39 protein-coding genes, 1 tRNA gene and 2 pseudogenes are annotated in these 41,317 nt (G+C 38.6%); 15 read left to right on the top strand and 27 right to left on the bottom strand.

Annotated elements, in window-relative coordinates:
- Positions 1-805 precede the first annotated feature (805 nt).
- Entirely contained in the window at positions 806-1,705 is a 900-nt protein-coding gene (locus JCM15092_RS11355) for a DUF488 domain-containing protein (RefSeq protein WP_024994768.1), read from the top strand.
- Between the two features lies 1 nt (position 1,706).
- Entirely contained in the window at positions 1,707-2,549 is an 843-nt protein-coding gene (locus JCM15092_RS11350) for a DUF8758 domain-containing protein (protein ID WP_024994767.1), read from the top strand.
- A 248-nt stretch (positions 2,550-2,797) separates the two neighbouring features.
- Here the strand turns inward: JCM15092_RS11350 and JCM15092_RS17250 are convergent, their stop codons facing one another.
- A complete protein-coding gene (locus JCM15092_RS17250; protein ID WP_159101397.1) occupies positions 2,798-2,974 on the bottom strand; it encodes a hypothetical protein in 177 nt (58 codons plus the stop codon).
- A gap of 345 nt (positions 2,975-3,319) precedes the next feature.
- On the opposite strand from JCM15092_RS17250, the gene JCM15092_RS11340 reads away from it, so the two are divergent.
- From JCM15092_RS11340 to JCM15092_RS11325, 4 genes are all read left to right on the top strand, one after another.
- Complete coding sequence (locus JCM15092_RS11340; protein ID WP_148296655.1) at positions 3,320-4,747, top strand: tyrosine-type recombinase/integrase; 1,428 nt, start codon at positions 3,320-3,322, stop codon at positions 4,745-4,747.
- Positions 4,748-5,061: 314 nt separating this feature from the next.
- Positions 5,062-6,183: an acyltransferase family protein gene (locus tag JCM15092_RS11335; protein WP_159101395.1), complete on the top strand. Its 1,122-nt coding sequence runs from the start codon at positions 5,062-5,064 to the stop codon at positions 6,181-6,183.
- A gap of 267 nt (positions 6,184-6,450) precedes the next feature.
- Positions 6,451-6,852, top strand: coding sequence for a hypothetical protein (locus JCM15092_RS11330; RefSeq protein ID WP_024994764.1), 402 nt, complete (start codon positions 6,451-6,453; stop codon positions 6,850-6,852).
- Positions 6,852-7,052, top strand: coding sequence for a helix-turn-helix transcriptional regulator (locus tag JCM15092_RS11325; RefSeq protein ID WP_024994763.1), 201 nt, complete (start codon positions 6,852-6,854; stop codon positions 7,050-7,052). Before JCM15092_RS11330 ends, JCM15092_RS11325 begins: the two co-directional genes overlap by 1 nt.
- 237 nt (positions 7,053-7,289) lie before the next feature.
- On the opposite strand, the gene JCM15092_RS11320 is transcribed toward JCM15092_RS11325, so the two are convergent.
- The 8 genes from JCM15092_RS11320 to JCM15092_RS11285 form a co-directional block, all read right to left on the bottom strand.
- Entirely contained in the window at positions 7,290-7,883 is a 594-nt protein-coding gene (locus JCM15092_RS11320) for a hypothetical protein (RefSeq protein ID WP_024994762.1), read from the bottom strand.
- Positions 7,880-8,467 carry a glycoside hydrolase family 19 protein gene (locus tag JCM15092_RS11315; protein WP_024994761.1) on the bottom strand — a complete coding sequence of 196 codons (588 nt, stop codon included), beginning with the start codon at positions 8,465-8,467 and terminating at the stop codon, positions 7,880-7,882. The genes JCM15092_RS11320 and JCM15092_RS11315 overlap by 4 nt, the downstream gene beginning before the upstream one ends.
- A 26-nt stretch (positions 8,468-8,493) precedes the next feature.
- The gene (locus tag JCM15092_RS11310) at positions 8,494-9,009 is read right to left on the bottom strand and encodes a hypothetical protein (RefSeq protein WP_024994760.1); all 516 of its coding nucleotides are present in this window, start codon (positions 9,007-9,009) and stop codon (positions 8,494-8,496) included.
- A 73-nt stretch (positions 9,010-9,082) separates the two neighbouring features.
- Positions 9,083-9,727 carry a DUF6266 family protein gene (locus JCM15092_RS11305; RefSeq protein ID WP_024994759.1) on the bottom strand — a complete coding sequence of 215 codons (645 nt, stop codon included), beginning with the start codon at positions 9,725-9,727 and terminating at the stop codon, positions 9,083-9,085.
- Between the two features lie 608 nt (positions 9,728-10,335).
- Positions 10,336-11,589: a Y-family DNA polymerase gene (locus tag JCM15092_RS11300; RefSeq protein WP_024994758.1), complete on the bottom strand. Its 1,254-nt coding sequence runs from the start codon at positions 11,587-11,589 to the stop codon at positions 10,336-10,338.
- Positions 11,589-12,023 carry a LexA family protein gene (locus JCM15092_RS11295; RefSeq protein WP_024994757.1) on the bottom strand — a complete coding sequence of 145 codons (435 nt, stop codon included), beginning with the start codon at positions 12,021-12,023 and terminating at the stop codon, positions 11,589-11,591. Before JCM15092_RS11295 ends, JCM15092_RS11300 begins: the two co-directional genes overlap by 1 nt.
- 526 nt (positions 12,024-12,549) lie before the next feature.
- On the bottom strand, positions 12,550-12,762 hold the full coding sequence (locus JCM15092_RS17110; RefSeq protein ID WP_148296654.1) for a hypothetical protein: 213 nt from the start codon (positions 12,760-12,762) through the stop codon (positions 12,550-12,552).
- A 1,270-nt stretch (positions 12,763-14,032) separates the two neighbouring features.
- Positions 14,033-14,587 carry a hypothetical protein gene (locus JCM15092_RS11285; RefSeq protein WP_024994756.1) on the bottom strand — a complete coding sequence of 185 codons (555 nt, stop codon included), beginning with the start codon at positions 14,585-14,587 and terminating at the stop codon, positions 14,033-14,035.
- Between the two features lie 301 nt (positions 14,588-14,888).
- On the opposite strand from JCM15092_RS11285, the gene JCM15092_RS11280 reads away from it, so the two are divergent.
- The 5 genes and pseudogenes from JCM15092_RS11280 (at position 14,889) to JCM15092_RS11260 (ending at position 19,333) form a co-directional block, all read left to right on the top strand.
- Positions 14,889-15,098: a hypothetical protein gene (locus JCM15092_RS11280; RefSeq protein WP_024994755.1), complete on the top strand. Its 210-nt coding sequence runs from the start codon at positions 14,889-14,891 to the stop codon at positions 15,096-15,098.
- 552 nt (positions 15,099-15,650) lie between these two features.
- Entirely contained in the window at positions 15,651-16,475 is an 825-nt protein-coding gene (locus JCM15092_RS11275) for a macro domain-containing protein (protein ID WP_024994754.1), read from the top strand.
- 3 nt (positions 16,476-16,478) lie between these two features.
- On the top strand, positions 16,479-16,994 hold the full coding sequence (locus tag JCM15092_RS11270; protein ID WP_024994753.1) for a TIR domain-containing protein: 516 nt from the start codon (positions 16,479-16,481) through the stop codon (positions 16,992-16,994).
- Between the two features lie 253 nt (positions 16,995-17,247).
- Positions 17,248-18,254, top strand: a pseudogene (locus JCM15092_RS15900) (adenine-specific methyltransferase EcoRI family protein).
- Entirely contained in the window at positions 18,251-19,333 is a 1,083-nt protein-coding gene (locus JCM15092_RS11260) for an HNH endonuclease family protein (protein WP_024994752.1), read from the top strand. The pseudogene JCM15092_RS15900 and the gene JCM15092_RS11260 overlap by 4 nt, the downstream one beginning before the upstream one ends.
- 134 nt (positions 19,334-19,467) lie before the next feature.
- Here JCM15092_RS11260 and JCM15092_RS17105 read toward each other — a convergent pair whose 3' ends face one another.
- The 10 genes from JCM15092_RS17105 to JCM15092_RS15880 form a co-directional block, all read right to left on the bottom strand.
- Entirely contained in the window at positions 19,468-20,658 is a 1,191-nt protein-coding gene (locus tag JCM15092_RS17105) for a DUF6371 domain-containing protein (protein ID WP_148296653.1), read from the bottom strand.
- A 238-nt stretch (positions 20,659-20,896) separates the two neighbouring features.
- Complete coding sequence (locus JCM15092_RS16935; RefSeq protein ID WP_024994748.1) at positions 20,897-22,114, bottom strand: AAA family ATPase; 1,218 nt, start codon at positions 22,112-22,114, stop codon at positions 20,897-20,899.
- A gap of 15 nt (positions 22,115-22,129) precedes the next feature.
- Positions 22,130-22,387, bottom strand: a complete 258-nt coding sequence (locus JCM15092_RS16930; protein ID WP_024994747.1) for a helix-turn-helix domain-containing protein — start codon at positions 22,385-22,387, stop codon at positions 22,130-22,132.
- 94 nt (positions 22,388-22,481) lie between these two features.
- Complete coding sequence (locus tag JCM15092_RS15885; protein WP_051532544.1) at positions 22,482-22,727, bottom strand: helix-turn-helix domain-containing protein; 246 nt, start codon at positions 22,725-22,727, stop codon at positions 22,482-22,484.
- A 152-nt stretch (positions 22,728-22,879) separates the two neighbouring features.
- Positions 22,880-24,427, bottom strand: coding sequence for a hypothetical protein (locus JCM15092_RS11220; RefSeq protein WP_024994746.1), 1,548 nt, complete (start codon positions 24,425-24,427; stop codon positions 22,880-22,882).
- Positions 24,428-25,195: 768 nt separating this feature from the next.
- Positions 25,196-25,268, bottom strand: a tRNA-Gly gene (locus JCM15092_RS11210).
- A 31-nt stretch (positions 25,269-25,299) separates the two neighbouring features.
- Positions 25,300-26,229: an adenosylcobinamide-phosphate synthase CbiB gene (cbiB, locus tag JCM15092_RS11205; RefSeq protein WP_024994745.1), complete on the bottom strand. Its 930-nt coding sequence runs from the start codon at positions 26,227-26,229 to the stop codon at positions 25,300-25,302.
- Positions 26,211-27,227 (bottom strand): aminotransferase class I/II-fold pyridoxal phosphate-dependent enzyme, encoded by a 1,017-nt coding sequence (locus JCM15092_RS11200; protein ID WP_024994744.1) that lies wholly within the window; start codon positions 27,225-27,227, stop codon positions 26,211-26,213. The genes cbiB and JCM15092_RS11200 overlap by 19 nt, the downstream gene beginning before the upstream one ends.
- On the bottom strand, positions 27,220-28,710 hold the full coding sequence (locus JCM15092_RS11195; RefSeq protein WP_024994743.1) for a cobyric acid synthase: 1,491 nt from the start codon (positions 28,708-28,710) through the stop codon (positions 27,220-27,222). The genes JCM15092_RS11200 and JCM15092_RS11195 overlap by 8 nt, the downstream gene beginning before the upstream one ends.
- 196 nt (positions 28,711-28,906) lie before the next feature.
- Positions 28,907-30,022, bottom strand: coding sequence for a cobyrinic acid a,c-diamide synthase CobB (locus tag JCM15092_RS15880; RefSeq protein WP_051532543.1), 1,116 nt, complete (start codon positions 30,020-30,022; stop codon positions 28,907-28,909).
- 106 nt (positions 30,023-30,128) lie between these two features.
- On the opposite strand from JCM15092_RS15880, the gene JCM15092_RS11185 reads away from it, so the two are divergent.
- Positions 30,129-31,274, top strand: a complete 1,146-nt coding sequence (locus JCM15092_RS11185; RefSeq protein ID WP_024994742.1) for a site-2 protease family protein — start codon at positions 30,129-30,131, stop codon at positions 31,272-31,274.
- Here the strand turns inward: JCM15092_RS11185 and cobC are convergent.
- The 6 genes and pseudogenes from cobC to JCM15092_RS11155 form a co-directional block, all read right to left on the bottom strand.
- Positions 31,258-31,785: an alpha-ribazole phosphatase gene (gene cobC / locus JCM15092_RS11180; RefSeq protein WP_024994741.1), complete on the bottom strand. Its 528-nt coding sequence runs from the start codon at positions 31,783-31,785 to the stop codon at positions 31,258-31,260. The genes JCM15092_RS11185 and cobC overlap by 17 nt on opposite strands.
- A complete protein-coding gene (cobS, locus tag JCM15092_RS11175; protein ID WP_024994740.1) occupies positions 31,779-32,528 on the bottom strand; it encodes an adenosylcobinamide-GDP ribazoletransferase in 750 nt (249 codons plus the stop codon). Before cobS ends, cobC begins: the two co-directional genes overlap by 7 nt.
- Positions 32,529-32,530: 2 nt before the next feature.
- Positions 32,531-33,564 (bottom strand): annotated as a pseudogene (gene cobT / locus JCM15092_RS15875) (nicotinate-nucleotide--dimethylbenzimidazole phosphoribosyltransferase).
- A 7-nt stretch (positions 33,565-33,571) separates the two neighbouring features.
- On the bottom strand, positions 33,572-34,081 hold the full coding sequence (cobU, locus tag JCM15092_RS11165) for a bifunctional adenosylcobinamide kinase/adenosylcobinamide-phosphate guanylyltransferase (RefSeq protein WP_024994739.1): 510 nt from the start codon (positions 34,079-34,081) through the stop codon (positions 33,572-33,574).
- Positions 34,078-34,611: an FHA domain-containing protein gene (locus JCM15092_RS11160; RefSeq protein WP_024994738.1), complete on the bottom strand. Its 534-nt coding sequence runs from the start codon at positions 34,609-34,611 to the stop codon at positions 34,078-34,080. Before JCM15092_RS11160 ends, cobU begins: the two co-directional genes overlap by 4 nt.
- Positions 34,612-34,625: 14 nt before the next feature.
- On the bottom strand, positions 34,626-35,699 hold the full coding sequence (locus tag JCM15092_RS11155; RefSeq protein WP_024994737.1) for an HU domain-containing protein: 1,074 nt from the start codon (positions 35,697-35,699) through the stop codon (positions 34,626-34,628).
- Positions 35,700-35,813: 114 nt separating this feature from the next.
- Here JCM15092_RS11155 and JCM15092_RS11150 point away from each other — a divergent pair, with 114 nt between their 5' ends.
- Both JCM15092_RS11150 and JCM15092_RS11145 read left to right on the top strand, forming a co-directional pair.
- Positions 35,814-37,127, top strand: a complete 1,314-nt coding sequence (locus JCM15092_RS11150) for a UDP-glucose dehydrogenase family protein (RefSeq protein WP_024994736.1) — start codon at positions 35,814-35,816, stop codon at positions 37,125-37,127.
- Between the two features lie 10 nt (positions 37,128-37,137).
- The gene (locus JCM15092_RS11145; RefSeq protein WP_024994735.1) at positions 37,138-37,926 is read left to right on the top strand and encodes a DUF4738 domain-containing protein; all 789 of its coding nucleotides are present in this window, start codon (positions 37,138-37,140) and stop codon (positions 37,924-37,926) included.
- A gap of 54 nt (positions 37,927-37,980) precedes the next feature.
- Here JCM15092_RS11145 and JCM15092_RS11140 read toward each other — a convergent pair whose 3' ends face one another.
- Together JCM15092_RS11140 and serB are read right to left on the bottom strand one after the other, a co-directional pair.
- The gene (locus JCM15092_RS11140) at positions 37,981-39,210 is read right to left on the bottom strand and encodes a DEAD/DEAH box helicase (protein WP_024994734.1); all 1,230 of its coding nucleotides are present in this window, start codon (positions 39,208-39,210) and stop codon (positions 37,981-37,983) included.
- A gap of 16 nt (positions 39,211-39,226) precedes the next feature.
- Complete coding sequence (gene serB, locus JCM15092_RS11135) at positions 39,227-40,459, bottom strand: phosphoserine phosphatase SerB (protein ID WP_024994733.1); 1,233 nt, start codon at positions 40,457-40,459, stop codon at positions 39,227-39,229.
- 269 nt (positions 40,460-40,728) lie between these two features.
- On the opposite strand from serB, the gene JCM15092_RS11130 reads away from it, so the two are divergent.
- Positions 40,729-41,220, top strand: a complete 492-nt coding sequence (locus tag JCM15092_RS11130; protein WP_034541956.1) for a TlpA family protein disulfide reductase — start codon at positions 40,729-40,731, stop codon at positions 41,218-41,220.
- The last annotated feature ends 97 nt before the right edge of the window (positions 41,221-41,317 follow it).

The raw sequence follows: 41,317 nt of genomic DNA, 5'->3' as shown, positions 1-41,317 counted from the left end.
TTTTTTTTACTAGCATCAAAATGTAAGTGACCCTTTAGGACTCAGTTACTTCGTGGGGATTTAACAAATTAAGCATACAGTTTAGTAACCCTTAATAAGTAAAAATTTACATCATCGACTCCTATGAATATAGCCCTGATTTTTTGTTTTGCATTGATTCAACACTCGCATTGGTCAGCCCCAGCATCTGTTCTGTACATGAAACCTGTCTATTATCCGTTTCGCAAAACCTGTCATGATCGGTTAATGAATAGATCATGATCAATTGATCAACGGATCATGATCGGTTAGTCAATGAATCATGATCGGTTGAACAGTCTATCATGATTCATTTTCTGAACAATGAAAATAATTAATCCTCTCTTTTCTTTGCATGAAACAAAGATAAAATGATGGTACTACAATAGTCCCACTAAATATCTTGTGATCCTAATTGTAGCATAAGCATACAAGGAGGTTATGGAACAACAGAACATGGAATAAAAATTGGAGTTAGTTACAGACTATATTAGGTTTTCTCATAATATTAAAACTTTAAATTTATAAAAACACTTGCACGTGATGTGTTGGGGCTTTTTTATTTTCTATGAAGGTTGATTTAATGTGAAGTGCAGTAATTAATAAACTTTTTTCTCCAATAACTTTAGCGAGTTATTGGAGATTTTTTTATACCATTACTTATGACTGCAGATGAAAAAATAGTCACATATTCTTATTGTAATTATATATTTTATAATGATATTTGCATGCATAAAGAACATCGCACAAAGATTATTGTTGGTATTTATATTAAAAATTTAGGGATATGCTTTACACACGAAAAAAAATAATTTTAGCTATAATTGATATTTTTGGTGGAGCAATAACCGCAAAACAATTGCAGAAATACCTATTTCTTTTTACAAGAAAGCAAGAGGTTATGTCATATAAATTTGTACCGTACCATTATGGTTGCTACTCTTTTCTTGCAAATGTAGATGTCGTATCTCTTGGGAAAGAAGGATATATAAATATAGCAGAAACAGATAAAGGGCGTTTCTTAACTGTTGATAAACAGAATCATTATATTAATGAGTTAGATATCTTTGACCAACAATCAATACGTGATTTAAAAAATGAATTTGGAAAATATACCCAAGAAGAATTAATTAGATATACATATATTCATTTCCCTTTTTATGCGATAAATAGTCATATAGCTTCAAAAATATTGAGCAATGATGAATTATTGAAAGTAGACAAACAAAGGAATAAAGATAATGCTCCTATGTTATTTACTATTGGTTATGAAGGTTTATCTATAGAAGAATATCTTGTAAAATTACTTATTAATAATGTTCGCATACTTTGCGATGTAAGAAAGAATGCGTATAGCCAGAAATATGGATTTTCTAAAGCTGTATTATCAAAAGCTTGTGATGGTATAGGAGTTAGATATATACATATACCTGAATTAGGAATAGAATCAAATAAACGACAGACTTTAAATAGTCAGAAAGATTATGATATACTATTTAATAATTACGAGAATTCTACTTTAAAAGATAATTGGACATATTTATTGGGAATTAAGAAGCTAATACAATCAGATAAGCGTGTTGCACTTACTTGCTTCGAAAAGAATCCCAAACAGTGCCATAGATCTCGAGTAGCAAAATATTTGATGACTTTACCAAACACAGACTATAAACTTAAAGAGCTATAATATGGCATTAACAAAAGTTCTAATATCTGTAAAAACATATCCAACATTAAGCGAAAAATACGATGAATTAGTCTGTACTGCAGGATTTTTAGAAGATGGTAGTTGGATAAGAATATATCCTATTCCATTCAGAAAGTTAAAATTTGATAGTCGTTATCATAAATGGCAATGGATTGAAATAGACTTGATTAAAAATACAAAAGATTTTAGGAAGGAAAGTTATAGGCCATTTAGTATTGATAGTGAAATAAATATACTTGATTCTATTTCAAGAAAAGGGAATTGGGCAGAAAGACGAAATATTGTTCTAAAAAATGTTCGTTATAATATGCAAGAGCTTATTGATGAAGCGCAAAACCCAGACATTGGAACATCTTTAGCAGTATTCAAACCTAAAAAAATAGTTAATTTTATTTGGAAAAGTTGTCAAAGAGAATGGGATTCTAAAAAGTTGGCAACGGTCTATGCTCATCAAAGTCAAATGACACTATTTGATGTTAATGAAACGAAAAGAATATTTAAAATAGTACGGAAGTTGCCTTATGAATTTTCTTATGTTTTCGAAACGGAAGATGGTAAAAAATGTACTCTTATGATTGAAGATTGGGAAATAGGGGAATTATATTGGAGATGTTTAAGAACTTCCAATGGAAATGAAATAGAAGCTTGCAAAAAGGTTAAAGAAAAATACCTTGAAACGTTCACATCTAAAAATGATTTATATTTTTTTCTCGGTACTACAAAAAAATTTCATAATTGGAGTACTAACCCATTTATAATAATTGGTGCATTTTATCCTCCCTTAGAGAAAGTAGATGCTCAGTTACATTTTGATTTTGATTAATTTCTTGGAATAGAGAGTACATAAATCAGATTATAATAAAAAAACTCGTATTATCTACATTACTGATTATTATTCCGATTATAAGTATATATTCTAATGACTTATACTTCCAAAGTGGATACATTTTATTTTTCGATTTAAAATGGTAGTTATGTAAATATAGAGGTAGCCGAATAAGCTACCTCTTATGATAAAAGATTGAATAAGGAGTGAGTGATTGTTGCCCACTTATTGCGAGCCCAATAGGTTTATAGAAAATCCATTATTGGAGTATATTCTTTCTTTCCACCTTTGCCAACTCTTTTATATGGACCTATTAATTTTAATGCTCTGTTAATTCGTGAGCGAAAATCAGTATAGTTGTTATATTCATCCATTATATTGAGGAGATAATTTTTTCCTCTGTATCTTTCTATAGTTTCCATTGCCTCAGGTTCTACTTTGACGCTATATAGTTTACCTACATTGAACCTTTTATACTGTCAATAGCCGAATTAAATATATAAAAAGGTATAAAAAAAGTAGTTAAGTTAATCCTTAACTACTTTTTTCAGTTGGAGCGGTAAGCGAGACTCGAACTCGTGACCCTCAGCTTGGGAAGCTTTTTTCTTCATATACCGTTATTTTCCAATATTTATCTTTATATTGATTTACTGCTGTTTACGAGTTTTACAGTGTTAAATCTTATCGTTACTTGTTCTTATATTGGCATATTTATCTATTTGTTTTCCCTATGTTTTCCCTATTTTAGAATTTAATTGTATGATGGTATGGCACATATTAACGATTATCCGAAATCAACTACAATATTTCCGTATAAAAACAGGAATATTGGAGTGAGTTTAATGAGAAAATACCGAAATGCTGATGATGCAATGGCTCATACTTATTGGCGAATAACCTTTAATCGCAAACATAAATACTATTCATCAGGATTTATGTTTTCAAAAAATGATTGGGATGATTTTGTTAATAGAGACCTGAGAAAGCACAAAGAGATAAAACTGACACTTCATCGCTATTTAAACTTTACTCTTAAACCTGCAATTGACAAACTTGCTGAAGCAAATGAATTCTCGTTTGAGGCGTTTGATGTAATTTTGAATAACTTAACATCAGTCAGTGTGAATGAAGCTTTTGAGAGAAAAATTGAATCGCTGGAGATGGAGTACAGCATAGGGAATGCTTCCATCTATCGGACAACGCAGAATGCGTTGAAACGATTCAAATATTACCAGACCCTCCGGAACAGAAAGGAGAAAGAAGAATTCATTCAAGTATGCACGAAAAACAAGTACAAATCGAAAGGAAAGAACAAGCTTGACATCCAGGTAAACATCCAATTCGAGGAATTGACACCCAGCTTCTTCAACGAGTGTGAGACATTCTGGAGAGAAACAGGTATCACCGATTCGACCATAGGGTTGTACATGAGGACCATCAGGGCATTGATCAACAACAAAGAGGGGGAGACCCCTTACATCAGCGAGAAGCATTATCCATTTGGCACGAAAAGGGGCAAGTACATCATCCCGGAAGGAGGGAGAAGAGAGATTTCTCTGTCGATTGAAGATATCTGGAGAATTGAGGACTTTGAGACCGATCATCCGCAGCTGTTGCTAGCAAAAGACATCTTCGCGTTCATGTTCTACTGCAATGGCTTGAACTTTGGAGATCTCTGCCGATTGCGCTATGAAAACATCGATGCACCATCCGGAGAGATTGTATTCCAAAGAAAGAAAACATTGCGAAAAGGGGAGAAACCGACCTTCATCTATGCTCCGATGCTTCCGCCGATGGTTGAGATCATCAACCGGCAGGGGAACAAAGAACAGGACGGGTATATATTTCCTTTTCTGAACGGCATTGAACCAACCATACAGAATGAAAGAAACATCAAACGTCAAATCAATTTTGCCCTGGATCCGATCAACTCGTCCTTGAAACAGATCGCGACAGCGCTTGAGCTGGATCCCAATATTTCAACTTCCTACACCCGAAACAGCTACATTTCCCATCTCGTGAGTGAGATGTTTGTCAATCCGATCATTGTAAGGAAAATGGTCGGACACAGTACGAAGAAGGATGTCACGGCCGGGTATGTGAACCTGACGGCCAAAAAAAGATTGGAGATCAATTTGAAGTTGCTGAATCCTGAGAAAAAATATGCTGCGATTATTTCAGGGAGAGTAATTTAGGATTTTAAAGATATTAGGGGCTTATTATTTTAACCTTTGGAGAGAATCTATTGATTTCTTTCGTTGTTTATCTAAATAATTGTTAGTTTTGCATCTATAATCCTGGTACTGATGAGAAACATAGGTTTCCGAGTTGCAGTAACCTTAACTGTCACATAAAAAGACTGTATACGCAATTGCATTAAAATACACAATTATTTATAAAGTATTAGTATTCTACGAATTAGCAAAACAAGGACGGTGGATATATGAAATATATACGCAATTGTGTTGCGTATATACAAATGTTACCATCAAGCTTAATTGGACATGAAATGACAACAGAAACAATTAATATTATTAAAAGCACACGCCGTACAGATTTGGATTGGCTGAGAGTTTTAGCTGTACTTTTATTAGTGCCATTCCATAGTGCTTTAATATTTATACCTGACCCCCAAGTGGTTATGTATGTAAAAGAGGGAATAAACAGTTTATTCCTCAATCGCTTTGCAGGATGGATACATCAGTTTCACATGCCGCTTTTATTTTACGTTTCAGGAGCAGCAACTTATTTCTCTTTGAAAAAACGTAAAAGTGGTCAATATATCAAAGAACGTTTTGTCAAACTTTTAATACCTGCTATTTCAGGATTAGTGATTATAATACCTCTAATAACATACATAGCACTGATAGCAAAAGGGAATTCTCTCAATTACTGGCAGCACTTTATTAATTTCTGGCAATTTGGGAATACTGATTTAACTGGAATGGATGGAAAATTCACACCTGCTCATTTATGGTTTCTTTTATTCCTCTTTGCTTTTTCTCTGATTGGTTTACTATTTTTCTCCATGCTAAAAAAAGACAAGAGTATAGGATTATTTAAAAGAATAATTGACAAAACAGGCATCCCAGTATTCATTCTTGTACTATTTTATTTATTAACGGCAGCATCAAACCTGAATATTCTCGGAGATAAAAATCCTGTTTACTATTTTCTGATATTTTTTTGTGGGTATTTATTTATGATGGATGACAGATTTCAGCATATAATAGATAAATACGTATGGCTCTTTTTGGTAACCGGAATTTCATGCGAAATAATTCGTCAGTTCTCCTATTCGTTCATCAGCAACGGAACTGTAGTTTTAATTTTAAGCAATTTAAACAGATGGATGTGGCTCTTATGTATTCTTGGTTTCGGTCATCGCAGTCTGAGAGCTAACAATAGTGTACTGAAATATTTATCGTCAGCATCATATCCATTTTATATATTCCATTTATTGTTGAATACGATTGTTGGTTTTTTCATTATAAAATTACCATTTGGTGCAGGAATCAAGTATTCCATAATTGTAGTATTGACCATTTTATCAACATTTCTTGTTTACGAGTTTGTAAAACGTATTCCTATTATTCGTTTTTTATTCGGAATAAAAAATGTAAAACCATGAAAGCCTGTTGGTAACAGCGTATATAATTAAGTGCGGTTTTGGTAGTGATAATCAGGGTTTCTGTCCCACTTCGGCTTCTGTGCTTCTCGACAGGAAAGCGCCACGCAATCTGCACCTAATCATATACGCCAACCGTTATGCCCAAGCTAAGACACGACAGCTACATATCTTCATATAATAGATTCAATAAAAGGATTTGGATTTAAATATAATGTAAAGTATATTTGTCTAATAGAATCAAATACTTTACATTTTAAATTAACTAATATGCATAAAAATCATCAAGACTTGCGTTTACTGCCGGTCCATTATAAAAAGGTTGCTTTTGGAATAATTACACTTAGTGTTTTATTCATTGTTTTGACAATTTCAAAAGTAATTACAGTTGACAAAGATATCGTAAAGATAATTTCAAAGACTGGAATTTTAGTCTCATTACTTCTACTCGCTTTGACAAAGAATAAAATAGAAGATGAGTTAACATCACGAATAAGATTAAAAGCATTTGCAAGTTCATTTGTTTTCGGAGTTGCATATGTAATTGTAGAACCATTTGTAAGTTTACTTTTTAAGGATGGTTTTCTTTCAGACAAAGGAGTAACAGAAGTATTAATTACGATGTTTCTGTTTTATTTCATGTTTTTTTATTCTATGTTAAAGAAACGGTAGTGAAGAATACTATAAAAATAGAAAGAGCTATTAAAAATATGACTCAAGAATCATTAGCAATAGAAATAGGAGTTTCGAGACAAACTATTAATTCTATTGAAAAGAATCGATATATACCATCAACAGTTCTTGCGTTGAAAATATCAAAAGTATTTGATAAAAGCGTAAATGAAATATTTGAGTTAGAAGAAGAAGATTAAAGCCAGGGCATAACAATGTATATACAAAATAGGCGAAATAGTACTAAATTCAAGGGTTGTAGCCCGCTTTAAAATTGTAGCGGTTTGAAAAGTTTGAAGCCCGCAATCGCCTACTTTGCATATACTAACCGTTATAAATTGCTCGGTATTTTGAGGGATAAAATTTTGTTTTTAAAAGCAATTGAAATAAGTATAAGTACAATACCGAAGATCATACCTGCAAAGAAAAGTTTGAAATTAAATCCGGTTGTTGGGGTGATTTTTTCTTTTTAAAGTGCGGTTTTCTACTTTCAATGCTTCAAGGGTGAATTCAAGGTTTTGGTTTTCCCTGGTTAGTTTATAAATCTCATTGTTGTACTCCTGTTCCAGGATCTCAAATTCTTTGATCGTTTTATCGATTTGACTTTTGGTTTGGGTGATCGTTTCACTTGCAATGGGATATTTACCCGTGTGTGGGTCGACCGGAGCCGCGGTGTCGTAGTTTATGGTGTGGCTTGAAGATTCACTCATCAACCGGGCATTCTCATCGCTGAGGCGCTTAAAATCGGTTTTGAGGTTTTCTACCTGGATCTCCTTTGCATGAAGCTCATTCTTTAAAGAGATCACAGCTGTACTGTCGATCTTTGTCACCACCTTTTCAGTGATGATTTGTTTGGGTTTGCAGCCCACCAGGAAGAGTAGGGTTGCTAAGAGCAACAGGACAACCGGTGCTGTTCTATTTGGTGCAACCACTGGTGCAATCACTGGTACAACCACTGGTACAAAAATTGGTGTAGCATTTGGTACAACAATTGTGAGTTGTGAAGCTGTAAGTTTGTGTTCGTTCATCATGATGCTTTACGGATTGCTTCCAGGAATTTGTAATGATAGCCGGCAATGGTGTGGGCGCTGTCGAGGCCGTTGATGATCCTGCGGGCACCGAAAGGATCATCGCGCTGGGGGTTGAAAAAGTTCTCGAGCGAGTACCCGGTGAAGTCGCCCCGGTTCGATTTACCCAGGACCATCCCCTCCACCAGGATCTGGGCGGAGATCTCGGGATCCAGTGCAAGCTCGGGTTGTTCCAGGAGCGGGAGGCCCATCAGATCACCCATTCGTTCGTAATTCTCATACCAGGTGAGCTGCACATCCCCACGGCCGTAGTAGATCTTGTCCGGCCAGGTGTAAGGCTGGCCATTTTGTTTGATCTTCTTACCGTAAGATTTACCAGCACCTTTCCCCCACTCCTCAATGGGTTGCATGGTATGCGCGGTCTCATGATAAGAAGTGGCCAGCATGTAAGCAATCCACTGGTCGACGGTCACCTCGAACTTGTCGAATGCTGCCAGCTTGTGGAGGATCCCCTCCCGCTGGCGGTCATTGAGCTTCCCGTGGAAGAGCAAACGATTGATTTCCTGAAAGAAAAGTTGCCGGTTCATGATATTTGGGAATTGAAATTGTGGGATTATTGTTGTTCCTCAACCCGTTTGAAAGTACCACGAGGTGGTAAACGGTTTGGACAATCTTCTACCAAGCAGTAGTGATCGTCCCCATCCTTGCGCCAGCGGATCTCCCGCTCTACCGTTTTCTCGAGACCGGTGATCCGTCGGTGATCTTCGGTGATTTGCAATTGAAGCAAGGCCAGATCCTTCTTCAGCTTCTCGTTGATGCCCTCCTTCTCCCTCAGGAGTCTCAGCAGTTCTTCGGAGTTGGATTTGTTGTAAGAGTTCATCTTCTCCATGTGGGCCACGGTGCGTTCCAGGAGACCCATCATCTCCGTCGCCGCAAGTGCATCCTCCCGTTTGGCGGAAGCCTCCGACTGGAAAGCCTCGCTCTGTTTGATCCGTTTGTTTTCCTTACGGTTCACCACAGCAGAGATCCATCCACCCAGGGCACCACCACCCAGGAAAGAGCTCAGCGTGAAAAGCCATTCGCCGTTCACCGGGAGAATATCAATCAACATACTCATCACCTTATCCATTAGAATCACCTGATCAAGAAGATCGTAGAGGGAAAAACGGAGCCGCCCATGGCAGGGCGGCTCCGAACAAAGATCAAGTCATCGACACCGTAATCCGGCCGGTGTAGACTGAGTTAGAGACAATCTTGCCATCCGCCGAAGTGAGCGCCAGGTAAGTATCTACCTGACCGCCATCCCATGCAGGAGGCACAGCCAGCGAACCACTGCCGTCAGCCCTGGTAGCCGCATTCATGTCGTAGGACGCCTCGCCGGTGACCGCGTTGAAAGCCAACAGGATCACCTTGTCGGTCGCGGCCGCGTTGTTCAGCAGGTCGGTATCCCACACGAAGGAGATGCTTCCAGCGGCACTGGATGCCTCAGCGTTGCCGGCACCGTAGAGCTCACCCGAGGAGATCTTCACCGCATCGAAGTCGATCTCGAAGTCGGGGAAGAGGCCGATCACCGCGTTTTTGACGTTGTAGGACATCGCCACGCTGAAGGCACTCTTGCCCGTACCGACGCTGCCTGCGAAACCCAACCGGATAATCGGGACAATCGTCTTCAACATCTTGCCTACGAGCGAGAATTTGTTCCGTTGCGAGACTTGTGCCTCGGTCCGCGGATTGTGCACGCTGGCAGGCATGCTTCTGATGTAATCGATGCCCCGCCAGGAAGCGCCGACCACGTTCCCCACCTTACCGGAGAACCCGCCTAAAATACCTTGTCTAATTGTACCCATGATAGATAAAATTTAAAACGTTAAACATATGGTTTACTAAGAGATGGTACGGACTTGGTACGGACTTGGTAGTATGGTGATTCAGAAATTTAGGGTTTACGGAATCGTAAACTGATGCCGGCCGGAATCAACCAGGCTCCAGGGCAGATACCTATCAGGCCATCTCCGGAAATAAAATTACTACGGGAAATCAAGGCACAATTAAACCGGTGAGGATTACGCTTTTATGCTTGTAAAAGCATTGGATTGCAGGGGAAAGAAAGGGTAAAATCTAACAATACTCTAACGATACTCTAATAATTTGGAGCGAAAAAAATGGAACTTCAATGGAAGTGAAAAATTTAGGATTAGAATCTTTTAATTCTAATTAATCGTCGATAATTAGAATTAGCGCGAACAGAAATAGATCGAAGGAATAAATGAAACCATAGCGATCAGCAAAGGGTGGCTTTGTAATCGGCAAGGTTTTCCGGTGAAATACGATTTCCGAAGAAGCGGAGCGGAGGCGGAATTGGAGATTTCATCGGAAACCCGGAGGGCTTGACCTTGTAAGATTACAGCGGAAGCCACCGTATCTTTGCGGGGGTTCATTTATGGGGTTGGAGGAACTAAAATCCGACAGTGAGAATTTCGTTGATGTCAGTAGTGAAGTGTTTGGAGAGGTGTTCCTGGCGCATCTTGTGTTTGCGGGGATCCTGGGTAGCGATGCGGACCACTTCCTTGTGGTACTTGTGATTTAGGCCGTCGATGGCCTCCATCAGTTTCTTGTGTTTGGGATCGGAGTTGAAGAAGAGCGAGGGTTGGAACTCGTTGGCATCTACAAAATCAGTGAACCATACCCCACCCCGCTTGAAATAGAGATACGGCTTGTAGATCTGTTTCAAAGCGATGTTGGCGAACTTCACCAGCTCGAGCGTGGAGTTGGTCGGGAAGGGAAGTTTGATCTGTATGGACGGGTAGTACTGTGTTTCGTGCTCTTTGAACCGGTTGGTTTCCAGGAAAACGATCATCCTTTTGCAGAGCGATCGCTGTTGCCTCAACTTCTCGGCACCCATGGCCGTGAAAGTGGTGATGCGCTCCCGCACCTCATCGAAGGAACGGAGATCCGTCTCGAAGGTGCGGGTGGTAGCGATGCTCTTCTTCTTTTCCACCGGTACCATCTCGAGCGTGGGGATCCCTTTCAGATCCTTTTGAAGATTTAAACCGACGATTGTCATGTTCTTCAGCACCCAAGATTCGGGGAGCTGCACAAAGTCGATGGCCTTGTTGGCACCGATGGCATAAAGCTTCTTCGCATTCCTTCTGCCCACACCCCAGATATCCTCCACCTTCAACCATTTGAGGGCTTTAATCCTTTTCTCTTCGCTGTCGATCACGTAGCTGCCACCGGTCTCCTTGGGAAACTTCTTCGAGATACGGTTGGCCAGTTTGGAGAGAGCTTTGGTGGGTGCGATTCCAATGCTGATCGGGATACCGGTACCCTTTTCGACACGAGACTTCATCTGCAGGCCATACTGTTGCAGGTCCACATTGAGGCCATCGAGATTCAGGAAGCACTCGTCGATGGAATAAATCTCCTGATCGGGTGAGAAATTGGAAAGCAGGCTCATCACCCTGCGGCTCATGTCACCGTAGAGCGGGAAGTTAGCGGAGAAGACTTTGACACTGTTCCGACGGAAAACCGATTCATGTTCGAAAGCCGGTGCACCCATCGGGATTCCCAGGCTTTTGGCTTCGTTGGATCGGGCAATCACACAACCGTCGTTGTTCGAGAGAACAACGATAGGTTTGCCGTTCAGCGAAGGGTTGAAAACCCTTTCGCAGGAGGCGTAGAAGTTATTGCAGTCGACCAGCGCGTACATCAGTGTTTGCGAATTGAATATTTGACAATGCCCCAGATCATCACCCCCTGATCATAGTTAACCTCGATGAGGGGAAAATCCTGATTCGAGGGTACCAGGAAGCACTTATTCTCTTTCACTTTGATCCGTTTCAAGGTGAACTCACCATTGATGAAGCAAAGGGCAATTTTGTTTTCCTCCCACTCCAGGCTCTTGTCGATGATGAGCAAATCACCATCGTTGAAATCGTTGCTCATGGAACTGCCGGTCACTCGGGCAAAAAAGGTGGTCTCCTTTTGATCGATCAGCAGCTCGTCGAGGCTGATGTAATCGTGGAAGAAATCTTCGGCCGGAGAGGGAAACCCAGCCTGGATATCCCCGATGTAGGGATATTTTTGCTCAGAGCTTTCAGGATGAATGAGTTCTATTTTCTGGGTGTTGAGTTCCTTTTGCATGGAGCAAATGTAGGGTTTTTCCACTGGACGAGATGAAAGATTTTCATTAAAAATGATTATTGAATTGGCGGAAAAACTGATCAGTTTTTCCTGCCAATTTCTACAAATTATTCTGTATCAAATGCTGCAAGTTGGATTTGGAAGAACAAGGAACAAACAAACGGGATTGGATCGAAAAAAGAAAACACACGTCGCGGAGCGACGTGTGTTCTAAGGTTTCACTGAGCACGGTAATTAAATATGGAAAAATGTTTTCAGGATGTGATTGGACTGGGTCGAACAGGAAATGCAGCCTTGAGCTGGAACGGAGCAATGGAAAAACGGGGGAGCGTAGCGACCTGTTTTTGCTTGCGGAGTGACGAGGCGCGAGCGACGCGAGTGGAGCGAAGGCGGTGGCATGAGGGAGCGCGAAGCCATGAGCGCTGGTGACGCCTGCTGATGACAGCCGGGGTGGCGGACTTTTTTGTGCGAGGGGATCCGCTTTTGGCAATTGCGAAGTGGGTGAGGAAGGTAAGCGGCAGAGGTATCATGATTTGGCAACCGCAAATTTTACCTGACGAACGGAACGAAGCATTTGCCATTGAACAGCTGTGCTGTGTGAATTGAGCGAACGAAAGAGTTGTTGAGCGAAGCATGAGCGAGCATAACGACTGAGAGAGCGAGGAATGAACACAGAAAGGGTATCGGGAGTGAATGGAGCAAACCAGGTGATTGTTGAAACGAAGCATGAGTGAGACATACACCAGATTTGCGGAATGAACGCTAACAGAGCGATGCGGTGTTTGTGCAGAGAACGCAGGCGATTATCCGACCCGAAGCATGAGGGCCGGTAATCGACGGAGAGAACGGAACAGACACGGCAATAGCGGTGGTGGTAATCGCGGGGAGCGTTGCGGTGCAAGCGGAGCGAACGGGGGAGGGAGATCGACCCGAAGCATGAGGGTCGGCTGCCGACAGAGAGAGCTGTAGCGAGCACTGCATTAACGCGGGGGTGCAAAACCGGGAGAGCGATGCGATGTGAATGGAGCGAGCGGAGGATCCGGTCCGGCCCGAAGCATGAGGGTCGGGCGGAGAGGGAGCGAGCGGAATGGACATGGCAAAGCGATGGGATTAGAAAAGGACAACAGTGATGTGGGGGGACGGTATATTTACAAAAAGTGTGACACCCCGATTAGCCTGAGCGACCCGCAGGCGAGCAGAAACACTGAGTGGCGGTTGCCCCCTTGAACAAATGTATGAGCGAAGCGAATACCTTATTGGGGTTTAAGGGGGCAAGAGTAGCCACGCGTGAGGATTGAGCGAGCGTTGTGTAACAAAAGAAGCAGCCACGCAGCGATGAGCACCAAACGAAGCGACTTTATTTTACAGTGACCGGGAATGCTGTTGGGTGGTTGAAGCCCATCACATAGCAGATAGGGGGAACGGGAGCGGAGTGAGCGGGAGCGCAAGAGCTAAGTGTGGATGCGGTGCCTGCAAGGGTGGCGAAAAAAATACTACCTTTTGAAAGAGAGGAGCCGGAGGCGAATCTCCAAAAGGTGGAGATTTTTTCCAAGCCACTTGCTTGCCCTTGCAGGCATGTTTTGTGAACCAAGCGAGCGATTGACGAACACCTTATTTCCTGTTCCGGTTGGACTTTGTGGGGCGGTGAGAGAGAAGGGGCGGAGAAAAACCGGCTTCAGATGGAAAAGGGGAGCACGTTGGGAGTTGTGGGTGCGGATGAAGATCGGGCTATCGGTGGGAGCAGGTTGAAGGTTGGGGTATGGCTGAGATGTGGTGTGAAGGGGGATGTTGCAAGGAACATAAGTTGGTAGATGGATTTCACTACCGGTAAGGCAAAAACAGCCGGGGAAATTTTGGTGATCGGGAATTGAATTGCTTGGTTGTCTTGGAATATCGAGAACGGCTTTTATTGGGAAAGCTGTTTTTGCCGGGGGGGGCCATAAGTATCATGTGCCAGGTGCTTTAACTTTGCAACTATATCAGCCATGAAGAAAAAAGAATTTGTAAGATTATCTGTGTGTGATCGTATCGATGTATTCATTTACACTGTCAATGAGTTTTTTCAATTCAACAAATGACTTATCTCCTAGCCCATTGATATTTCTCAATTTATCTTCTGGATTTAAGAGAATCAAATTTTCAAATGTATCGAAAGAATAATCATCGCAAAGATACTTTCTAAGTACATTTTTTAGATGTACAGAGAGTAAACTAATTTTAATGTTGATGAAGTTAGAAAAGATCATCTTTTGCAAATGAGTATATTTTTCAGGAATAGGCAGTTCTACAAGAGGTGAATCGGGTTCCAAGTCTGGTAGTTCAATGTGTACTACATTATTTGAATGGTGGAGAGATCTATACTTTTTTGAAATTTGCACTAGTTCATTATTGGTCTGTAAACCACAATTTCTAATGTCATGAAAGTGGCCATGTGAATTATAGTAATCCAGTATTTGGAAGAGATTGTTGAGGTTGTTGTATTTGCAAATATTAAATGCCCTATTACTCAAACCCTCAATCTCAGATAGTTGTTCAATGGAGGTATCCAGGCAAACATAATCCATAGCAAAAGGACATTTTCAGCATTCGCAATTATCCTTCAAAAGCATTGAATTCAAAATTGGCAAAGGAGCCAAAGACAAGAGATCAATAATACAACGATGTAACAATGCAAAAATAAAAGAAAATATTGAGGATGAGAAGGATTATATTGACAAAAAACTGATTTGCGTGAATGAGAAATGAAAAGAACTGATGGTTTTATCAGAGGTTTATTTTCCTAATGACAAAGGTTGTCAAATTTTTAATTGTTCTTTGTCTATATTTGTTTACTGAGAATGATAACCTGGAAATAAATCAGAATTGATGCAAGAAGAGAAAAATTCACACCATGTCGTACTGGAAAGTGGTGAGGGAGAAGATCAATTGCGATTTCACGTAGGAGTAAGCGATGAAGCGTATCAGAGAGCCATTGAGTTGATGGATCTGGAAGAAGGAACGATTAGTCATGATAGGAGGACAGACTTGTTCTTCCAGGCGATGAAAGAAACTTCAAAGGAAAATCGAGAGAAATAGCACAAATTGGATAAAAGAATTGATAGGTAAAGCAGAAATGTTTTCGTAAATTCGTTGCTTGAATCAATTGCCAATAGTTAGAAATGGTGGAAAGTTAACTCATATCATTGAAATCCCGTTGAGAACTAAACGAGCAGTGGTCATTCTCACCTAGGTAAATATTGAAGAAAGGGCACATCCCATGAAGAATCCGTTCAATGAAAATTACTGTATGCGCAATTGCATAAAATACAGACAATTTTCATAAAGCACTTATAATATGAATATTATAAAAACAAAAAGGTAGCATATATGAAATGTATATGCAATAGTATGGCGTATACACAGATGTTCTCCCGACATCGCCTTCGGCTCGTCGGGAGAACGGACGGAGGATTACATCCTGCATTCTACTCCTCGCCTAACGGCGACATCGTAGAACACAGGATTTGCGAGATTACAAGGGATAGTGGATATCCCCCCCCCCGCAACCTCGCAAATCCTCCGTCCGTTAGGCAAAATTGTATGAAATCAATCTGCAAACTTGATGAAACAACTCAAAAATGATTAAAAATGAAATTTAAAGTAAAACCATTTGATAGAAAACTCTTTAAAAATTATTTAGAGGTATTATCGGTTGTAGGACTGCTCTGTTCATTTGCCCTTATTGTAATAACTATACCAGATTGTCTAAAGATATATGTCGGGATTGCATTAGTGTTATTGCTATTGATTATTTATTTAATCATGTGGATAAATGCAAATAATCAGGATAAAACAACGCTGACAATCAATAATTCAACAATGATTATTAAAACAGGTGACATATTTGAAGAAGATGGACTTAAAGTTATAGCATTTAATGAATATCTTGACACACAAGTGGATAATAGGTTAATATCAGAGAATACGCTTAATGGTAAATTCCTAAGGTCAAAAATAAGTGATATTGCTGAATTTGATAATCTGATAAAAGAAGATACTCATTTAAACGATAAAGTTATAGATGTAAACAATAATAGACTTCATGGCAAAAAAAGGAGATATAGCCTTGGAACTGTTTTTCTGTGGGATGAATACGTTCTGACAGCTTTTTCGAAATTTGATAATGAAAATCGGGCATATCTATATATGAATGACTATATAAGTTTTCTTATAAATTTTTGGAATGAAATTGACATAATTTATGCTGGGCGTTCCATTTCAATTCCACTTTTAGGTTCTGGAATAACTCGTTTTAAGGGATTTGATGCCGTAACAGAACAGGAATTACTTGAACTATTAATTTGGTCGTTTAAAGTAAGTAGAATTAAATTTACTTATCCTTCAAAGGTGTCAATAATCATACATGAATCGAAAAAAGACAAAATCAATTTTTATAACCTTAAAAAGTACTAAAACATGGCATACAGGACAAAAACTTACCTTGCAGCTGAATGGGACGGTGACAAAGATGCAATTGAACAACTTCATAAATGGAAAAAAAGTAAATATTGGAGTTTAACATTTACAGATGCACACGATTTGACTCAAGCAAGAGATAGTAGTTTAAAATGTAGCATCAAATCTTCACTTGCTACAAGACTTGATTCTTCCAAGACTTTTGTTCTAATTGTTGGCTCAAATACAAAGACAGCGAGGAATGGTAGCTGTCAATACTGTGCAAGCTATAATAGCTATACCAAAATTTGTGCACGTGGTATGCGTGTTGATTATCGAAGCTATATTGAGTATGAGTGTGAAAAAGCTATACGAGATGGTTTAAAGATTGTAGTATTATATAATGCAGCTTCTGTTAATAAAGCGAAATGCCCAGAAATAATAAAGAATGTTGGTACACACAAAGCCATGTGTTATTATGAAAACGGAACTTATTACTGGGATTATCAAACAGTGAAAAATGCACTTGATGAATAGAATGATTTTAGAGGATAAACAACTTTGCCTAACAAACGCTATGTAAAATTGCCTAGTTTTGAGTAACTTGGTTGCGAATTTCTCGCTTGCATCCTTGTCCTAGCGGACAGAACGCGAACCACGAAATTCGGCAACTCTTACATAGCGCCAAACGTTAGCCGTCAGTGTAAAAAGACCGTGCTACATTTAAAACTGACATATAAAATGTAAATTTACGACTTAAAAAATAGACTTAAAAAATAGACTTAAAAGAATGACAGAGAAAGCACAGAATAAAAATCTAAATCAAGCGAAGATCAATAAAAAGGACGAGTTTTATACACAGCTTTCCGACATTGAAAGAGAGTTAAAGTATTACAAAAAGCACTTTAAAGATAAAGTTGTTTACTGCAATTGTGATGACCCAAGAGTAAGCAATTTCTTTCATTACTTCTCATATAATTTTGAAAAACTTGGACTTAAAAAACTCGTTGCTACTTGTTATAAAAACCAAAATATGGACTTGTTTAGTCAAAACGATGCTGAACAAGCAATTTATTTGGAATATACTGGAGACAAGAACGGCAATAATATTCCAGACCCAAACGAAATCGGAATGAAAAAACTCAAAGGAGACGGAGATTTTAGAAGCAAAGAATGTATTGAACTGCTGAAACAAGCCGACATTGTTGTAACAAATCCGCCTTTTTCACTTTTTCGTGAATACGTTGCTCAACTTATTGAAAATGATAAAAATTTGTTGTAGTTGGACACCAAAATGCAATTACATACAAAGAGATATTTCCATTAATCAAAGACAACAAACTTTGGTTGGGTTACGGTTTTAAAGGTGGTGCAGGACATTTTATAAACGAACATTACGAAGATTACGCAACAGCAACAGACCGTAAAGAAGGAATGATAAGAGTTTCAGGTGTTCATTGGTTCACCAATCTTGAAATCAATAAACGACACGAAGACTTAATTCTTTACAAAAATTACACAAAAGAAGAATATCCAAAATACGACAATTATGATGCTATTGAAGTATCTAAAACAAAAGATATTCCTATGGACTATGACGGAGTAATGGGAGTGCCAATAACCTTTATGGACAAATACAATCCAGACCAATTTGAAATACTTGGCGCAACAGAAAGTGAAGGAAAAGGATTTTCAAACGGTCTTTGGGACGAAACAAGTAAAGTTGCTCAACCTTTAATAAATCAAAACAGAGTTTACAAAAGGATTTTTATCAGAAATAAGAAAGTGCAAAAATGAAAATTGAACTTAAAGAAATAACAGTCCGTGACCTTACTAATGGTTACGAAGACAACCAAGAAAATGGGGTTATTGGTTACGGTGGCAAATTGGATATTCGCCCACCTTACCAACGTGAATTCATTTACAAAGACAAACAGCGTGAAGCCGTAATAGATACGATTACAAAAGATTATCCTTTAAACGTAATGTATTGGGCAGTTCGTGAAGATGGTAACTTTGAAGTAATTGACGGTCAGCAACGGACAATTTCAATAAGTCAGTTTGTTGAAGGCGATTTTGCCTTTAAAAGCAGATACTTCCATAACCTACAAAAAGACGAGCAAGAGCAAATTTTGAACTACAAATTAATGGTTTATCTGTGTAGTGGATTAGACAGCGAAAAATTGGAGTGGTTCAAAACAATCAATATTGCAGGAGAGAAACTTACCGACCAAGAATTGAGAAATGCAGTTTATTCTGGTTCGTGGGTTTCAGATGCAAAAAGATATTTTAGTAAAAATGGTTGTGCAGCATACGGTTTAGGTGGCGACTACTTGAACGGAACCCCAATCAGACAAGACTATTTAGAAACAACAATTAAATGGATAAGCAATGACGACATTGAGCATTATATGGCAAAACAACAACACGAGCCAAATGCTAATGATTTATGGTTGTATTTTCAAAGCGTGATAAATTGGGTTAAAGTAGTTTTCCCAAAGTATCGTAAAGAAATGAAAGGAATACAATGGGGATTTTTATACAACGAGTTTAAGGACAAAAAATTTGACCACAAGAAACTTGAAGAAGAAATCACCAAACTAATGCAAGACGAAGACGTTACTAATAAAAAAGGAATTTATGAGTACGTTTTGACACGCAAAGAAAGATTTTTAAATATTCGGGCATTTACAGACAACCAAAAACGTGAAGCATACGAAAGACAAAAAGGAATTTGCCCAGTATGCACCGAAGAATATAAAATTGAAGAAATGGAAGCAGACCACATTACACCTTGGCATTTAGGTGGACAAACAAGTGCTGATAATTGTCAAATGTTATGCAAAGACGACAACAGAAGAAAATCAGGAAAATAAACACCGAACGGCTAACACGCGGTATAGTTAATTGCCGGTGCAGTGGGTATTCGAGCAGCACAGCTCGTATCAAAAGTAGTTGTAACTTGATAGGAAAGTGCTTCGGAATCGGCAACTAACCATACCGCCATCCGTTATTGTTTAATGATGTAGTCGGCAAGGTCGTAGCCGTGGTGGGTTTGCTGGGGGGTTGCGAAATGCTCCAGGAAGGCGGAGACGGTGAGGTGGTGGGTGTGCTCGCGGTTGATCTGTTCTGCTTTCCGGAGCCACCGGTTGTAACAACCGGCGTCGGGATAGAGGATGACGGTTTTGTTGCGGAGCACTCTTGATTTTTCGACGTTGAGGCCGTTGAGGTTTCCGGCTGCAAGCCAATTATAATCCTGGTAGATAATGCTTGCGATCACCGCGGTTTTTTCAGCCTCAACGATAGCTACCGGCTTGTCGGGATAGAGACGGAGGAGGTGCTCACCAAAATAGCACTGTGAGAGGTTAAAGTCGGAGAATGAAGGGTTGGATTTCTTCAGCTTGTGGTGGACCCAGTTGATGCCACCATATCCGGTTTTGATGCGCCGACCGGTGGTTGGATTGTACTTCATGATCTTCCCGGTCCTAACTTTTCCATGGATATCGACCTGCCAGAATATCACTTCCTTATTTGTCGTGGCACCCAGCAGGTAGTTGTTGGCTGCCTCGGCAATCTGAAGATCGGAAAAATATTTGCGGAGGAACCGGACAAAGTTAGAGTTGTAGGAGAGTGAGCGTTTCAGGCATTTGAGGGGAATATAGTCGGGAGTTTTTGGTTGGGAGGGTTGAGGTGTAAGAAAGAGTGAATCGGGAACCGGGTATTGGTATAGAGGTAGGGGAACGGTTGTTTGGCTTTTGGAACGTGAAGTATGGAGATTAGATTGCAGGTGCAGAGATTTTTGATGTTGAGGAACGGGAGGGTGACTTTTGGGTTGTGAAGAAAAGTGATTGGAGTCCAGGGGCAGAGGTTTATCGTGTTGAGGTAATTTTGAGGGTGATATCATGGAGCCAGTAGTGGCATGTTGAGTTGAGGGAGAATGGAGATCTGGGTACCAGGGGTCGAATTGATTTGTGGTTGGGGCATGGGTTTCCTGGCGTTTGATATCTGTGAAGTATTGCCGGGGGGTGTAGTGATAGCCACACTTGATTTCGCGGTTGCAGCGGCCGACGGTGGGGTGGATAGGTTGATGGGTCTCCCCATCGAGGTATCGAGTGAAGCTGTAGGGAGTATTGCAGCCCGGGCAGGTGAATCGGGTGGACTTGCCGGCATACTTCTGGAGATAAGGGGGCTTGTACATCATACAGAATTTCAAGAGTGAAAGGTAACAGGGTGTTACCAATAAAATAGAGTCTAAACTCTGATATTCTTACAGTTATATAGATTGGTAACAAAGAAACATATATATAGGAGGGTTACCGATGTTACCAGTGTTACCAGTGTTACCAGTGTTACCAACAATGTTACCAATCAGAATCTTGAGGTTAGGATTGACAGGGACATGATAGTGGAAAATTTTACGGATTGGGACACGAAGGGAATTATTCATCTCCATTTAACCGATCAAAATCTTCGGATTTGAAAGGATCCTGTTGACCGGAATCTACTTCATCGCAGAGATTGACGTCCTGGATGATCTTCTTATAGATGCGCAGGATTTTGATCTTGAAGCTGCTGAATTTTTTCTCCTCCGGGCAGAGACGCTTGGCGATTGCGTAAGCGGAGATAGAGGGTTCTTCCAAAATGCATCCGCGAACCTCCTCCTCCAGGATCTCCCTGTCACGTTCCGTCACCATTTTGAGATGCTTATACTCACTGTCGAGATGCAAGAAGTTGAAGTGAAGGAAATTGTCCGGCTTTGTAATTTGGCAGACCATGATGTTGTAGCTGTCGTAAATGTGTTCGGTTGAGCGGACCTTGATCATCTTGATGTAACGGAAAGAACTATCGGAAGAGCTCTCTCCTATCGCGAAGCTGCTGTCGCAGAAGTTCATCAGCACCTTACTCCCCTGAAGGTCGTTCCGCGTGAGCGGCTTTGTGAGATCACGCTTGGGTGTGTGCGCCAAGACCAGTAGGGATAGGTTGTACTTGCTTTTGAGACGTTTCAGGTGCTTCATCAGCGGCAGCGCATCCTTTGCCCGTTCGTTCTCGTGGCGGAGGTAGGTGATGTTGTCGATGATCACGATCTTGGCACCGGTGTCGGTAATCACCCTCTCGATCGCGTTGCTGAGGGCAAACTCAAAAGAGGCATCCTCTGGAAAATCAGCATCCGGGTTGATCTCCACCCTGAGAAAGTTATCGCTGAATTGATAAGGATATTCGTAGTTGCGAGAGTACCGGCTCTGGAATTGTTTGTCGTTGAGCTCAAAATCGCAATAAATCACTTTCTGCGCTTTTGTTTCCAGCTTGAAACCCGGAATGGATTGTCCCCGGGATATGCTGTCGGCGATTTGTACCGCCAGGATAGTCTTCCCCACGTTGGTATCGGCAAAGAGGATGCAGAGCTCCTGTTCGAACCAGAACTCACTGAAGAGCATTCGGGGGATAGGTCGCCGGGAAGCCTGTTCGATCCACTTGTTTGCGGTTTTCACCTCGAGCAGATCGGCAGGTTTGGAAGCTTTAAGCTGTTGGAGGTTGTCGTTCAGATCATCCCCCAACAGCTTCACAAAGTTGTTGATCCTGAATTGTTCGATATCGACGTCCAGGATATCTACCGACTGACTTTTCATTTCATCGGCAGAAAGAGCGTTCGCTTTCATGCTAAAGATGTTGAATCATCGAAATTCTACATTGCAATCATTGAACTCCGGTAACAATGACTTCCTTGTGCCATTGTAATTTTTCTGGAGGATGAGAAGAATGTCAGACTTTCGATAGTAGATCTTTCCGCGGATGCAAGAGTAGGGCAAAACCTTGTTGGTCCGCCAGCTCTGCAACGTACGGACAGAGATGTGGAATTTCTGCATCACATCCTGAGAATCCACCCAGTCGGCCCACTCATAAAGAATGGCGTAGTGTTTTTCTTTTTTCATGATCTTCTTCTTTTTTTGTTGGTTTGTAAAACGGGATTCGCGATAATTTCCTGCTGCAGTTCATCGGTATGCAGCCACTCATCGATCTCACATTTCAGGAACTGGAGCTTCTTCCCCTTCTTGTGTAGGGAATCTTCTTTTGGTTGACCCAGCTATAGACCGTCTGTTTTGCCGGCCGGTCGGGGAGGTAATCGCAAAGCTCCTCAAGGTTGAACCAGTCATTCTGATCAGGTTGTTGGAAGGCAGAAGTTCTGATCATCTCCTCCAGGTCGTTCATCTTTGTGATGAGGTAGTTCATTGCCTCAGGGATGTCATTGAAGGTAATCGTCTTTTCATCCATGGTAAAAAATGGCAATTGGGTGTTCTTCCGTGCCAATAGAAAAGAGCACCACTGCCTCAACGGTGAGACAGTGGTGCAAATATAGAAAGCTAAAAAAGGGAGTTAGTGTGAAAAGGAGTGTAACAAAGTCACTACCATCACGTTAAATAATGTTATTTGCTATCGTTTTCTATTATTCCTGTGATTTGTGGCAGCAGTTCGCGGAACAGGTCGGCCATGATCCTGAGATTCTTTTTGGTTTTTGAGCTATCGAAATCGATATCGAGTTCTGTTTTGACATTTTGAATATGCTTACCGGTGACTTTCTGAATGAAACGGGCCCATTTCACTTTGGGTGTATTGTCGAAGGTGATGCCCAGTTCATTGAAAAGGTAATAGAAGACGAGAGTCATTTGAGCAAGTGTAAACCCTTTTGAATTGTAGTTCTCTTCATGTTCGTTGAGAACCGTCATCATGTTTCGGGTCTCCTCATCATGTTTCTCATGAAGAACTCTCAATTCTTCATTTTGTTGTGTGATGATCCGGGTGAGTCGGTCATTTTGTTCTTTCAGTTCATCCAAGGAAGTGTTCAGGTGTTCAATCATGCGTACCATGGGAAGTTGCTTTTGTGGTGGGTTGGGATTTATTGTGTTTGTGGAGGGAGCGGGTGAACCATTGCATCCCGGTGGGGGTTCATCTGACGTCAAGAGCTGCTGCAGTTGAGAGAAGCAATCGCTCAAATCATAACAGAAGAAATCGGGGTTTCGCTGATTCTCGGTGAGGTATTTCCCTTTGATAAGGTTCAGGATTTGCAGCTGCTGATCATAAGAGAGACCGGAGTAGGTGACCCAATTTGAGATGAGGTGAACATTGAAATAGCGTGTAGCTTTCATCCAGTCCACCTTAGCCAGGTTGAGGGAATGAATTCTGTCGAGATATTTCTTCTCAATTGTCAGCGTCTGCGGGTCGCGATGTTTACTGATGAAGAATGCCAGCAACCTGAACTTCTTCACCTGCTCCGGTGTCAGATCGTAGGAGTAGTTATCGATCAGAAGGAGTAGAAAGTCGAGTATTGCATCCTCCATCAGCTTGTCGCCAAAATAGATGTTGTTGGCTATATGATGGGCTTGCGAGGGATTTGCAGCAAATGTGCGAATGCGATCGAAGATCTCATAAGCCTTGTTGAAGATAAATAGCCACCCCTCATCATCGAACATCAGATTCAAGAAACGTTCGTTGTAGAATTTAAAATTCGCCTCATCGATCAGGTAGTCGCTCAAATTGTTCTTGGGATAGTCCTCCTTGTAGCTTGAGATCTCCTCCTCGATCTCTCTCGCGGAAGTTAGAGTTTCGGGTTTGAGTTGGAGACTCTTGCTCTTGTAAACATCGTTGTAGGGATTGTGATCCCGTTCGATGATGTTGTAGGCATAGATAAATGTTTTGTCGTCGCAGATGGCGTTTTGAATCTCCTTCCGGACCCTGTAGGAGATCAGGTGATCTATTTCATCATCGTTTTCATGGAAATTGACCGATTCATGATTGCAGTTGTTGATTTTGAAGATCTCCCGACACCTGGCATCGGCAAAGAGATGATTGTCGCAATACTCTTCTGTTTTTCGTTTGTTTGTTCTCAGGGGATAAAGATCGTAGATAGATTTTTTGACAAGCATGTAGAATTCGAATTCAGCTTTGTTGAACTCTAGCTTTTCTTTCGCTCTCATGGAAGGAATGTTAAGAATTAAATACGCACAGCAATTGATCTAATCCAAAGACCTCATGCTTCAATAGGAATTTTTTCAAAAAGTGAAAAAATATCACTCATCCGACAAACGCTGTAGCAATTACACCGCTTACCAGTTTACACGCTGTGCCGAGTGTTCTACAAGAGAACGATAGGGCACCAAGATAAAAAGACTAACGCCGATGTCTCAATTTCGGTAAAGTGCACCACCGAAAAATATATCTTACGTTTTGACCGACATCGCTACAAAAATAAGCATAAAAAACAATAAACAGCAAATGTGTTTGATTTTGTCAGGGATAAGGGAGTGAAGGTGTGACCGGTACCGGGGGAGTTGGTAACACTTTTTGGGGTTTCCATGGGGTTGGGAGGATGGCTGGGTGGTATCTTAATGGGTTGAATGGTTCGCTGAAGCTTGTTATGTAATTGGTTCTTTGTCTGTTTTGTGGATTTTGTAAAGGAGAGGAGTTTTAGTCAGGGGTTGTAACATTGTTGGTACAGGTAGTTATACTCCTAAATGTTACCAATGGGGGAAAGGGATGGATCGACGAAAGAAATGTGGGAGAGTTGGGGAAGATATAAAAATGAAAAACAAGTAATGTTGAAATCGTAGAAGCTAATATTCAATGAAAATAATTACCGATAGGAAGAGATGGTTATCGTTATTTTTATGAATATGTTTTCCCTATGTTTTCCCCAAAGAAAAAGCACTTATCGGTTAATACCGATAAGTGCTTGATGTTGAGGGAGCGGCAAACGAGACTCGAACTCGCGACCCTCAGCTTGGGAAGCTGATGCTCTACCAACTGAGCTACTACCGCATTTTTGTTTAGCAAATTTATAACATCTATATTAACCTAGCAAATATATCTTCAAGATTATTAAGAGTACTGTAACGATTTCTACTCTTCTGTTTACTGATGTTGCAGTTAGCATATCCTTGTATGTCAACTCTCTCTCATTATAACCAATATATGGTTTATAGACACTCTGTCCAAAGTAGTTGTGCGTACCACCAAACTTACAATTCAATATGCCTGCCAATGCTGCTTCAGGATATCCTGAGTTGGGGCTGGCATGTTCTTTACCAAATCTGAATACAAATCCAATCAGATTAGCTCTTCCTACAACAAGAATCATAAAAATAGCTGTTATACGAGCTGGTATATAGTTGGCGATATCATCAATTCTTGCAGCAACAGATCCGTATTCTATATATCTCTCATTCTTGTAGCCTATCATCGAATCAAGCGTATTTATCATCTTATATGCCATCATTGCAGGTATACCGCCAATTGCATACCAGAATAGTGGAGCAATAACACCATCACTAAGATTCTCTGCTAGAGTCTCAAGAGCGGCTTTCTTGACTTCTTCAGCAGATAAGTCTGCTGTATCTCGTCCTACAATCCTTGATAATTGCTCTCTTCCTCTATCAAGGGATACTTCTAAGGCATCGAACACCATCTTAACTTCATGGATTAGTGTTTTTCCTGCAAGACAGAAGAAGATTAGCAGTGAAGATACTGTTATTCCAATGTAGATATTTAAGTAAGATAACTCTATAACAAACTTTGTAAATATAAATGACAACAGTATAAGTAGAAGTGATATAACTGCTCCTTTAATAGTTATATTGTTTCCTTTATTCAGCCGTTTTTCAAAAAAGGAGATTGACTTTCCCATATATACGACAGGATGGGGCAGACCTACAGGATCTCCGAACACGATATCCAGAATATAACCTATAACCAAAGGCAATATCAATATAAGCTCATCCATTCTTCAATAGCCTTAATAAGTTGATTATTCTCTTCTGCTGACTGAACTGCTATCCTGAAGAAATGCGAATCCAGACCATGGAAATTTGATGCATCTCTAATCAACATTGAGTGCTCTTTAACAAGATACTCCTTTAGAGATGAAGAGTTACCACTGCGTAGCTGTACAAGCATAAAGTTTGTGTCTGAGCTCCATGGAACAACTCCGTATATCTCTTTTAAACGATCATGAACTCTTTCTCTTTCGATCATGATCGATGCTATATCCATTCGGTATAGGTTTTTATTTTCAATAAGATATTTTGCAGCCTCTATAGCAATCACATTGACCGACCAAGGCATCTTATGTAGAGTGAATTCATGTACGATGTTTCTATTGGCTGAAATATATCCGACTCTTAATCCCGGAATAGCAAATTGCTTAGTCATAGAGTGTATAAGAATCAGATTATCAAATGCAATAGCTTCTTTTTCTGAAAGTAAAGGTTTAAGAGTAAAGTTTTCGTATGACTGATCAATAACGAAGTAAGTTTTTGGATTTTTACTGATTATTCTAATCAAAAGATCTTTATCAAAAACCTCACCGGTAGGATTGTTTGGATTGCATATCCATAATACATTTCCTAATCTAACATTCTCATCCAATCTATATATGAACTCAATCTTATGAATATGCAGACGACATGCATCTGCATATTCACTGAATGTCGGTTCTAAAATAGTTGAGCACTTATTTGCGAAGAGTTGTGCAATGAGATATATAGCTTCTGTTGCTCCATTTGTCACAGAGACCTCCTTAGAATCAATATTGGCATCATCGGCAATCTTATTCTCTAACTCATATGGAATTGGAGGTGGATAGGAGTGTATCAGAGGTAACTTTTGACTAAGATGGTCGTATAGTTCTCTCTGCTCAGCGTGGTTATATATATTCGAGCTAAAATTTATCTTTATCTCATTACTAAATTTGTAGCAATCATCTCCATGTCCTTCAATCATAGCTGTTCAATATTTTATAAAATAAATCCATATCTATGTTCTCTCTGACATGTGAAGCTAACCTGTTATATTGATAATCTTTATACTGATCATAATCCATACTATCACTGCTTTCTAGAGTACAGTATTGTGAGACGAGTTTATCGACAATCACTTTATTGTCCAGAATGCCATGAAGGTATGTTCCGAAACATCTGTCGTTTATCATAACTCCATCACTACTTCCATCATCAAAAGCAGCTACTTTCATATAATCTTTATCATCAATGAGTTCACTATTACCCATATGAATCTCGTAGCCCTTACATCTCTGTTCACCTTCCATGAAACTGAACTCTCTCTGTTGGGTGATTTTCTCCTTAGTAATTGTGGTACGTATAGGAAGAAGCCCAAGTCCATTAACAAAAGCATTGTTACTCTCTATGGAGAGAGGGTCACTAATTTCCATACCCATAATCTGATAACCGCCGCAGATTCCTATAACGCTTTTGCCCTTTTTTGCATTATCAATTATAGCTGTGTCAATGCCTTTATTTCTGATTTCATTCAAGTCACTAATAGTGTTCTTACTGCCGGGTATAATCGTTATGTCTGCTTTAGCAATCTCTTCAGGTGAGTATGAATAGTATAAATTAATCCTTGAATCATGTTCCAGACGGGCAAAGTCAGTAAAGTTGGACATATGTGGTAATAAAACGACAACAATATTTACTTTACCTTGAGTATATTTTTTATTTCTCTTTTCTAAAGAGACCGAATCTTCTTCATCAATATCAATATCGTCTAAATATGGTATTATACCTAATACTTTTATTCCTGATGTCTTCTCTATAATCTCTTTCCCAGTGTTGAATAGTGATATATCTCCTCTGAACTTATTTATTATTACACCTTTAATCCGACGCCTGTCTTCAGGCTTCTGAAGCATCACGGAACCATAAATACTGGCAAATACTCCACCTCTATCTATGTCGGCCACAAGTATTATATTTGCGTCAGCATATCTTGCCATTGGCATGTTTACAAGATCTATATCCATTAGGTTCATCTCAGCAATACTTCCGGCACCCTCCATTATAATAGGATTATATTTAGATGACAGTCTGTCGAATGAGCTGTTTATCTCTTTTCTCAGTATATCTCTACCTTCCTGCCTGAAAAAACCTTTAGCGCTGCTGTTGCCGACAGGTCTGCCGTTAAGTACAATTTGGGATGTGAGATCCGAATTTGGTTTTAGAAGCAGTGGATTCATATCTGTTGAACATTCTATTTCCGCAGCTTCAGCTTGTACAGCTTGTGCACGACCTATCTCCAGTGAATCTGGTGTAGCATATGAGTTTAAAGACATATTTTGAGCCTTGAATGGAGCAGGAGAGTATCCATCTTGTTTTAAGATACGGCATATCGCAGTTACAATAATACTTTTTCCTACATCACTGCCTGTACCTGCAAACATGAGAGGTTTTAATTTTCCGTGTTCCATAGACTTAAAATATCATTTTCACCCCAATATATATTTGCAAGTGATGCAATACTGTTCTTATATCTGAATATATTGTCAGAAATCTCCATTCCTTTAGAATTAATCATCTTTATATCTGAGTCTCCCTGAGAGTATCCAGTTATATTACAATAATGGAACTCGTTACCACGGAAAACTTTATCCTTTGATATTATGTTTACATAACCACTATGTAGTTTGAGCCCAATTGTATCGCAATCGAATGGAAGATAGATGCCATCTCATATGCAGTACCATTCTCACGTATGGTGAGTGTAGATGCCAATATAGAAACAGAATTGCCCTCAGCAAGTATCATACCTCCCTGTTCAGCAAAGTCACGTATATCTTCCAACATCTTCTTGCGTCTGTAAATCTGTCGAGCAAAGAGTTCAGGGACTCCGTTTGGTAAATAAAGCATATCACATTTTGGGAGTTCATTGCTGTATAGGGGACTGAAATAAGTTATGTTACCAATCTTAGAGAGCTTCATCAGATTATCCCAATACATATAATTGAAAGCTACATCTTTTGCAACAGCAATTCTAATCTTTTTAACTCCAACATCAATATCATCATCATAGTCTGAAGTATAGGGCAACATATACAGACATGGAAAGATAAGTTTACATGATTCAATAATTTTGTGAACATCTACAGTCTGAGCTATCTTATCAGCAATTTTATCAATAAGACTATTTATCTCTTTCCTGGCACTTACAGTAATAGCGCTATGCTTAGATATAAATTTATCATCCGAGATATATGGAATATAGCCGAAGCACTCAACTCCTGTATCAATGCATGCCTGATAAAGATATTTATATTGAGCACCGGAGATTGTCTGATTGAATACAACTCCGGCTATCTTTAACTTAGGATTAAAAAGTTTGAACCCTAATATCATTGCAGCAACAGAATAACCTGCCATTCGTGCATTTATAACCAATATCACTGGAAGGTGCAGAAGCATTGCTATTTCAGAACAACTACCTTTACTTCCATCATAACCGTCGAAGAGAGCTGCAGAACCTTCCACTATACATAAATCAGCATTTTCACCATAGTTATTATATAGGTGTTGTATATAGTAGGGCGATGAGAGCCAGTTATCAAGATTTACTACCGGCTTATCTGTGCTCATAGAGAGATATTGTGGATCAATAAGATCTGAGCCACACTTATATGATTGCACACGCAAGCCTTTTTGCTGTAACAAGCGTGATATACCGAGAGATAATGTTGTTTTCCCGGCACCAGGAGTCAATGATGCAATTAAAAATTGTGGTTTCATCTGTTTTTTTATTAATATACAAAATTAGTAAATTCCACAATATGGCAATGAAAAACATGATTGTCATTTGTTGTGTATTTTCAAAATGATATACTATCTTTGCTTCATGAAAAACATAATTAGATTCATTCTCTTAATTACATTGGGATTTATCGCAGGTATAGTAATTGCAGGTATAGCAGTTATTTTTATTAAAGGAGTACCTGTAAATGTCTTTATTGATAAGCTTCTTAAAATCGATTTTACTAAGATAATAAAGGTCTTAGTAACATTGTCAATATCATCATTATTTGCATTATACTTTCACATAATAGTCCACGAAGGGGGACACCTTGTGTGTGGTTTGGCTACAGGTTATAAGTTTGTATCTTTCCGCATATTTTCATGGACACTTATAAAAGAAGAGAATAAATACAAGATTAAGAAATTCTCGTTGGCTGGAACAGGAGGACAATGTCTCCTGGAGATGCCAGATCTGCCTGAAGATAAGTTGCCTGTTGTTTGGTATAATATAGGAGGTGTTCTAGGAAATATCATTTTTTCTCTCTTAGCCCTTGCAATACTTTTGATTTTTAATAATGGTAAATATGTCTCTGCATCCTTAATAATCTTCATAGTTATTGGGCTATTTTTAGCACTAACCAATGGTATTCCAATGAAAATACAGGGTATCAGTAATGATGCTGCTAATGTATTATCATTGAGAAAACACCCTGAAGGTAAAATTGGTCTTAAGTTACAGTTGAGTGTCAATGCACAATGCCAAAGAGGTGTTAGATTAAAAGATATGCCTGAGGATTGGTTTATAGTTGATGATGATTTTAGACCAAGTGACACTATAGATGCAGGATTGGCTACGATGACTGCTTCAAGATATATTGATATACGTGAGTTTGATAAGGCTTATGATATTTTCAATAAAATTATAGCACCAGAGTCCAAAGCTATAGGTATATATGTAAAGGAGTCTATGTGTGAAATGGTTTTCCTTTCATTGTTGAAAGGCGACGAAGAGAAGTTCAATCAATTATATACTAAACAGTTAGAAAAATATATAAACCAATTTAAGGGTATCATGAGCAGTAAGATGCGCATACTCTTCACTATAGCACTCTTGCACGATAATGATAAGGCAAAAGCCGAAGAAATCTACAATAAATTACTTATTGATAGAGATAAATTTCTAATGAAAGGTGAGGTAGAGATGGATTTAGACCTTATGAAAGAGATTTTGACTAAATATCAATCTTAACAATTCCTCCATATGGCGTAAGTGATTCGAATGCCTCCTTGGCCTTTATCAATCCTGCATAAATCTGTGCGCATATTAGAACTCCACCATGGGCGAAGATAGCTACACTCTTATAGTCCTGTCTCTTCAGCTCATCTAAAAAAGATGCTACTCTGTTGTATTGGTCTTGAAAAGACTCTCCGTTTGTACTACGTACATTTATGTAATCGCTATACCACTTTTCTATATTTGGATCGTCTATCTCATCAAAACGTTTCATTTCCCAATCGCCGAAGTTTATCTCCATTAGCCTGTCATCTCTTAATGCATCTTTGTAACCACAAAATCCAGCAAGTTTCCAGCTTCTCGAGAGAGGACTTGTATAGACTTTATCAAAAATAATACTATCTAAATTTGCCGATGTTATTTTTGCCTCTTCTGTAAATGACGGACGAAGAGGAACATCGGTCTGGCCATAACATGTTCCAGGTTCTATATCTACCGAGGTATGACGTATAAGATATACTAACATAGATTGTAATTTAGAAAAACAACTACAATATAGAAAGATAATTCACAAAGTAAGAATGTTGCTCCACAACAGTCGCCGGTATAACCTGCAATTTTCTTATGCATTATATGACCCAAAGCGAAGAGCATAAATACTGGTGCCAACAGAGCAAACCAATATATTTTGTCTAAAAGAAATAGTGGAGGTATAATACCTATAACAGTAGATATGATAAAAGCCTTAAGAGTCATCCTGTCGTATACCACCTTTGCTTTTGCTGTCTCTTCATTACGTGCATAGGGCAGTATATTTATTATGTTTGCAGCACAAGCCTTACTCCATACATCTGCAGATATAATCACAAAACATAAAAGAGGAACTGATAGCGTGTACATAAGATTGAAGAGTAGTAGGAAATAGATTATTAGTCCTATAACTCCGTATGTACCAATGTGTGAATCTTTCATTATTGCAAGTGTTCTCTCTCTGTCAGTACCTCCGCCAAAGCCGTCACAGAAATCGGCCAAGCCATCTTCATGAAGAGCACCTGTAATGATTAATCTAGAAGAAATAGCAAAAATAATAGCTATCTCAATAGGCATAATAAGAGATGTGAGAAACAACACAAGAGCCATAATACCACCTGTAAGTACACCGGTTAATGACCAATATTCAACCAAACGCTTAAAATATTCTTTTGGTATATCTGCTATTCTCCAAAAAGGGAGACGTGTAAAGAAAACAAGTGCAGCAAGCAATCTCATAATCAGAAATATTTAGTTATAGACGCATTTGCAAAATTGTCCATTTCATTAATCATATTCACAGCCGACACGATGATAGGGTAGCAACATACAGAACCACTGCCTTCACCAAGTCTAAGTCCTAAATTCAATATAGCATGTTGATTCATGCTGTCTAAAAGTAGCTTGTGTCCTACTTCGTCACCTTGGTGACCAAATATTGCGTATTCTACTACTTCAGGGTGCATCTTTGATGCAGCAAGCATACATGTAGTCATTATGAAGCCATCTACAAGGATTATCATATTAAGTTCTGCTGCACGGAGCATTCCACCAATTGCCATAACCATCTCGAAACCACCAAACCAACTTATTATATCTTCTGTAGTTCCATCACCTTTGTAGTTCTCGACAGATCTCTTCAGAACATTATACTTATGATTTATTCCTATGTTATCAAGTCCGCTTCCGGCACCAACACACAGATTTAATGATATTCCTGTAAAAAGATGCATCCATATAGATGAGGGAGAGGTATTGCCTATACCCATCTCGCCAAAACTTACCACATTACAACCTGCATCGTGTACTTTTGAGACAACTTCAGCACCACGTTGCAAACATAACTCCATCTCCTCACGACTCATAGCTGGCCTATATAGGAAATTCTTAGTTCCTCTGCCAACGCTCATATTAACTATTCCACTCTCATAAGGCAGGTCATAGTCTACACCGGAATCCACCAATAAGAGTTTAAATCCATTTGTCGACAAAGAAAATTGATTCCTGCACCTCCATGAAGGAAATTACTGAGTTGTTGCCAAGTAATCTCTTTAGGAGATTTACTGACATTTTCTTCAACGATACCATGATCGGCAGCAAAAAGTATATTATGTGGATTAGATAGCGTAGGAGAGAGACTTTGTTGGATAAGTCCGATCTTAAGTGCCAACTCTTCAAGTCTTCCTAAAGAGCCTTTTGGTTTAGTAAGATTATTGATTTTGTCAACTAACTTATCATGTATGGATAGATTTGGCTTTTCTATAGTAAAATTCATTTCAGTCTTATTTAATTTTTAATGCTATTCCAGAGATCATGCAATAAACCTCATCAGCTTTTGACACTACATATTGATTCATCCATCCTAGTAGGTCAGTGAATTTTCTCTGAATCTCATTATCTGAGACTCCTCCACAACCTATTTCGTTGGTAACAAATATAAAAGTATCATCTTGATTGGTAAAGTCGTCGAACTCCTTTTTCAGTTGACTCAAAGATAGGTTAACATCCGATTTATTTTCGAAAAAGAAATTGGTAGACCAAAGGGTAAGACAGTCAATCAATATTGTTCTGCCTTGATATTTATGATTTGACAAAAACTTCTCCTCTTCAATATTTGTCCACTCTGAACCTCTTCTCTCTTTATGTTTTTCTACACGATTACGGAACTCATCGTCCCAAACATGAGCTGTAGCAATATAAATAGGGTTCTCACTTAAAGAGAGAGCAAGTTGCTCGGCATAAGTACTTTTACCCGAACGCTGTCCTCCTGTTATGAGAATTATCTTTTTCATTCCTCTTCGCTTCCTTCTGTTCGAAGAATTAGTGTTGTAGCTCCGATGGTTATAATAGAACCATCCTCAATATTTACCTTCTCTTTGTTTCCTAAGATCTCATTCATCAGGAATGTACCAGTCAGGCTATCATTATCAGATAAAGAATATTTTACTTCACCTTGTTTGTTCTTTCTCACATTAATTGTGCAGTGACTTCTGTCCATACTAGGGTCAGAAGTCTCAACAGGAATATCAACGACAGTACCTTTACTTCTTCTTCCTATAGTGTTATTGCCTAATTGGAGAGGAAATACCTGTTTAAACCCGAACACATTCTCTATAACGACAATGCTGCCTAAGTCATTTTCAGGACTGTTTTCATCAGGATTCTCATCCTTTTGAGTAGGTTTAAGTTTTGATTTTCCGATACGGATACTGAATTGTTTCTTGCAACTGTCACAGATGAATATCAATGATTGTCCATCACTATATTTTGTCTCATCAAAAGTGATATAGTTATCACATTTTGGACATCTTACTCTTTTCATTATATAAGCGGAATTTATTTTGAGCTTAGCACCCAAGCATCATCGAATGAATTGTTTGCTCTTAATTGATTTACCTTGTTATAAGCGGAAGATTCATCATCAACATTACATATTGATATTCTATACTTATAATATCCTTTTCCAAGAATAATTGCAGCATCTTTATAGCCCTTCTTAAGTAGTTGGCCTACAACACTATCTGCTTCTTTTTCTGAAGAAGTACTTGAAATTATTACATGGAATTTTTTATCTGCTACCAAAGGCTTTATTTCTTCTCTTGATATATTATCCTCGGCAGCTTTAATCTCTTCAGAACTATTAGGTTCAGAAGCTTTAGCAAATTCTATTTTTTCAGCTACATCAACTTTCTTCTCAACAGAGACTTTTGATTTTGTCTCCGATGATGGCATCTCAAATACATTAGCAACAAATGATTTTGACTTTATGGAATTAAAGAGACCGGCATCACCTAAATATGCATAGTTTTCATTATCTACATAGCTGTTCTCTACAGGAACAGAGAGGAAGAAGAATAGTAATAGTGCAACTGCTACACCTAAAGCAGAACCTAAAAAACTGGTGCCTATAGAGCGTCTACTATCTGAGTTAGTGGTTGTATATCTGTTCTTATCATCCTCATAGATCTGTACAACTCTTTTATTGCTGCTTTTAACTCTGAGGCATTGGAAATCAGAAAGACCATATAGGCTAGGAGTGTCAATAATCTTATCAGCTGCTACAAAATGTATAGAACCATCAGAGTTGCACGATAGACTACCAATATTAGCTAAGTTGACATTACCATCGCGATATAGCTGATCCTTCAACTCATCAACTTCATTTTCTATATGTAAGTTTGCATCTGAGAAGTCGGTGTTGAGAGCCTGCATATATGATTGAACTAACAGGCCATCGTTCATTATAAGTTTTGGGTTGAAACCAATAATACGTTGTGGAGGGAAGAAAGTGCTAGTCTTCTCGTCAAAATAGGCAGATTGATAGTGAGCTATAAATCCACCAAAATTTGGAACAACAACACAATCATTGTCCAGTAGCAAAGTCTCTATATGTTTAGCCAACGTAACCATAGTGCAAATTTATATTTTAATGCTTTAAATAGCAACTTTTGGCAAATAATTTGAAACAGAAATTTATTTATTGTACTTTTGCTTTAGTTACAATTTATCATTAAAAGCAAATTTATGAATATTGCTATTGTAGGCACCGGATATGTAGGATTAGTTTCCGGTACATGCTTTGCTGAGACTGGAGTTAATGTCACTTGTGTTGATGTTAATTCAGAGAAAATAGAGAATCTGAAAAAGGGTTTAATTCCAATATATGAACCGGGTATAGAAGAGCTTATTTCAAGAAATGTTAAAGCACAAAGACTTAGTTTTACTACTAGCCTTGAAGAGTGTCTTAACAATGTTGATATAGTCTTCAGTGCGGTGGGAACTCCTCCGGATGAAGATGGAAGTGCTGATTTGAGCTATGTATTAGATGTAGCCAGGACAATAGGAAAAAACATGAATAAGTACATCTTAATTGTTACAAAAAGTACTGTCCCTGTTGGAACTGCCCAAAAAGTAAAAAAAGCAATTCAAGATGAGCTTGATAAAAGGAATGTACAAATTGAGTTTGATGTAGCTTCTAATCCTGAATTTCTCAAAGAGGGCAATGCTATAGATGACTTCATGAAACCCGACCGAGTAGTCATTGGTGTTGAGAGTGAAAGAGCTCAGAAACTAATGAGCTCACTTTATAAACCATTCATGAGACTTAACTCTCGTGTTATATTCATGGATATCGCATCGGCAGAGATGACTAAATATGCTGCAAACTCTATGCTGGCAACAAGAATTAGCTTTATGAATGATATAGCTAACCTATGCGAGATAGTTGGAGCTGATGTTAATATGGTACGCGATGGCATTGGCTCGGATACTAGAATTGGTAGAAAATTCTTATATCCTGGTTGTGGCTATGGCGGTTCATGTTTCCCAAAAGATGTGAAGGCACTTATAAAGACTGCCGAATCTAAGGGTTATGAAATGAGAGTTTTGAAGGCTGTTGAAGAGGTTAATGAGTTTCAGAAATCCATTCTGTTCAACAAACTTAACAAGCATTTCGACAATAATCTTTCTGGTAAGACAATTGCTATATGGGGATTGTCATTTAAACCGGAAACAGATGATATGCGCGAAGCTCCATCTCTTATAATAATAAATAAACTCATTGAAGCCGGATGTAATATCAGAGTATATGATCCTATTGCAATGAATGAGTGCAAAAGAAGGATAGGAGATAAGGTCTACTACTCAAAAGATATGTACGATGCTACATTGGATTCGGATGCATTATTTATGCTTACTGAATGGAAAGAGTTCAGACTCCCATCATGGAAAGTAATCAAAAATTCAATGAAAGGTAATTTAATCCTTGATGGAAGAAATATTTATGACTTTAAAGAACTCAATGAGCTTGGTTTTGTTTACCATTGTATTGGAAAATAGAATCTAAATTATGTATAGATTTATTATATTACTTATCTGCTCTGCTCTATTGTTCTCTTGTAAAAAAGATAAGAACAAAAACGAGATGCAAAGAGAAAATATTGAGGCAAAAAAGATGTTACAAGGAGTTTGGACAGACGATGCCACTGGGACCCCTATAATTAAAATTAAGGGTGACAGCATTTTCTATACTGATCCATCTATTTCTCCTGTAATGTTTAAGGTAATAAATGATTCTCTCTTTACATATGGTAGCGTTGTAAATGGATATAAGATTGAGAAGGTTAACCAATACAACTTCTGGTTTGATTCGGAAACAGGAGATGTCGTTCAATTTAGTAAATCTGAAGATTATAACGATTTAAAGTTCTTTTCATTCGACAAGCCTACACTGAACAGTAAAAAGGTTATTAAAAAGGACTCCATTATTAATTTCAACAATGTCAGATACAGAGGATATGTGTATATAAACCCTTCTAAAATAAAGGTTACTCAGTCAAGAGTTTCAGATGAAGGTATCAATGTAGACAATTTCTATTACGATAATATTATACATATATGTGTATACGATGGAAATAAGAAGCTATGTTCAAAAGATATAAACAAGAACATGATGAGTGGAATTATTCCAGATGATTTCCTTCAGAACTCTATCCTTGCTGATATGGACTTTGTCGGCGTTAATTCTAAGGGATACCGTTATCAAGCTAAAGTTGGTATTCCTGACGAAGCCTCATGTTATCTGGTAGATGTTATTATCGATAAAAAGAGTAATGTGAAGTTCAACGTTGTAAAATAAGTATAAAAAAATCGCCTGATTGTATATATTCAACAATCAGGCGATTTCTTATAATCAACTCTTCTGTTTGTTCTTCCCTTGGAAGTGTTTCTTCTTGAAGTTTGATTTTCCATTTCTGTTATCCCCCTTAATTCCAGGCTTATATTCAATAGGTTCCAGCCCTGCTGGAAGAGGTATCTTGTATATTGTCTTCTCAACAAACTTCTCTATGGCGTAGAACTTAGTCTGCTCTTTCTCACTAACAAAAGTTATAGCACATCCGTCATTATTTGCTCTGGCTGTTCTGCCTATACGGTGTACATAGTCTTCACAGTCATGAGGTACATCATAATTTATTACTGTACGTATATCATCAATATCTATACCTCTTGCTACAATATCGGTTGCTACAAGTATGTTTATTCTTCCTGCCTTGAAATCGCGCATTATAGAATCTCTCTGTGACTGATCAAGGTCAGAGTGCATCTCTCCAACATTAAGATGCATCCTTTTGAGTGCAAGTGTTACCTCTTTTACTTTCAACTTTGAAGAGGCAAATACGATTACTCTTTCTGGAGTCTGATTTTTGAATAGCTCATTGATTATGGCAAGTTTCTGACTCTCATAACAGATATATGCAGTCTGAATAATCTTTTCAGCGGGCTTTGATACTGCAAGAGATATCTCTACAGGATTATTGAGGATAGTTGAAGCAAACTGTTTTATCTTCGAAGGCATAGTGGCAGAGAATAGGATTGTCTGTCTCTTACCAGGCAATGACTTAACTATCTGCTTAATATCATCAGCAAAGCCCATGTCAAGCATTCTGTCTGCTTCATCAAGTATGAAGAATGAGACTCTTGACAAATCAACATATCCCATGTTTATATGGCTTATGAAACGGCCAGGAGTGGCAATTACCACATCAGCACCTAGGGTAAGTCCTCTCTTTTCCTGTTCAAACCTGACCCCATCATTTCCTCCATATACAGCAACACTTGATATCGGAAGAAAATATGAGAAACCCTCCATCTGTTGATCAATCTGCTGGGCCAACTCCCTTGTCGGCGACATTATTATGCAATTGATAGAGTCGGCTGGATATCCTCCTTTGCTTAATTGATTGATGATTGGAAGGAGATATGCGGCAGTCTTTCCTGTGCCAGTCTGCGCAACGCCAATAAAGTCGCGACCATTCATAATCTCGGGAATGGCCTTCTCCTGAACAGGAGTACACTCTTTAAAATTCATGGCATCAAGTGCATCAAGCACACTCTCTTCCAGATTAAGTTCACTGAAATTCATCTATATAATTCTATATTTATAATTTACCTCTCTCTTCAAGATAGGAGTCTTTAAATCCTAAGAAATAGAGTACTCCATCTAGTCCTATTGTACTTATTGACTGTTTTGCGTTGGCCTTAACCTTTGGTTTTGCATGGAAAGCAATACCAAGACCGGCAGTAGCAAGCATAGGCAGGTCATTTGCACCATCACCGACAGCTATTGTCTGTGCGATATCTACCTTCTCAACCTGTGATATGAGTTTAAGCAGTTCTGCTTTACGCTTACCATCAACAACCTCACCTAAATAGTTACCGGTAAGTTTGCCATCAATAATTTCCAATTCATTGGCATAGACATAGTCTATTCCATATTTATTTTTTAGATAGTTTCCGAAATATGTGAATCCTCCTGAGAGAATTGCTATTTTATAACCGTATTTCTTCAATACGAACATAAGTCTGTCAACACCCTCTGTTATAGGCAGGTTTTCAGCAATCTCCTCCATAACACTCTCATCAAGTCCTTTTAGAAGAGCAACTCTCTCTCTGAAACTCTCAGTAAAGTCTATCTCACCTCTCATTGCTCTCTCAGTAATCGCTTTCACCTTGTCACCTACACCGGCACGAATAGCCAACTCATCTATCACCTCAGTCTCGATAAGAGTTGAGTCCATATCAAAACAGATAAGTCTTCTCATTCTTCTGTACATATTATCCAATTGGAATGAGTAGTCCATATCAAGATCGCTGCTTAATTTGAGGAGAGCTCTCTGCATCTCTTCCGAATCTCTAGGATTCCCTCTGACTGAGAATTCGATACATGCTCTCACATTAGCTTTACGCTCATCGAGCGGCATTCTTCCTGTCAGTCGTTTTATAGCGTCTATGTTTAATCCTTGATCGGCTATTATTCTTGTTACAGTGGATATCTGCTTTGCAGTCAATTTTCTTCCCAATAGGGTAAGAATATATCTGTTTTTACCTTGCATGGTAACCCACTTCTCATATTCTTCAACAGTAACAGGGTAAAATCTTATATTTATTCCAAGACTTGAAGCACTAAAAAGAAGGTCTTTCATTACATTACCCGAATTCTTCTCATCAGTTTTAAAAAGTATACCTAATGACAGAGTATTATGAATATCAGCCTGACCGATATCAAGTACAGTAACATTATATTTTGAAAGAATTTCAGTTATAGAAGCCGTAATTCCAGGTTTGTCAACGCCTGAAATACTAATAAGAATTAGTTCTTTATTATTATCCATACATGGCATAATTTGTAAAATACAAAAGTAGTCAAATTAATCGTTTTTTCAGCTCTTTTTGTAAGTTCTTTTTGATTTAGATGGTCACTTTACAAATTTGTCTTTACATTTTTTTAATATTAGAGAGTTTCATTTTAATAAAGAAATGCTATATTTGCATCAGATTTCCAATTATTTAGGGCTTTGTGATAAAGTTCTTAAGTAACAGTCCGAGTGGAAAATCACTGTTTGGCAGTCTCGGATAGTATAAACCAAAATCAAATTACATGATTAAAAGTGTAAAATCGATCTTTCTTTTTTTGTTGATTAGTTCAGTGATTTCACTATCATTTATTGATAAAAACAAATCTAATGTAGGTTTAAAAATAGGAGATAATGCTCCACAATTCTCTTTGGTAAATGAAAGTAAATCTATTGATCTAAAAAAGTTAAATGGTAATTTTGTGTTGATTAGTTTTTGGGCAAGTTATGATGCTGAATCTAGAGTAAAAAATGCAATATTAAACAATGCAGCATCAAAAATGAATAATTTGCAGATTGTGTCAGTTTCATTCGATGAATACAGATCTATATTTGATGAGACAATTAACAATGACCAATTAGATAAAGCTGATTGCTTCATAGAGCTTAAAGGAAATTCTTCAAATCTTTTCAAGTCGTATGAGCTTAACAAAGGCTTTACCAATTACCTACTCGATAAGAATGGTAATATTGTAGCCAAAAATATCGACTCAAAACAACTTTTTTCATTAATCAATTAATACGAGAAAATCTCTATTTGAAAAAAGTAAAAACATTATAATAAAAGGTCGCAATACATTCTAATGAGATTGCGGCCTTTTATTTTTTATAGAAAAT

Origin of the sequence: Phocaeicola paurosaccharolyticus JCM 15092 (assembly GCF_000613805.1) — a bacterium.
Classification (GTDB): Bacteria; Bacteroidota; Bacteroidia; order Bacteroidales; family Bacteroidaceae; genus Phocaeicola; species Phocaeicola paurosaccharolyticus.
Note: the sequence above shows the minus strand (reverse complement) of the source record. Positions and strands in the feature narration are given on the sequence as shown.

Bases quoted from the DNA above. Each gene is read 5' to 3' on its own strand.
- JCM15092_RS11355 (WP_024994768.1), top strand. From the start codon at position 806: ATGCTTTACACACGAAAAAAAATAATTTTAGCTATAATTGATATTTTT.
- JCM15092_RS11350 (WP_024994767.1), top strand. From the start codon at position 1,707: ATGGCATTAACAAAAGTTCTAATATCTGTAAAAACATATCCAACATTA.
- JCM15092_RS17250 (WP_159101397.1), bottom strand. From the start codon at position 2,974: ATGGAAACTATAGAAAGATACAGAGGAAAAAATTATCTCCTCAATATA.
- JCM15092_RS11340 (WP_148296655.1), top strand. From the start codon at position 3,320: ATGGCACATATTAACGATTATCCGAAATCAACTACAATATTTCCGTAT.
- JCM15092_RS11335 (WP_159101395.1), top strand. From the start codon at position 5,062: ATGACAACAGAAACAATTAATATTATTAAAAGCACACGCCGTACAGAT.
- JCM15092_RS11330 (WP_024994764.1), top strand. From the start codon at position 6,451: ATGCATAAAAATCATCAAGACTTGCGTTTACTGCCGGTCCATTATAAA.
- JCM15092_RS11320 (WP_024994762.1), bottom strand. From the start codon at position 7,883: ATGATGAACGAACACAAACTTACAGCTTCACAACTCACAATTGTTGTA.
- JCM15092_RS11315 (WP_024994761.1), bottom strand. From the start codon at position 8,467: ATGAACCGGCAACTTTTCTTTCAGGAAATCAATCGTTTGCTCTTCCAC.
- JCM15092_RS11310 (WP_024994760.1), bottom strand. From the start codon at position 9,009: ATGGATAAGGTGATGAGTATGTTGATTGATATTCTCCCGGTGAACGGC.
- JCM15092_RS11305 (WP_024994759.1), bottom strand. From the start codon at position 9,727: ATGGGTACAATTAGACAAGGTATTTTAGGCGGGTTCTCCGGTAAGGTG.
- JCM15092_RS11300 (WP_024994758.1), bottom strand. From the start codon at position 11,589: ATGTACGCGCTGGTCGACTGCAATAACTTCTACGCCTCCTGCGAAAGG.
- JCM15092_RS11295 (WP_024994757.1), bottom strand. From the start codon at position 12,023: ATGCAAAAGGAACTCAACACCCAGAAAATAGAACTCATTCATCCTGAA.
- JCM15092_RS17110 (WP_148296654.1), bottom strand. From the start codon at position 12,762: ATGTCTCACTCATGCTTCGTTTCAACAATCACCTGGTTTGCTCCATTC.
- JCM15092_RS11285 (WP_024994756.1), bottom strand. From the start codon at position 14,587: ATGGATTATGTTTGCCTGGATACCTCCATTGAACAACTATCTGAGATT.
- JCM15092_RS11280 (WP_024994755.1), top strand. From the start codon at position 14,889: ATGCAAGAAGAGAAAAATTCACACCATGTCGTACTGGAAAGTGGTGAG.
- JCM15092_RS11275 (WP_024994754.1), top strand. From the start codon at position 15,651: ATGAAATTTAAAGTAAAACCATTTGATAGAAAACTCTTTAAAAATTAT.
- JCM15092_RS11270 (WP_024994753.1), top strand. From the start codon at position 16,479: ATGGCATACAGGACAAAAACTTACCTTGCAGCTGAATGGGACGGTGAC.
- JCM15092_RS11260 (WP_024994752.1), top strand. From the start codon at position 18,251: ATGAAAATTGAACTTAAAGAAATAACAGTCCGTGACCTTACTAATGGT.
- JCM15092_RS17105 (WP_148296653.1), bottom strand. From the start codon at position 20,658: ATGATGTACAAGCCCCCTTATCTCCAGAAGTATGCCGGCAAGTCCACC.
- JCM15092_RS16935 (WP_024994748.1), bottom strand. From the start codon at position 22,114: ATGAAAGCGAACGCTCTTTCTGCCGATGAAATGAAAAGTCAGTCGGTA.
- JCM15092_RS16930 (WP_024994747.1), bottom strand. From the start codon at position 22,387: ATGAAAAAAGAAAAACACTACGCCATTCTTTATGAGTGGGCCGACTGG.
- JCM15092_RS15885 (WP_051532544.1), bottom strand. From the start codon at position 22,727: ATGGATGAAAAGACGATTACCTTCAATGACATCCCTGAGGCAATGAAC.
- JCM15092_RS11220 (WP_024994746.1), bottom strand. From the start codon at position 24,427: ATGAGAGCGAAAGAAAAGCTAGAGTTCAACAAAGCTGAATTCGAATTC.
- cbiB (WP_024994745.1), bottom strand. From the start codon at position 26,229: ATGGATGAGCTTATATTGATATTGCCTTTGGTTATAGGTTATATTCTG.
- JCM15092_RS11200 (WP_024994744.1), bottom strand. From the start codon at position 27,227: ATGATTGAAGGACATGGAGATGATTGCTACAAATTTAGTAATGAGATA.
- JCM15092_RS11195 (WP_024994743.1), bottom strand. From the start codon at position 28,710: ATGGAACACGGAAAATTAAAACCTCTCATGTTTGCAGGTACAGGCAGT.
- JCM15092_RS15880 (WP_051532543.1), bottom strand. From the start codon at position 30,022: ATGAAACCACAATTTTTAATTGCATCATTGACTCCTGGTGCCGGGAAA.
- JCM15092_RS11185 (WP_024994742.1), top strand. From the start codon at position 30,129: ATGAAAAACATAATTAGATTCATTCTCTTAATTACATTGGGATTTATC.
- cobC (WP_024994741.1), bottom strand. From the start codon at position 31,785: ATGTTAGTATATCTTATACGTCATACCTCGGTAGATATAGAACCTGGA.
- cobS (WP_024994740.1), bottom strand. From the start codon at position 32,528: ATGAGATTGCTTGCTGCACTTGTTTTCTTTACACGTCTCCCTTTTTGG.
- cobU (WP_024994739.1), bottom strand. From the start codon at position 34,081: ATGAAAAAGATAATTCTCATAACAGGAGGACAGCGTTCGGGTAAAAGT.
- JCM15092_RS11160 (WP_024994738.1), bottom strand. From the start codon at position 34,611: ATGAAAAGAGTAAGATGTCCAAAATGTGATAACTATATCACTTTTGAT.
- JCM15092_RS11155 (WP_024994737.1), bottom strand. From the start codon at position 35,699: ATGGTTACGTTGGCTAAACATATAGAGACTTTGCTACTGGACAATGAT.
- JCM15092_RS11150 (WP_024994736.1), top strand. From the start codon at position 35,814: ATGAATATTGCTATTGTAGGCACCGGATATGTAGGATTAGTTTCCGGT.
- JCM15092_RS11145 (WP_024994735.1), top strand. From the start codon at position 37,138: ATGTATAGATTTATTATATTACTTATCTGCTCTGCTCTATTGTTCTCT.
- JCM15092_RS11140 (WP_024994734.1), bottom strand. From the start codon at position 39,210: ATGAATTTCAGTGAACTTAATCTGGAAGAGAGTGTGCTTGATGCACTT.
- serB (WP_024994733.1), bottom strand. From the start codon at position 40,459: ATGGATAATAATAAAGAACTAATTCTTATTAGTATTTCAGGCGTTGAC.